47 protein-coding genes and 5 pseudogenes (1 of these 52 running past the window's edge) are annotated in these 57,671 nt (G+C 61.4%); 22 read left to right on the top strand and 30 right to left on the bottom strand.

The features are described from left to right. Positions 1 to 243: 243 nt before the first annotated feature. The 6 genes and pseudogenes from FVF58_RS10370 to FVF58_RS10345 all read right to left on the bottom strand — a co-directional run bounded on the left by FVF58_RS10370 (position 244) and on the right by FVF58_RS10345 (position 6,648). Positions 244 to 1,410, bottom strand: coding sequence for an IS91 family transposase (locus FVF58_RS10370; protein ID WP_149669797.1), 1,167 nt, complete (start codon positions 1,408 to 1,410; stop codon positions 244 to 246). 21 nt (positions 1,411 to 1,431) lie between these two features. Next, positions 1,432 to 2,307, bottom strand: a complete 876-nt coding sequence (locus tag FVF58_RS10365) for a tyrosine-type recombinase/integrase (protein WP_149669796.1) — start codon at positions 2,305 to 2,307, stop codon at positions 1,432 to 1,434. Positions 2,308 to 2,616: 309 nt separating this feature from the next. Then, positions 2,617 to 2,792: pseudogene (locus FVF58_RS10360) on the bottom strand (IS21 family transposase); the annotation flags it as partial. Positions 2,793 to 2,964: 172 nt separating this feature from the next. Beyond that, positions 2,965 to 4,119, bottom strand: coding sequence for a hypothetical protein (locus FVF58_RS52635; protein ID WP_246217008.1), 1,155 nt, complete (start codon positions 4,117 to 4,119; stop codon positions 2,965 to 2,967). Beyond that, positions 4,106 to 5,359: an LssY C-terminal domain-containing protein gene (locus FVF58_RS10350; protein WP_149669795.1), complete on the bottom strand. Its 1,254-nt coding sequence runs from the start codon at positions 5,357 to 5,359 to the stop codon at positions 4,106 to 4,108. The genes FVF58_RS52635 and FVF58_RS10350 overlap by 14 nt, the downstream gene beginning before the upstream one ends. Further along, entirely contained in the window at positions 5,356 to 6,648 is a 1,293-nt protein-coding gene (locus tag FVF58_RS10345; RefSeq protein WP_149669794.1) for an LssY C-terminal domain-containing protein, read from the bottom strand. The genes FVF58_RS10350 and FVF58_RS10345 overlap by 4 nt, the downstream gene beginning before the upstream one ends. Before the next feature lie 673 nt (positions 6,649 to 7,321). Between FVF58_RS10345 and FVF58_RS52630 the strand changes: the two genes are divergently transcribed. Together FVF58_RS52630 and FVF58_RS52625 are read left to right on the top strand one after the other, a co-directional pair. Beyond that, positions 7,322 to 7,669: a hypothetical protein gene (locus tag FVF58_RS52630; RefSeq protein WP_149669793.1), complete on the top strand. Its 348-nt coding sequence runs from the start codon at positions 7,322 to 7,324 to the stop codon at positions 7,667 to 7,669. 166 nt (positions 7,670 to 7,835) lie between these two features. After that, positions 7,836 to 7,955, top strand: a pseudogene (locus FVF58_RS52625) (polyphosphate kinase 2); the annotation flags it as partial. Here FVF58_RS52625 and FVF58_RS52620 read toward each other — a convergent pair. The 4 genes from FVF58_RS52620 to FVF58_RS10315 all read right to left on the bottom strand — a co-directional run bounded on the left by FVF58_RS52620 (position 7,898) and on the right by FVF58_RS10315 (position 10,081). Next, positions 7,898 to 8,134, bottom strand: coding sequence for a hypothetical protein (locus FVF58_RS52620; protein WP_246217021.1), 237 nt, complete (start codon positions 8,132 to 8,134; stop codon positions 7,898 to 7,900). The pseudogene FVF58_RS52625 and the gene FVF58_RS52620 overlap by 58 nt on opposite strands. Before the next feature lie 226 nt (positions 8,135 to 8,360). Further along, positions 8,361 to 8,801: an AI-2E family transporter gene (locus tag FVF58_RS10325; protein WP_149669792.1), complete on the bottom strand. Its 441-nt coding sequence runs from the start codon at positions 8,799 to 8,801 to the stop codon at positions 8,361 to 8,363. Between the two features lie 170 nt (positions 8,802 to 8,971). After that, positions 8,972 to 9,556, bottom strand: coding sequence for a hypothetical protein (locus FVF58_RS10320; RefSeq protein ID WP_149669791.1), 585 nt, complete (start codon positions 9,554 to 9,556; stop codon positions 8,972 to 8,974). 99 nt (positions 9,557 to 9,655) lie between these two features. Continuing rightward, complete coding sequence (locus FVF58_RS10315) at positions 9,656 to 10,081, bottom strand: glycine zipper family protein (protein ID WP_149669865.1); 426 nt, start codon at positions 10,079 to 10,081, stop codon at positions 9,656 to 9,658. A gap of 430 nt (positions 10,082 to 10,511) precedes the next feature. Between FVF58_RS10315 and FVF58_RS10310 the strand changes: the two genes are divergently transcribed. The 9 genes and pseudogenes from FVF58_RS10310 to FVF58_RS10260 all read left to right on the top strand — a co-directional run. After that, entirely contained in the window at positions 10,512 to 10,865 is a 354-nt protein-coding gene (locus tag FVF58_RS10310; RefSeq protein WP_149669790.1) for a DUF3300 domain-containing protein, read from the top strand. Positions 10,866 to 11,642: 777 nt separating this feature from the next. After that, positions 11,643 to 12,212, top strand: coding sequence for a BPSL1445 family SYLF domain-containing lipoprotein (locus tag FVF58_RS10300; protein ID WP_149669789.1), 570 nt, complete (start codon positions 11,643 to 11,645; stop codon positions 12,210 to 12,212). Positions 12,213 to 12,291: 79 nt separating this feature from the next. Next, complete coding sequence (locus FVF58_RS10295) at positions 12,292 to 13,395, top strand: AI-2E family transporter (protein WP_149669788.1); 1,104 nt, start codon at positions 12,292 to 12,294, stop codon at positions 13,393 to 13,395. Positions 13,396 to 13,482: 87 nt separating this feature from the next. Beyond that, positions 13,483 to 14,967: pseudogene (locus tag FVF58_RS10290) on the top strand (TolC family protein). Further along, positions 14,964 to 16,091 carry an HlyD family secretion protein gene (locus tag FVF58_RS10285; protein ID WP_149669787.1) on the top strand — a complete coding sequence of 376 codons (1,128 nt, stop codon included), beginning with the start codon at positions 14,964 to 14,966 and terminating at the stop codon, positions 16,089 to 16,091. The pseudogene FVF58_RS10290 and the gene FVF58_RS10285 overlap by 4 nt, the downstream one beginning before the upstream one ends. 19 nt (positions 16,092 to 16,110) lie before the next feature. After that, the gene (locus FVF58_RS10280) at positions 16,111 to 17,124 is read left to right on the top strand and encodes a DUF2955 domain-containing protein (protein ID WP_149669786.1); all 1,014 of its coding nucleotides are present in this window, start codon (positions 16,111 to 16,113) and stop codon (positions 17,122 to 17,124) included. Between the two features lie 75 nt (positions 17,125 to 17,199). Then, the gene (locus FVF58_RS10275) at positions 17,200 to 17,505 is read left to right on the top strand and encodes an ion channel (protein ID WP_149669785.1); all 306 of its coding nucleotides are present in this window, start codon (positions 17,200 to 17,202) and stop codon (positions 17,503 to 17,505) included. Positions 17,506 to 18,004: 499 nt separating this feature from the next. Next, positions 18,005 to 20,413: a reverse transcriptase domain-containing protein gene (locus tag FVF58_RS54705; protein ID WP_425468944.1), complete on the top strand. Its 2,409-nt coding sequence runs from the start codon at positions 18,005 to 18,007 to the stop codon at positions 20,411 to 20,413. After that, positions 20,382 to 21,082, top strand: a pseudogene (locus FVF58_RS10260) (transposase); the annotation flags it as partial. The gene FVF58_RS54705 and the pseudogene FVF58_RS10260, both read left to right, overlap by 32 nt. A 236-nt stretch (positions 21,083 to 21,318) precedes the next feature. Here FVF58_RS10260 and FVF58_RS10255 read toward each other — a convergent pair. The 10 genes from FVF58_RS10255 to FVF58_RS10210 all read right to left on the bottom strand — a co-directional run bounded on the left by FVF58_RS10255 (position 21,319) and on the right by FVF58_RS10210 (position 37,672). Then, positions 21,319 to 21,816, bottom strand: a complete 498-nt coding sequence (locus tag FVF58_RS10255) for a hypothetical protein (protein WP_149669784.1) — start codon at positions 21,814 to 21,816, stop codon at positions 21,319 to 21,321. Positions 21,817 to 22,187: 371 nt separating this feature from the next. Further along, positions 22,188 to 23,042, bottom strand: a complete 855-nt coding sequence (locus FVF58_RS10250; protein ID WP_246217007.1) for a DUF2092 domain-containing protein — start codon at positions 23,040 to 23,042, stop codon at positions 22,188 to 22,190. A 308-nt stretch (positions 23,043 to 23,350) separates the two neighbouring features. Further along, the gene (locus FVF58_RS10245; protein WP_246217006.1) at positions 23,351 to 25,084 is read right to left on the bottom strand and encodes a phage integrase family protein; all 1,734 of its coding nucleotides are present in this window, start codon (positions 25,082 to 25,084) and stop codon (positions 23,351 to 23,353) included. A gap of 412 nt (positions 25,085 to 25,496) precedes the next feature. Then, the gene (locus tag FVF58_RS10240) at positions 25,497 to 27,197 is read right to left on the bottom strand and encodes a TniQ family protein (RefSeq protein ID WP_149669782.1); all 1,701 of its coding nucleotides are present in this window, start codon (positions 27,195 to 27,197) and stop codon (positions 25,497 to 25,499) included. Positions 27,198 to 27,394: 197 nt separating this feature from the next. Further along, positions 27,395 to 29,005, bottom strand: a complete 1,611-nt coding sequence (locus tag FVF58_RS54700) for a TniQ family protein (protein WP_188130774.1) — start codon at positions 29,003 to 29,005, stop codon at positions 27,395 to 27,397. 60 nt (positions 29,006 to 29,065) lie between these two features. Further along, a complete protein-coding gene (locus FVF58_RS10230; protein WP_149669780.1) occupies positions 29,066 to 30,475 on the bottom strand; it encodes an AAA family ATPase in 1,410 nt (469 codons plus the stop codon). After that, complete coding sequence (locus FVF58_RS10225; protein ID WP_188130773.1) at positions 30,472 to 32,583, bottom strand: DDE-type integrase/transposase/recombinase; 2,112 nt, start codon at positions 32,581 to 32,583, stop codon at positions 30,472 to 30,474. The genes FVF58_RS10230 and FVF58_RS10225 overlap by 4 nt, the downstream gene beginning before the upstream one ends. 49 nt (positions 32,584 to 32,632) lie before the next feature. Next, positions 32,633 to 33,460: a PDDEXK family nuclease gene (locus FVF58_RS10220; protein ID WP_149669778.1), complete on the bottom strand. Its 828-nt coding sequence runs from the start codon at positions 33,458 to 33,460 to the stop codon at positions 32,633 to 32,635. 345 nt (positions 33,461 to 33,805) lie between these two features. Then, entirely contained in the window at positions 33,806 to 36,250 is a 2,445-nt protein-coding gene (locus tag FVF58_RS10215) for a two-partner secretion domain-containing protein (RefSeq protein WP_149669777.1), read from the bottom strand. Between the two features lie 900 nt (positions 36,251 to 37,150). Next, on the bottom strand, positions 37,151 to 37,672 hold the full coding sequence (locus FVF58_RS10210) for a zinc ribbon domain-containing protein (protein WP_149669776.1): 522 nt from the start codon (positions 37,670 to 37,672) through the stop codon (positions 37,151 to 37,153). Positions 37,673 to 38,151: 479 nt separating this feature from the next. On the opposite strand from FVF58_RS10210, the pseudogene FVF58_RS10205 reads away from it, so the two are divergent. After that, positions 38,152 to 38,405: pseudogene (locus FVF58_RS10205) on the top strand (IS630 family transposase); the annotation flags it as partial. Here FVF58_RS10205 and FVF58_RS54695 read toward each other — a convergent pair. From FVF58_RS54695 to pdxR, 4 genes are all read right to left on the bottom strand, one after another. Further along, a complete protein-coding gene (locus FVF58_RS54695) occupies positions 38,371 to 38,568 on the bottom strand; it encodes a transposase (RefSeq protein WP_425468946.1) in 198 nt (65 codons plus the stop codon). The pseudogene FVF58_RS10205 and the gene FVF58_RS54695 sit on opposite strands and share 35 nt — an antisense overlap. Before the next feature lie 183 nt (positions 38,569 to 38,751). Continuing rightward, positions 38,752 to 39,213 (bottom strand): hypothetical protein, encoded by a 462-nt coding sequence (locus FVF58_RS10195; protein WP_149669775.1) that lies wholly within the window; start codon positions 39,211 to 39,213, stop codon positions 38,752 to 38,754. A gap of 17 nt (positions 39,214 to 39,230) precedes the next feature. After that, positions 39,231 to 40,904: a rhamnogalacturonidase gene (locus FVF58_RS10190; RefSeq protein ID WP_246217005.1), complete on the bottom strand. Its 1,674-nt coding sequence runs from the start codon at positions 40,902 to 40,904 to the stop codon at positions 39,231 to 39,233. Positions 40,905 to 41,542: 638 nt separating this feature from the next. Next, positions 41,543 to 43,072 (bottom strand): MocR-like pyridoxine biosynthesis transcription factor PdxR, encoded by a 1,530-nt coding sequence (pdxR, locus tag FVF58_RS10185; RefSeq protein ID WP_149669774.1) that lies wholly within the window; start codon positions 43,070 to 43,072, stop codon positions 41,543 to 41,545. A gap of 190 nt (positions 43,073 to 43,262) precedes the next feature. Between pdxR and FVF58_RS10180 the strand changes: the two genes are divergently transcribed. The 3 genes from FVF58_RS10180 (at position 43,263) to FVF58_RS10170 (ending at position 45,537) form a co-directional block, all read left to right on the top strand. Further along, a complete protein-coding gene (locus FVF58_RS10180) occupies positions 43,263 to 44,015 on the top strand; it encodes an SDR family oxidoreductase (RefSeq protein ID WP_149669773.1) in 753 nt (250 codons plus the stop codon). A gap of 104 nt (positions 44,016 to 44,119) precedes the next feature. After that, positions 44,120 to 44,830 carry an SDR family NAD(P)-dependent oxidoreductase gene (locus tag FVF58_RS10175; protein WP_149669772.1) on the top strand — a complete coding sequence of 237 codons (711 nt, stop codon included), beginning with the start codon at positions 44,120 to 44,122 and terminating at the stop codon, positions 44,828 to 44,830. Positions 44,831 to 45,228: 398 nt separating this feature from the next. Continuing rightward, complete coding sequence (locus tag FVF58_RS10170) at positions 45,229 to 45,537, top strand: EthD family reductase (RefSeq protein WP_149669771.1); 309 nt, start codon at positions 45,229 to 45,231, stop codon at positions 45,535 to 45,537. Between the two features lie 100 nt (positions 45,538 to 45,637). Here FVF58_RS10170 and FVF58_RS10165 read toward each other — a convergent pair whose 3' ends face one another. The 3 genes from FVF58_RS10165 to FVF58_RS10155 all read right to left on the bottom strand — a co-directional run bounded on the left by FVF58_RS10165 (position 45,638) and on the right by FVF58_RS10155 (position 48,675). Then, entirely contained in the window at positions 45,638 to 46,951 is a 1,314-nt protein-coding gene (locus FVF58_RS10165; protein ID WP_149669770.1) for an MFS transporter, read from the bottom strand. 77 nt (positions 46,952 to 47,028) lie between these two features. Continuing rightward, positions 47,029 to 47,811 carry a sugar phosphate isomerase/epimerase family protein gene (locus FVF58_RS10160; protein ID WP_149669769.1) on the bottom strand — a complete coding sequence of 261 codons (783 nt, stop codon included), beginning with the start codon at positions 47,809 to 47,811 and terminating at the stop codon, positions 47,029 to 47,031. A gap of 30 nt (positions 47,812 to 47,841) precedes the next feature. After that, positions 47,842 to 48,675: a shikimate dehydrogenase family protein gene (locus FVF58_RS10155; protein WP_149669768.1), complete on the bottom strand. Its 834-nt coding sequence runs from the start codon at positions 48,673 to 48,675 to the stop codon at positions 47,842 to 47,844. A gap of 93 nt (positions 48,676 to 48,768) precedes the next feature. Here FVF58_RS10155 and FVF58_RS10150 point away from each other — a divergent pair, with 93 nt between their 5' ends. Continuing rightward, positions 48,769 to 49,686: a LysR substrate-binding domain-containing protein gene (locus tag FVF58_RS10150; RefSeq protein WP_149669767.1), complete on the top strand. Its 918-nt coding sequence runs from the start codon at positions 48,769 to 48,771 to the stop codon at positions 49,684 to 49,686. A gap of 192 nt (positions 49,687 to 49,878) precedes the next feature. On the opposite strand, the gene FVF58_RS10145 is transcribed toward FVF58_RS10150, so the two are convergent. Next, positions 49,879 to 50,784, bottom strand: a complete 906-nt coding sequence (locus tag FVF58_RS10145; protein WP_149669766.1) for a LysR family transcriptional regulator — start codon at positions 50,782 to 50,784, stop codon at positions 49,879 to 49,881. A 95-nt stretch (positions 50,785 to 50,879) separates the two neighbouring features. Here FVF58_RS10145 and FVF58_RS10140 point away from each other — a divergent pair, with 95 nt between their 5' ends. The 6 genes from FVF58_RS10140 to aroQ are packed head-to-tail and all read left to right on the top strand — an operon-like array spanning position 50,880 to position 55,204. Continuing rightward, positions 50,880 to 51,851, top strand: a complete 972-nt coding sequence (locus FVF58_RS10140; RefSeq protein WP_149669765.1) for a ketopantoate reductase family protein — start codon at positions 50,880 to 50,882, stop codon at positions 51,849 to 51,851. Then, the gene (locus FVF58_RS10135; RefSeq protein ID WP_149669764.1) at positions 51,848 to 52,240 is read left to right on the top strand and encodes a VOC family protein; all 393 of its coding nucleotides are present in this window, start codon (positions 51,848 to 51,850) and stop codon (positions 52,238 to 52,240) included. Before FVF58_RS10140 ends, FVF58_RS10135 begins: the two co-directional genes overlap by 4 nt. Before the next feature lies 1 nt (position 52,241). Further along, positions 52,242 to 52,700 carry a MaoC family dehydratase gene (locus FVF58_RS10130; RefSeq protein ID WP_149669763.1) on the top strand — a complete coding sequence of 153 codons (459 nt, stop codon included), beginning with the start codon at positions 52,242 to 52,244 and terminating at the stop codon, positions 52,698 to 52,700. Beyond that, positions 52,700 to 53,920, top strand: a complete 1,221-nt coding sequence (locus tag FVF58_RS10125) for a CaiB/BaiF CoA transferase family protein (RefSeq protein WP_149669762.1) — start codon at positions 52,700 to 52,702, stop codon at positions 53,918 to 53,920. The genes FVF58_RS10130 and FVF58_RS10125 overlap by 1 nt, the downstream gene beginning before the upstream one ends. After that, positions 53,920 to 54,753, top strand: a complete 834-nt coding sequence (aroE, locus tag FVF58_RS10120) for a shikimate dehydrogenase (RefSeq protein ID WP_149669861.1) — start codon at positions 53,920 to 53,922, stop codon at positions 54,751 to 54,753. Before FVF58_RS10125 ends, aroE begins: the two co-directional genes overlap by 1 nt. Before the next feature lie 19 nt (positions 54,754 to 54,772). Then, positions 54,773 to 55,204, top strand: coding sequence for a type II 3-dehydroquinate dehydratase (gene aroQ, locus FVF58_RS10115; protein WP_149669761.1), 432 nt, complete (start codon positions 54,773 to 54,775; stop codon positions 55,202 to 55,204). A 98-nt stretch (positions 55,205 to 55,302) separates the two neighbouring features. Here the strand turns inward: aroQ and ald are convergent, their stop codons facing one another. Next, complete coding sequence (ald, locus tag FVF58_RS10110) at positions 55,303 to 56,421, bottom strand: alanine dehydrogenase (protein ID WP_149669760.1); 1,119 nt, start codon at positions 56,419 to 56,421, stop codon at positions 55,303 to 55,305. 69 nt (positions 56,422 to 56,490) lie between these two features. After that, positions 56,491 to 57,671, bottom strand: partial view of a phosphonoacetaldehyde dehydrogenase gene (gene phnY, locus FVF58_RS10105; RefSeq protein ID WP_149669759.1) — the 3' portion only. The gene runs 277 nt beyond the window's last position; 1,181 of the gene's 1,458 nt are visible here — the last part of the coding sequence; its start codon lies beyond the right edge, outside the window — the gene reads right to left on this strand; it ends in the stop codon at positions 56,491 to 56,493.

Below are 57,671 nucleotides of genomic sequence, written 5' to 3'. Positions count from 1 at the left end.
ACGGTGGGAGTCCTGGAGGCTATGGCGATTGATAGAGCGGGATGGCCCGCGATGTTGATGGATGCGTGGTGCGGTGGGATTCTGGATGCGCGCTGAGACAGTGATGAAGCGGTGCCGTGGCGCAGTTGTGGTGACAAAGCGGACGTGCGAGGGACTGCGCGAGGCGACAGGCGCAGAGGTCCGCTTGTGGGCCGCGTTGCCGCAAAGCCGACGGTCGGGTTGGAGGTGCAGGAAGCGTTACGCTCATGTCTCGCCTCGCCACATGGGTGGTGCGCGAATGGGCGCCGTGCGTTCCAGGATCTCAATGACGATCATTGGCGCACCGCAGTGCCGGCAGACGAAGGCCGGAGCGACGGCAACCTCCGGATCGGGCTGGATGGTGAGCACGGGTACGACGTGCAGCAACTCACGCACCTTCGCGAGGCTGGCGCGGCGCACCGGGTTGGCGAGCAGGCCGTAGTGACGGATGCGATGGAAGCCACCGGGCAGGACATGCAGCAGGAAGCGACGCATGAACTCACCGGCCTCCAGTGTCATGGTCTTGTAGCGGGTGCGCCCCGTTGCGCGGTAGTCCTTCCAGCGGAAGGTGACGCCGCGTTCATCGAATGCGACCAGGCGCTGGTTGGAGATCGCGACGCGGTGCGTATAGCGTGAGAGGTACTCGAGTACCGCTTGCGGTCCTGCGAAGGGGCGTTTGGCGTAGACCACCCACTCGCAGGTGCGCAGCGGCGCAAGCCACCGCGCAAAGGCAGCCGCATTGGCAAGCGCGGTGTACTCGCCGAAGAACTGCAGCTGGCCGCGTCGATGTGCGTCGGCGAGTGCTTCGAGGAAGCGGCGCCGGAACAGGCGCGAGAGCACGCGCACCGGCAGGAAGAAGCCGGGGCGGCAGGCGATCCACCGCTCGCCATCGGGCGACAGGCCACCGCCGGGGACAATACCGTGCACGTGCGGATGATGCGTGAGCGCCGAGCCCCAGGTGTGCAGCACGAGCGTGGCGCCGATCTGCGCGCCCAGGTGTCTCGGATCCGCGGCGATGGTACGCAGGGTTTCGGCGGCGATGTCGAACAGGAGCCCGTAGATGACCGCCTTGTTGTACCAGGCGATCGCACTGATCGGCGCGGGCAGCGTGAAGACCACGTGGTAATACTCCACGGGCAGAAGGTCGGCCTGGCGCGCCTTGAGCCACCGGTGTGCGGCGCTCGCCTGGCACTTCGGGCAATGTCTATTGCGGCATGAGTCATAGGAGATCTCCAGCTTTGCACAGCCGGAACAGCGCAACACATGCCCGCCCAGCGCCGCGGTGCGGCACTGTTCGATGGCTGACATGACCTTCAGCTGCCCCAGGCTCAGATGTGCCGTTGCTCGCCACGCTGGCCCGTGGCTGCGGAAGATGTCCGCAACCTCCAGCATGAGGCGCTACAGGGCGCGGGCTTACCCGGGAGGCAGACGGTCCAGCGGACTGGTGACCTCGTGCAGCAGGTCGGTGGCGACCTGGACGTAGAGCGCGGTGTTCTCCAGCTTCGCGTGCCCGAGCAGCACCTGGATCACGCGGATGTCCACCTTCTGCTCAAGCAGGTGTGTCGCAAAACTGTGCCTCAAGGTATGCATCGATACGCGCTTGTCGATGTGTGCGGCCTCCGCGGCGGCATGGATGGCGCGGTTCAGCTGTCGCGTGCTGAGCGCGTCGACGGGATCGAGTCCGGGAAAGAGCCACCCACCATCAAGCATCCTGCCCTGGGTCCATGCTACGTGCCACCAGACGCGCAGGCGCTCCAGCAGCACCGGCGAGAGCATCGCGTAGCGGTCCCGACGGCCCTTGCCCTGCTCAATGCGTAGCGTCATACGCTGGCTGTCGATGTCGGTGACCTTTAGCGCCACCACTTCGCTTGCGCGCAGCCCGGCGCCGTAGGCGACCGACAGCGCGGTCTGGTGTTTGAGATTGCCGGCCGCCTCGATCAGCCGCCGCACTTCATCGGGGCTGAGCACGACGGGCAGTGTGCGGGGCACGCGTACCGGGTGCATCCTGACCATCAGTTCAGGCCGGTCGAGCGTGACTTCGAAGAAGAACTTCAGGCCGGTGATCGCGTGATTCAGTGACACGGGCGATGTGCCGTGATCGACCAGATGCAACTGGTAGCGCCGCAGGTCCTCGACGGTGGCGGTGTCAGGTGAGCGCCCGAGAAACCGGGCAAATTCGCGCACGATGCGCAGATAGATGTCCTGCGTCTTCGGCGACAACTGGCGCATGCGCATGTCGTCGATCATGCGCTGGCGCAGTGGACTGGCGTTTGCCTGTGGGGAGGTCATGATGGGGCTCCTGCTGGAAAACGAGGCGGATTGCCTCATTCGCCAACATACGGAACCGCGCGACGGACCTCCCGTGAACCACACGCGCTGGGCCGGAGCCCCTACCGCGCGAGCGGTTTCGTTCTTCGGCCAGGTCCAGCCGTTCGCTCACACCTCTGCGTGGTCATTCGAACGTCCGCTTGGCCCCAGATAAGAGACCGTTACGCGCGGATCTTGTCGGTTGTATCGTCGGCCTTAGCTGGCCGGGTCTGCTCGCAATCAGTAACCAATGAGCCCTCTGCCTTATGTTGTGTCTGACTTTGAAGTGTGATGCGAGCCGATCCAGTCAGGCAACTCCTGCGTCCAGGTCGCTTCGGCGTACGTGTAGTTCGAGCGCCGAGAACGGCAACGAATAGCTCGGCGTCGTGGATTTCGCCGGTCTGCGTGTCGATGATGGCGATCCTGTCGCCGGGGTAGTCAACGAACAGCTTCTCGCCGGGCGCGTGCGTCTGACCCAAGGTCAGCATTACGCGGTCGTTCTGAGCGCCGAAGCGGGCAAGCGTAAAGCGTTTCCGGTGGGTGTCGAGTCGAATGGCCGCCGCTGGAACTTACCAGCGACAGGAGGGGGGCGCCAATACCGAAGCGGCGTCCGCAGAAGCGGGAACGGTCCACGCCGTTTCACTTTCCCGATGTCGACAGATCTTCCTCCAGAAAGCGCAGAATCGCCTCCGTTAGCGCCTCACGGGGGTAAGCGTTCTGCGTGACGAACAGCGAGCCGATCATGTCATGGGTTCGCGCAATAGGCACGGCCAGTGCCCAGTGATCGGCATTGACGTAGCCGATCAGGGCGCTTCCGGGCACGACCTGATCGTAGAAGATCACCTGGCTGTCGTTACGCGGATCGATTCGCGAGAGCTTGTCGTAGCTCGATTCAAGAATCGACGATATGCGCTGCGCCTCAGGGAACGTTACGAGCGAGTAGTACCGTACATCGCCTGGAAGCGGATTCTGCGCCATCCACGCCTGGCGGGTTGCGGGTCGCAGGCTTTGCACGGCCCCGCCATCTCCCGACGTGCAGGTCGCGCCCGGAAAGTGCCGCAGCAGGTCAGCCTGATATTGCTGTGCATCGTTGGCGAGCGGCGATCCGCCGACCGCTCCGGCGGCGCTGACGACGGCCGCCACGCGGCTACGGATCTCCGGATAGGCAACGACGGCCTCGAGAATGTCCGCCGCCCCCTTCGAGTAACCGATCAGCACGAGGTGTGCGGGTCCGTCGGGCGGTGGCATGGTCATCACGGCATCGCGGATCTGGCGTGCATTGTGAGCCGAACTCGACAACCCGTCGACATCGAGCATGAACCCGTCGTATCCGTATTGGCGTAGTTGTTTCGTGACAGTGCCAGGCGCATTCAGCCACGGCTTGAAGCAGTCGTACCCGATGCCGGGAACGACTGCCGCCATGAGGTGCCGCGTGGATTGGCCCAGAGCGACGGGCGCGCCCGTGCCGGCCGGTTCGGTGCCCACGCGTGTCAGGGCACTTTCGCAAGGGCGGTAGTCAGGAAGCGCCCGGCCGTGCGCTTCGAGCACCGCGCAGTAGATTTCCCGAAACCGCGCCCGCTTGTCCTGCACGCCCGCATACGATGCAGGAACGAGCATGAGGGGCGGCGTGTCCGTCGTGTAGGGAACGAGCGGCTTCGTTGCGCATGCTACCAGCGCGAGGCAGGATGCAAGGGCCGCGAAACTGGCTCGGGCATTCGCCGATGCACGCGCATGCTTGACCGCTCGCGGCGCGACCCCATCTTGCCGTTCGGAGACGGGGTTACTTGCCGGCATCGCCGCTCTCCTTGCGTGCTGCGGGTTCACCCTGTTCCAGATAAGGCACCCAGTCGAGCATCTCCACGTTTGTAAAACTGAGCGGGCGCGTCGCGAAGAACATCACGGCACGCAGTCCGTCGGTGTAATAACGCCCGCCGTTCAGCGTGGTCCGCGGATGTCCCTGAGGTGACGCACCTACGCCGTTCACGAAGCCGAGTTTATCCAGCCCGCCTGAATACATCATGTCCTGGACCAGCAGGTTCCTTGCTTCGTCGACGTCTTCGTGGAGCGTGCCGCCGTCCGTATCTTGGTGCGCGAAGCGGCCCCCGACAGGCCGTCCGACCTGCACCAGATACACTGCGTCACCGTTAAAGCGGATGGGCGCGAGCCACGCACGCAATGACGTGGAGGGCGCGCCCGTTTGAGCTTCCTTGCGCAGGATGACGTCGGGCGTGCGTCCGAACAGCAGTTGCGCCAGGTCATTTTTCCGCCTGTCGCGACGATAGCTACGGCGCACCATGGCCGACCCAATGTCTCCCAGCGTGCCGATGGCCACCACGTTCAATGGATCGGCTGCCGTTTTCGCTTGTTCATCGGTCGCGCAGCAGGGCATCTGTTCGAGTGCTGCGCGCAACGAGGCCAGGTCGTGGTAGTCGACGATGGCGGTTTCGGGATACTGGAACAGCGTCAGCGTGAAACGCGGGTCGGCGGCGTCATCCGGCACGGACAGCAACAGCGAGTAGGGGATCAAGGTTTTACTGCCAAGCAGATCGATATTGACGAGTTTGATCTGCCGATCGGGGTTCGCGAAAAGAATCCCTGTCCGGGTTTCGCCGGGCGGAATAGGATTTCTGAATCCGAGCTTGTTCAGGTGGCTGTCGATTTCCGCATTGGTCGCCCCTCCAAGCAGCGTGTGCATGGACCATGCGACTTCGAGTGGCGAGAAGTAGTTGGGATCTGTCCCGGAGTGGAGCAACCATAACGCCTGCGAAGTCCGGTTCTCCACTTCGATCCATAGCGGCTGAACGATGTGCCTGTTGATGTCGGCACCAAACATGCGTTTACTTTCATCGGCTCCCAGCACGGCCACGCTGACCCGGGTGTCCTGCTTCGTTGCGCTCACCGCTCGCTCGCGCAGCGGCGCATCGTCGAAGCTGGTCGGGGCCGTCCACGTCGCACAGCCCGCGAAAACGAGTAAGAGGACAACGCTGCCTGCCACTTTCTTTAATGCCCGTTGCCGCGCTGGCGATTCGCTCATCGTTTTGCTCCCTGGGGTAGCGCGTTGAGCTTCGCGGCTGCCTCCCAAGGGAAGAATTCGATCCCTGAGAGCGGCGTGGGTTGCCGGTCGAATACGAGTACCTGCCGATAGCCGTCCGTGAAGTAAGGATCGGTGGTGAGGTTCTCTTTCGGGGCGCTTTGCGGCGCGGCGCCGACTCCGTCGACGAACCCGATCTTCTGGAGGTTCTGGGAATAGGCCATGTCCTCCGTCAGTGCCGTGCGTGCCTCGTCGACGTCCGGGTCGATCTTGTGCGTTGTAAACGTGGGCGAGTGAAACGTAAGACGGACGCCGATATCCCGGCTGATCTGGCCCACCCACACCGGCTTGTCGTGATAGCGCATCGGGCTTAGCCAGAGTCGCAGGTGATTGCGCTGGTGAATCGTGTCGCGCGCTTTCTGCAAGGCGAGGTCCTGGGGCCGGCCGAACAGGTAAAGATCACTGATAGGTGCATTGACGTAACGGTCGCCGGACAGCGCGGAGGTAATCGTCTTCATGATCGCACCGGACCATTTCTGTTCGGTCGGACTCCAGCCGCGGCGCACCAGTGCGGCAAACGCGTCGTCCAGCCCGCCCACGATGATGAGATTGAGCGGATCGCCGTTCTTCGAACCGTCCGCGTTGGTCGCGCAACAGGGAAGCGCTTCGAGCGCGGCACGGAAAGCGTCGTCCTCCGTGTAGTTCACGATTTTTTCCGGCGGATAGATATCGCGCCGAAAAACCGCGCTGACATGATAGTCAGCGTAAAAGCCGGGCACGGCCATGAGGAACGAAAACGTCCGCGCTTTTTCGCTCGCCACGAGATCGAGCTGGACGAGCTTCGCGCCTTCGCTGAGGTTGGTCAGCACATAACCGGATACGGTCTGCCCCGGCAGGATTGGGTTGTGGAAGGCAAGCGCACGGAAACGCCGGTCGAGTTCGACGTTTCCGCCATGCACATCGCTGTGGCCAAACGCCTCGGCGGCTTCGGAAGCCGGGAAGAAATTTGGGTCGAGGCCCGGCGACATCAGGAAATAGCTGGCCGTGTCGTTGTCCTGCACCTCGATCCACACAGGCTGAATGCCCTTGCTGGCGAGCCGCACGCCATACACCGCCGCGCTTTCTTCATCTGAAAGCACCGCCGCGGAAACGCGGAGTCCGCCTTCGCTGCGGTTCACGGCTCGGCTCTTGTAGCTGATTCCATCTGCGTTCGGCAGCGTGGTGGCCGCGCAACCGCATAACGCGAAGGCGCTGACAACAGCAGCCAGCCGTCGATTCACGACGCGGTCCATCGCGTAACCTCTTTGCCGCGAGCCAAGGCGGCACGCCTGTCAATGGGCTGATGTCAACCGATCTTTCTGCACATTCAGGCTACTCTCTATATAGCCTTCCGCAATATGCGAGTGGAATTATAGTGTGCGGCTACGAGCGCGCCATCATTAAAAATCGACAACATCGAGGCCTCGCTCGTCGTCGATCGGCGCGCGACGCGTGTCCGCGTTAGCGGACGCCCGAGCGGTTTCGTTGTGCCTGCCACTGCTGGAAAACGAAGCCTGTTTCACAGCTTAGTTAGCCTCCGCCGCGTGTGTGCATAAGACCAAAGGCCGATTTACGCATGCGCCGATAGTCGTCATCGTATTGAAATCGCAAGAAGCATACGGTTGGGGACTGGCTCAGAGGTGCTCGTTACTCTGCCCGTTACTCTCATTGACTGCATCATCGATAGGCTATTGCCGCTAACCTTGCTGCGGGTCGCGGCTGAAAGGATTGCCTCTGCGGCGTACACAAAGACTCATTCGCGCGGCCCATTCAAGCTTGGCAACGACCAGTCAGCGCTGAAAAGGCCCGTAATGAAGGCTTGTCATCGAGTTTCCGGGCGATGCGAATCGTTCGGGCTAGCACACATTCTCACGCGACGTTGCATCAAACCCATGGAAATGCGGATCCAAAGTGAGGGATGAAAAGATGAAACCGTTACCGATTCTCCTCGTGACTGCCGCCACCTTGACTGCCTGTGCGACTGCACCGATGCCGCCGAACGCACAATCGGTCGGTGAAAGTCAGCAGCCGGTCGCCGCAGTCGCGCAATGCATCGCTCAGAAATGGGCGAACCGGTCGCAACAGACAGTCATATCGCAGGTCATTGTGGCGAACAATCAGGCGATGGATGTCTATGTTCCAGGGCAGCGGCCGCCGGATGGCGCTGCAGCTGTCGTGCGGCCCTCGTGGACGGGCCACAAGACCTGGGTCGGATTTCGCTCGGGTGCAGGTGCGGGTGGAGATGCCACTGGCGATATCAACGCGTGCCTTTAAGCCGGAAGGCCGGAGCCCTTGATGGCAACCACAGCCTTCGTCCGCTGTGAAGCCGACAAGGTCAGAAGCGCTCGGCTATGTATTTGAACGGATAGTGCGCTTCCTTATAGCCATGGGGTTTTTGCCTCTTTGGCAGCGTAACTTTCTTTCGCGGCATGGCTTCAACGACGCGCGCAAGGTTTGGAAACTGACGGATATGGACCTGAAATACTATAGCTGCTGGTATGACTACTCGCGTGCACGCGACGCGATGTTCGAGGCGTCGGACACTGAAATCGCTTCCTGGGGGAGGCACATGATGAGCATCAATGCGCTGAGCACGCCGGCGAACGGAATGACCGCGACCCAGAGCCCGGCGGCGCCGAGCGAAGCCTGGGCAAGCTCCGTTACCACGACACCGAGTGCGATCGCGCGGATCGACTGACCCGTGAGGTGCACGATGTTGGCGCCGTTGCCCGGCGCCACACGCGCGAGGCCGGGGCGGTCGCAAGGCCGACTGCGCGCTCGCCGTGACCATAGGGCAGTCCACACACAATCAGCATTAATATCAGATGCACGGCAAACGAGCCGACGAGACCCATTTGCACCAGAAGCCATTTCGCGACCACGGCGGCATAGGCTTCCACCTTTGCGAGGATGCCTCCTGGGCCCGCATCGGACAGTTTCTGCCACTCGTCGGTTGCATGGCCCATCAACGGCACGCTGCGCAGCCAGCCCGGGGCGATGGAAGCGCATCGTCAGCCAGGCGTTCGACGAAGTTCATGATGTCGGCCGCATGGCCGGCAAGCATGGACACCGCGGCGTAGGTCGGGATGCATATCACCACGATTTCCAGCAACAGCATGACGGTGACGGCGAGCCAGCGCCGTCCGGCGAGCCGCCGCTGAACCCCGAGCATGAGCGACCATGTCGTGACGACGATCGTGCTGCCCCAGATCAACGCAGGCACGAACGGATGCACGATGTCGAGGCTGCCGCCGATGAGCAGGACAAGTGTGGCGACAGCCAGCACGATCGTGGCAAGATCGACAGTGGGGCGAACCGTCTCACGCTGCGGCTCCGGACTCGGGATGGGGTGGGCGCTATCGTCCATCGCCTGTGCGGCTCCGGTTGGACGGCGCAACCAGCTCATGCGCGTGGGCCTGGCCAAACCGAGTGTGCCGACCACGAGGCTGGTCTGGAGGGCCCGCACAACTCGATCGGACGCAACCACCGAAGAAGAACAGGGCGAGCGCCGGTCAACCGACACATGCGCCGCTGGGAGCGATGATGGGTCGTCCGATCCGCACGGCGCCTGCGCGGCTATTTGGCTTTGGGTTCGACGGAGATTGCGATGGCCTCGGTGTAGACTACTTCTATATGATCCCCTTTCTTGACCAGCTTGAGCTGCTCGGGATCCTGCACGATAACGTCCAGCGAATTGCCTTGCGGACCTTTCAATGTCACCGCGCCGGTCTGATGGTTGACGGCGGTGACAACGGCCATCACGGTCACTTCCCGGCTAGCCGTGCCGCCAGGTTTAGCGCCCATCGGCGCGCGCTCCAAAGTCTGATTTTCGTTGGCGGAAAGCTGCGCGCCACCCTTCTTTAGCGTGAGGGTCATGGCCTCCGAATACTCCGCGTTGACCACGTCGCCGACCTTGAGCTGATCGAAGTTGCGCGCTTCCTCACCCACCACGACTTGCACGACTTTTCCCTTGGCGTCCTTTAGCCAGACGGTTCGCGTGGCCGGTTCGATACCGACGACAGTCGAGGTCGTCTTGACGGTGCCTGTCACGGATACTTTGCCGGGTGCGCTGCTGACCGCCACTTGCGGCTCCGTCTGCGCGTAACCCGCAGTCGCCAGAGATACGAGCGTCGCCGCGATGATGAGTTTGCTGTTTCTCATGCTGCTCTCCTTGAACGCCTGTGCGCACGTTGTCTCGCGGCCAGGCTGGCCGCCGGTCTTTCATAGTGGAGGTGCATTGCCGCGCCTACGCCCTACAGTTCATTTGATCGTGTAGCCGCGACCTTCCATGCACGCGGCATAGGCACGATTGAAGGTGGCCATTGCGCCCTGCGTCTGTGACTGCGACGACGCCGTGGCCGCGCGCCGGTTCTGCCGCGCGCGCGATCCGCCGACCACCGTACCCGCGGTGGCTCCAACCGCCGCGCCTTTTCCCGCATCACCCGCTATTGCTCCGACGACCGCTCCTCCGGCCGCGCCGCGCGCGGCGCCCTGAACGCGCTCGCCGCCGCCCACCGCGGGTCCGGAAGGCGGCGGCGGGGCATTGGCCAGCGCGGCGGGGTCCACACCGGTGTTGCTCTTGGCCCACGAATAACATGCGCCGTCATCCTGCTGCTGCTTCTGCTGGCTTTGTCCTTTCGCGGGGTAGGCACTGGGTTTGCTTTGCGCCATACCATCGAGTGACATCGAGCCTGCCAGGGCGGCGAGAAGGAGGTACTTTGTCAATGTAGTCACGACGACTCCTTGCGTGACCCCACGCCAATGCGGACCGCCGGCTGCCTGTTCGGGCGGGCTTGAAGTTGAAACGGGCACGGGTCGTCGCGATCCTGTCAGGATCGACCGTTGGGCGGTGTGTGTGCAGCAATGGCAGTTTCGGTTCCATCATTGTGCCCAGGCATGCAGCGCGCAATCGGACCAAGGTCGTATTTGCGATACGGCACAGCCTCGGTCCAAACGGTGTCTGTACGGCAGGTGTGCGTACCGTTTCCATTGCTTCGGATAACTGTCTTTAAAGATCGCAACCCGAGTCGCATGGTGAAGAGTGAGGGGACGCATCAATGGACCGCGTTACGCGTGCTTCTGAACGGATCATCCCGCTTGAGTCGGCGGTCGGCGGATGAGGGCGAGCGGTTGCCTTTCAGAAGCCGGGGCTTGCCCGCGTGGCGGTCCGTGCGCTGGTTGCCGCCATGCTGGCGGTTTGCGCGATGTGATCACGGTGTCCTTTGCGCAGGCTCCCGCCGCGGACACCGGCGCGGCGGCCACCGTTTCTCCCGCGACCCTCGACCAACTCGTCGGGCCCATTGCGCTATGTCCGGACGATCTCGTCGCGATCATTCTTCCCGCCGCGACTTACCCGGTGGAGATCGGAATACGAGGCGGTCAATGCCTGCAAATTCCTCGAGAGAAATGGCGGAAACGCGAAGCCTCCCGCGCTGCACGCGCATGCCGCGGAAAAGACGACGCAGACTAAATGTTGAGGGCGCCAATCGGGAAACTGCCGCGAATCGCCAGGGCTTTTGCCCAGAGCAGGATCGGGATGATAGCGATTGCCGTGTATTGTCGTTGGGGATCGCGGCTTCAGTTTGTCTCGGTGCGTTTGCGTTTGCGACGGTGATCGGCGTCAGAGTGTCGGGTCCCGCGTGACATAGGACCAAGGTCCAATACCTGCCGGCGGGCATCGGGCCTAGTCTTAACTCGACGTATTGTTGTTCGGCGATTCCAGGGCGATGTCAACCGGTCTGTTGAGGGCGATGGTCCATTCATGCCGGTTTGACATTACCTTTGATCTCGAGCCCACTTCGTTCGATCTTCCAGAGCTAATAAGTTTCCCGCCACGACATTGACTCGCCTGCGCGCTTCGAAGCGCGAGAACCCGATGGAGGTGAATGCAATGAAGCCGCTGCCGCCTCTCTTCGTCATCGTTGCTTTGTCGGCGCGTGCCAGCCAACCATTGCCGCCAGGCGCGCAAGCGGTTGGAGAGACTCCAGACGCTGGATGTTCATGTTTCGCGTCAGCAGTCACCGGATGGCGCGGGCGCTGTGGTGGGGCCGTGGTGGACACGTAACAGCAATACGCGGGTCGGTTTCCGCGCGGGCAGTGGGGCAGGTGGCAATACCAGCGGTGATATTGGCAGCTGCCTCCGGGCAGGCCGCAAGCCAGCGTCAGTTCGTGGTTTTCGAAGGATGTAGACAAGAGTTCTCAGGCGCGCCAGATCCCAATCTGCCAAACTTCAACCGAGGAGAGTCTCATGAACCGTCGTACCTTCTTTTCGCTAACGGCGATCGCACTGGCCAGTTCGTTGGCTGCGTGCAGCACAACTTCGACACCGAACGAAGCGGCCAGCAAGCGCAAGGAAATAGATGCCGGCGTCGACGGCGCCCTCAGCAAGCTGTTTACTTCGACGCCGGGCGCACAGGCACAGGCCAGCAAGGCCAAGGGCATTCTCGTCTTTCCATCGGTGATCGCTGCGGGTCTCGTGGTCGGTGGCGAATATGGCGAAGGGGCACTACGCGTGGGAGGCACGTCCGTCGGTTATTACAAGACCAGTACCGCCTCGTTCGGATTGCAGATAGGCGCCCAGTCCAAGGCAGTGATCCTGATGTTCATGACCCAGGAGGCGCTCGATAAATTCCGCACGAGCGACAAGGGCTGGACAGCGGGCGTGGATGGTTCGGTAGCGGTGGCGAAGCAGGGCGCCAATGGCCAGCTCGACACCGCCTCGACGGGTGCGCCGATCGTCGGTTTCGTACTGACGAACTCCGGCCTGATGGCCAATCTGAGCTTCGAAGGCACCAAAGTCAGCAAGCTCGACATCTGACGCCGGCACCGCAACGCAACACAAGACTATCGAGGCCTGATTCCAGCACGTGCGCAGCCGTCCTGCCGGGAGACAAGTTATGCTGCCGACACCGATTACCCAACGGGTGTTGTCCAGAGAATTGCTCGACGTGCTGATCCGTGCTGGACTCGTTGCTGTTCTGGCCATTTTCTGTTTCCGGATCTTCGTCCCGTTCCTGAACCTCATGGTCTGGGCTTTGATCCTCGCGATCACGCTGTATCCGCTTCACGTCAGACTCCGGCGTAGGCTCGCCAACAAGGATGGCCTGGCCGCCACGCTCATCATCCTCATCGCGTTTGGCGTCATCCTCGTGCCGACCTATCTGCTTGGGGGCGCGGTGGCCGAATCGGTCGACCATGCGATGACCGTTTTCAAAAGCGGCAGCTTCAGCATTCCACCACCCGCCGACTCGGTGGCCAGCTGGCCGCTGATTGGCCAGCGCGTGTACGACTTCTGGCAGCAGGCTTCTGTCGACCTCACGGGTCTTGCGCTGAAGTTCGCGCCACAGCTCAAGGATGCCGGTCTCGTTTTGCTTGGAACGGTTACCGGGCTCGGCGCAGGGCTGCTGCTATTCTTCGTCGCCCTGATTGTCGCTGGCATCCTGATGGCGTACGGCGAGAAAGGCCACACCAGCACGGTGCAGATTGCCTCACGCATCTCCGGCCCTGAGAACGGCCCGCAGATCACCGATCTTTGCACGGCTACCATTCGGGCGGTCGCCCAAGGCGTGGTCGGGATCGCGTTCATCCAGATGCTGTTGATCGGTGTCGGGTTCGTGGTCATGGGTGTTCCCGGTGCGGGGCTGCTTGCGCTCGCGGTGCTGCTGATAGGCATCATGCAGTTGCCAGCCACGCTGATCACGGTGCCCGTGATCGTCTTCGTTATTGCCACCCAAGGTGTGAGCGCAATGACGATCATTTTCTCGGTGTATGTGTTCGTCGCGGGGCTTGCCGATAACGTGCTCAAGCCATTGCTGCTCGGCCGCGGCGTCGCTGTTCCCATGCCTGTGGTGCTGATCGGCGCACTCGGGGGTATGGTCACAGGTGGTGTCATCGGTCTGTTCATCGGTCCCGTGATGCTTGCAGTCGGTTACGAGCTGTTCTGGCGTTGGGTCAAAGACCAGGCAAAGCCCGAGCGGTTGGAAGAAGAACAACAGACCTGAGAATGCCGGGGCCAATCCGTGTCCGTCGCGGCCCAAAACGCGCGCGCACATTGGCTGCTGATCGCGGCCGGCTGTCTGAGCGGATGCATGCGTGTTGGCCCGGACTTTCAACCGCAGCATGAGTCCTGGAGCGAGCACTGGAGCAGCGCGTCAATCGAGCAGGTCACACAGCAGGCAACCCAGCCTGACATCCGGCAAAGGTGGCGGATATTCGCGGACCCGAACCTCGAGAGTCTGATCGCGCAGGCCGATGCCAACAACGGCGATGTGAAGATTGCCGGCCTGCGCGTGCTCGAGGCGCGCGCCCACCTGGGCATCGCGGTCGCGGGCCGCTATCCGCAGGTGCAACAGGCCAAGGCCGACGTGCTGTACTCGGCGCGCAAACGCTCGGATGGATTCAATCCGCGCTCGGGCAGCTAGTGGCAGTACGGGGCGGGCTTCAGTGTCGGCTGGGAGCTGGATTTCTGGGGGCGCTTCAGCCGCGCAATCGAATCTGCCAACGCCGCGTTTTTCGCGGCGCAAGCCAACCGCGATGACGCGTTGGTCCTGCTGCACGCACAGGTCGCCGATACGTATTTCACGCTACGCACGGCCGAGGCGCGCCTGCGCATTGCGCGCGAGAACGCCCAGTTGCAAAAGCGCAGCTACGAGATTGCGCAAAAGCTCTTCAAAAGCGGTGAGACCGATGAACTCGATCTCCAGCAGGCGAAGACGCAGTATCTCAGCACGCTGAGCAGCATCCCCGACTTCGAGAGCCAGATCGTACTCGCGCACCATGCGTTATCCGTGCTGCTTGGGCGGCCGCCCGGCCCGTTGCCGGAACTGAATGTCCAACCGGGCAAAGGAGAAGTGGTGCCGCTCGTGGACCGGGCCGTACTGCAGGATGTGCCGGCAGATCTTTTGCTGCGCCGCCCGGATGTACGCGCGGCCGAATTGCAGATGGCCGCGCAGTCCGCGCTCATCGGCGTGGCCGAGGCCGATTTTTACCCGTCCGTGTCGTTGCTGGGCTCCCTTGTGTGGAGCGCCAGTTCGCTCACTGGTGCACCGAGCACGCTGGCCCTGGTCGCCGGCCCGAGCGTCACGTGGAACCTGTTCGATCACGGCAAGATAGCCAACAACGTGCGCGTGCAGGACGCCCGGCTGCAGGAGCTGACAGTCGCCTACCAGAACACCGTGCGCGAGGCGGCCCGTGAGGCCGACGACGCCGCCACGGCAATCATCGCCGCGTGGCAGCGCGACACGATCCTGAACGACGCGCAGCGGGCCGCGCAGCGCTCGCTCAAGCTCGCCAATACGATCTACCGGGAAGGGTACTCCGACTTCCAGCGGGTCCTCGATGCGCAGCGTGCCCTGTTCGCGCAGCAGGACGCGTACATCGTCAACCGCGGCAACGCCGTGGGCGGTCTGATTGCGCTCTACAAGGCGCTCGGAGGAGGCTGGTACTCGGAACAGCCGCTCGTCGATCCCGCGACGCGCCAGCAGATGCAGCAGCGTACTGACTGGGGTGACTTGCTCAACGAGTCGAATGCGCCATCCGCCGCCGCCAGCTCGTCTGGAGCTTCGTTCCAATGAGCGACAAGCCCGAGCCCACCGCCGTCACGCCGCCGAAGCCGCCGGCGCCTGCCGCCGACCCGTCGGGCAAAGCGGTGAAGTGGGTAGTCTGCGTGATCGTCGTCAGCCTGATCTGGTATCTGCTTGCCGATCGCTTCACCCCTTATACGCAACAGGCGCGCGTTCAGGCTTACGTCGTATCCGTCGCCGCGGAAGCATCGGGGCGAGTGACCCGCGTCCTCGTGCATAACAACCAGGAAGTCAAGGCGGGCGACGTGCTCTTCGAGGTCGATAGCGTGCCATACCGGATCGCCGTCGATCGCGCGCGGGCTGACCTCGAGTCGACGCGCCGGCAGATCGGCGCGAGCACGGCCGGGATCGATGCGGCGCTCGCCTCGTTGCGCGCGGCTATCGCGAATGAAGTCAAGGCACGCCAGGACAGCGAGCGGCTCGAAAGGCTGTATCGCGAGGATGAGGGCACCGTCTCGCTGCGGCGCCTCGAAGTGGCGCGAGCGACCCACGAGCAGGCCCAGAGCCAGGTCGCCGCAGCGCGTGCCGAAGTGGAGCGGGCTCGCGAGCAGCAGGGCGGCAATGAGGCGGAGAACGCACAATTGCGCAGCGCGGGCGCCGCGCTGGAAAAGGCCGAACTCGATCTTGCCAATACACAAATCAGGGCGCGCTCAGGTGGCGTCATCACGGATCTGCGCACGGAAGTCGGCCAGTTCGCAGCGGCGGGCAATCCGGTCATGACGCTGATTGCAATCCGCGACGTGTGGGTCAGTGCTGATATGACCGAGAACAATCTGGGGCATCTGCGACCCGGCACGCCCGTGGCGATTGCGCTGGACGCGCTACCGGGCGAAGTTTTCGAGGGACGGCTTCGCAGTATCGGCTATGGCGTGAGCGTGGGGCAGAGCACGCCGCCCGGCAGTCTGCCTACCGTACAGAACAGCCGCGACTGGCTGCGCCCCGCGCAACGCTTTCCGGTCATCGTCGAGTTCGAGCCGGGTGAGAGGGCGCGCCTTCGCAACGTTCGTGTCGGCGGGCAGGCGGAGGTGATGGCGTTTCCAGATCCGGGTAATCCGCTCAATCCGCTGGGTCGCCTGTTTCTGCGCGTGATGAGCTGGGTCTCATACCTTTACTGAATGGCTAACCACTGCATCTATGGAACACAGGCTTCAGCTTCTCGGTCGACGTACGCTACGCGTTGCCACAGGGACGGCACTTTGCCTGACGATCAGCTTCGCGCTGGACCTGTCGGTCCCCGTCATCGCGCCGGTGTTCGCCGTCTTTCTTCTCGCGACGCAAAACCGCCCACTGTCGTTCAAGGCTGGCGTAGCGTTCGCTCTGGTCGTGGCTTTGACCACGGGCAGCGGGCTGCTCCTTGTCCCGGTGCTGGGCCATTACGCGTTCGCTGGCGTGATGCTAGTCGGCCTCATGCTCTTCCTCGCGTTTCGCTATGGTTTGCGCGGCGGGAACAATCTGGTCTCGACCTTTCTGGTGGCCGGCCTGACGATGATCTCCGCTGCCGGAACCGCCGACTTCCAGTTGGCCGTGACGGTTGTTGGCGCGCTGGTGAAGGGCCTTGTGCTAGCCGTGCTGGTGGCGGCATTGACTCACATGCTATTTCCCGAGCCCGTGAGCACGGTGCCACAACCTGCCGCTCAGGCCATGCCCGACGGGCAGGCGGCGCGCATCGCGCTGCGCGCCGCACTCGTGGTGATGCCAGCGTATCTGCTCGCCATCACCGATCCAGCGAGCTACATGCCGATCATCATGAAGTCCGTCAGTCTCGGTCGACAAAGCTGCACCACGACCGCCCGCAGCGAAGCGCGCGATCTGATTGGCTCTACGCTGCTCGGTGGCCTGCTGGCGATCGTGTTCTGGTTTGCCCTCAGGCTCTTTGTGGACCCGTGGATGTTCTACCTGTGGATGCTGCTATTTGGCCTGCTGGTGGGACGCAAGCTCTATCGCATCAGCCCAACGCGTTACTCACCGGGTTTCTGGCTGAACAGCCTGGTCACCATTATTATTCTGCTGGGCCAATCGGTGCAGGACAGCGCGGCGGGAAAGGACGTCTACACGGCGTTCGCGGTCCGTATGGGACTCTTTGTGGCCGTCACGGTCTACGCCTGTCTGATGTTGCTGATATTCGAGCGACGCCGCCCCGCCCGATGACGCTGCGCGCACCCGTACCTCTGCCCAGCGCACACATTGGCGTTCCTGCGAGCACGATCAAGGAGGTACATTGCAATGGGAAATGCAACAAGCAACGCGGTTGTCCGCGTGCGAGCACGTGACATATTGCGGGAATCAGGCAGAACGCTTTGGTACCTGCGCGCGATCCTTGCGGGCCTTCTGCTGCTGTTCCTGCTGCTGACATTCGCCATGTACTACATGGGGGACCCAGTGGAGACGGTGAAACGAACGCCTTCGCCGATGGGGGAAACCATCTACTTCTGCGCAATCACGGCGCTGACCATCGGGTACGGCGACGTGGTCCCTACGTCGACGTTTGGCGTGCGCCGTGCAAAGGCGGCGCTTTCCCAGTGGGTGTAATCCCCACCCGGCAACTGCTCCGGCCGGAAGCAACCGGAGCAACCGTGGAGGTAACGAAGCGGTTGAAGCCTTCGGTGAAGCGTGTCACGAAATACGGTGACAGCGCGAGTGTGCAGGCCGTAACGCGAGTGAACGCCGAGCAAGCCTCGAAAACGACGATGCGCAGGCCGACCTGACTGCCATATCGGGGAAGGCTGATACGGCTGGGTGAACGAGCAGGCAGGACGCCCAGTCGCTGCGCCGGGGTAGTGGCGACAGCATGTACACAAGGGAAGCGCACGCAACACGGGAAGTCCCTTGGCGTGGTCAGGGATGATCAACCGGATGCCCGTGAGGGACAGGCCGGGCGCCTTGGGATGGCGGAGAGGCCCGTAGTACCGATGAAGCCGGGTAATGCCGGTGGAGGAAAGGGGCCTCAGTTCAAGACAGACGCAATACGTGGTGAGGGACCTGGAGATTGGGCAACCTATCAACTCCGATTAGTGTTCAGAAGCTGCAGATGGCGTTACACGCGAAAGCGAAGGCTGAAGCCGGGTATCGCTTCTACGCGCTGTACGACAAAATCTATCGCGAGGATGTGCTGGCGCATGCGTATGCCCAGTGTCGCTCGAACAGGGGCGCGCCGGGTGTCGACCGGCAAGACTTCGCGGAGGTCGAAGCGTACGGGGTGCAGAAGTGGCTCGGTGAACTGGCGCTTGCGCTCAGGCAGGAGAGTTACCGGCCGGACCCTATCAGAAGAGTGTTTATCCCGAAAGCCAATGGCAAGCTGAGACCACTGGGCATCTCGACCTTGCGGGATCGGGTGTGCATGACAGCAGCGATGCTGGTGCTCGAACCGATCTTCGAAGCGGACCTTCCGCCAGAGCAGTACGCTTACCGCCCGGGGCGAAACGCCCAGCAGGCGGTGATCGAGGTGGAGGAACGGTTGCATCGAGGGCACACGGACGTTGTTGACGCCGATCTCGCGGACTACTTTGGAAGTATTCCGCACGCCGATTTGATGTTGTCGCTCGCGCGACGCATCGTTGATCGGCGTGTGCTGCATCTGATCAGGATGTGGCTGGAATGTTCCGTAGAAGAAACCGATAACCGAGGCAGGAAGAAGCGTACGACCGAAGCTAAAGACAGCAAGCGCGGCATTCCGCAAGGTTCACCCATTTCACCACTGCTGGCGAATGTGTACATGCGCCGGTTTGTGTTGGCGTGGAAGAAGCTCGGACTTCAGCGCAGTCTTGGCAGTCGCATTGTGACCTACGCGGACGATCTCGTGATCCTGTGCAAGAGCGGCAAGGCCGAAGAGGCGTTGCTGAAACTGCGCGAGATCATGGCGATAGTCGCGGGTTCGCTCTTCTCGGCGATCTGCCTGATCGTGTTCTCGGCGTTCAACACGGCACACCGGCGTGTCGCCGTACATCAGTTGCTCGCGCAAAGCCGCTGGCCGCTTTTCGCGATTGGTGCATGTGGCGCGCTAGGCGACGCGACGGCCAACCCGAACGTTACAGGCCTGCTCGGCGTGAATCTCGCCGGGCTCGTGTCGGCATCCGCAAACGTGGCGGCTGCCGTCATGATCGGTTATTTCGCACTCGCCTACCGCCGGCCCGTCACCCATCTGATACGCAATCGCCCGTATGCCCGAAGGAGTGATCACAAACTCGCCACTGAGGCGCTCGATATCCTCGCATCGCTGTGGCACATCCCGATCCTCTTAATCGCGATCGCCTCGGTCGTTGCGATCATCGATGCGCGCGGTTCGGAAGAGAACGTATTGCGGCCGTCGCTTGTCAGCGCGCTGTTACTCGTGCTCACTCTGTTTGTGTCGGCGCTGCTGCTGCACGTGACGCGTCGAAGAGACACGCGCGCACACCGGCGCGCGCCGCACCTGATGCGACTCTTGCGCTTCGCCAGCACGCTGGTCGTCCTCGTGATGTGGCTGGCGTTCATTCAATTCGAACTGGAACTGTGGAGCGGTCCGATCGCACGGATGATCAAGCACGGTGCGATGACACCCAGTTTCAAGCATGCGCTGGTTACAGTCATCGCGACGGTCTTCGGCGCCTGGTTCATCTGGGTACTTTGCGACACCGCAATTCTCAACGCGCTGGGGCCGAGCAGTTCGCGCAACAGGGCACTCGATCCCAGCGTGCGCGCACGCACGATGTTGCCACTCGTGCGCAACGCAGTTTTCGTGACGGTTGCGACCCTCGCCGCCATCGTCGCCGCCGCCAGTCTGGGCGTCAATCTGACACCTCTCCTTGCGGGTGCGGGTGTGATCGGTCTTGCAGTCGGCTTCGGTGCGAAGGCGCTCGTCACCGACCTGATCACGGGGCTCTTCATCATTGTCGAGGAGACGATCTCTGTCGGTGACTGGATTGAGATTGACGGCAGCCATGCCGGCACCGTCATGGACCTGACGATCCGCACGGTCCGGTTACGTGATGGACAAGGCGCGGTTCACACCATTCCCTTCTCGCAGATCAAGACCGTGAAGAACCTGTCGCGCGACTTCGCCAACGCGGTGTTCGAGGTACGGGTGCCGTTCGCCGTCGAACTCGATGACGTCACGCGCATGATTGTGGAAGTGGGCGCCGATCTGCAGGAAGATTATCGCCTGCACAAGGAAATACTCGCGCCCGTCGAAGTGTGGGGGCTCGACCGTTTTGAGGCTAACTGGATGGTTGTGAAAGGGCAGATCAAGACGCGGCCGCTGCAGCAGTGGAGCGTGGCGCGCGCTTTTAACGCCCGTCTCAAGCGCAAGATGGATCAGGCGGGGTTGAGATTCCGGTACCACACATGCGGCTTCACACCCCGGCGAACGGACCCAACGCATGGTCGCAGGCTGACGATGGGGCCCCAGGAAGAGAGCCGACAAGCTAACGGTCGTCGGCTACAACGTCCAGACGGCGGTTGACACGAAGCACCATCTGATCGTCGCGCACGTCGTTACCAATGATGGCATTGATCGTGATAGTTGACGTCGATGGCGAAGCTTGCCCGTACAGAGATGGCCGTCGACGAGCTCACCGTCGTTGCGGATCGCGGCTACTACAAGAGCGAGGGAGATGCTCGCATGCCATGAGGCTGGAATAAGCGTGTTCGTTCCGAAGACGGTGACATCGAGCGCAACGGCTCATGGCCGCTTCGGCAAGGAAGACTTCATTTACGACGCAAAGACGAATGAATATCGGTGCCAGGCAGGCGAGCGGCTCATCTGGCGATACTCGACCGTTGAGGGCGGCCTGAAGATCAGTATTACTGGAGTTCAAATTGCCAGCAATGTTCGCTAAAAGGGGACTGCACACCAAGTCCCCAATGTCGCGTGACACGCTGGGAACACGAAGCTGTTCTTGATGAGATGCAGGCGCGACTTGATCATGCCCCTGAGATGATGCGCATCCGGCGACAGACTGTCGAGCACCCGTTCGGCACGATCAAGGCATGGATGGGCGCCACTCGTTTCCTGACACGGACCATCGGGCGGGTGAGCACGGAGATGAGCTTGCACGTGCTGGCGTACAACATGAAGCGGGTGATCAAGCTACTCGGTTTAGAAGCGGTTATGACGGCGATGCGGGCGTGAGACCCGTACGGGGTCGTTGAGCCTTTGCGATGTGTCCGGCTGTGATCTGACGTGCGGGTTGCCGCAATCGAAAAGCCGCGACCTCCACCGAGACAGGTTTCGTCAATTCCCAGTGGCTAGCCGTTTTGACACAGTCTGGGCCATAAGCAGTCACTGTCCCATGCTTTCGTGCTGACATTCGAACGTCGGCTCCGTCCCGGCTAACGGTCAATCTCCGGGTCGTGCCGCTACCGCGATCAGTATCCGGGCGGTGGTGGAACTTGCGTGTACACCACGCCGCCGCTCCCATATCCCGTCGCGTACCAAGTCGCGCCACACTTATAGTACGGCACGTCCTTAACGGCGATGGGGGCGACGTTGCACGGCGGCGCGACAGGCGCAGGCGCAGCGACGACGGTGGTGGTTGCGGGTGGCGGTGTGGTTGCGGCAGCGGCCGCACCGACCACCATTGCCCCGGCCACAAATCCGGCCGCCGCAGAGCCGCCGTCCCAATCCGAGTTGCAGTCGTAGCAACCGCCCGAGTAGTTGTTCTGCACGTTGGTCACGTTCGTAGCGCGCGTGTTTTGCATCTCCTTAGCGGTGGATTGACGCGTACTCTGGTTTTGGCTGGTCGTTTGAGCCGCCGCGGTCTGTCGTGCGTTCTGATTCTGGCTCGACGTAGCCTGGCGCTGCGCCTGGTTCTCGCTCGTGCTCTGCTGGCGGTTGGCCTGATTTTGGCTGGAGGTTGCCTGCATCGAACTCGCCGAACTCTGGCGGTTAGCCTGATTTTGACTGGAAGTTGCCTGCCTCGAACTCGCCGAACTCTGGCGCGCACTCTGATTCGCACTTGAAGTTGAAGTTGCGGTGGCTTGGCGCGAGGCCTGAGTTTGTTGGGCCGCCGCTTGTTGGCCGCCACCGCGCTTCGCGCCTCCTTGCGCTGCGGTTGTGCCGCCGGATGACAACCCTCCAGACGACGCCGCCCCGCCACGGGAAAAGCCACCATCGCCGCCACCACCACGAGCACCACCGCCTCTCTCGCCTCGTGCCTCCGCCTGATTCATCAAGCCCAGCGCAAATACTGCGGCGACAAGTGCCGTGACGGCACGATCCCATGATCCTGTTTTCATCATTTGGCTCCCTTCTTCGCAGACGACTGGCGAGCCGTGGGCGACGCACGCGGAAGCTGCGCCGCAAACGCGACTTTTTGCAGGCCATCGGGAATGAGTGCCGAGAATGTCTCATCGTTAAGCTGGGGCGCAAGATTCCAGTCGACAAATTCCGCCCAGAACTGAGGCTGGCCCACCGCCTTTTTGTAAGTCAGTACGATCCGCTGCAGCAGAGGCTTGTCGCCATCTGCTATCCACACCTGAAAATCCACCGTGTCGGTACGCGCGGCTAGATGATAGGACGCGGTGCCGTAGATACTCGTCTTCTCCACATAGTCCACCGACCGTACCCGGGCTTGCAATTCTTCAGGCAGCGAGTTCAACAGGAGCGCCGCGAGCGGCAGGCGCATGCCGAGATCCTTGACGAAATACACGATGCTCTCGTCCAGAGTGCCAGGTTGCGGCGCCGTCGCATAGACTTTGCTGGCGAGATCGATCAGAACGATCTCTTTCCCGGTGAGCACAACGAGCGTTTTTGCGCCATCGCTGCGCTCGCTTTCCACGCGCATGCGATCGGGCCGGCTCAACGTAACGGTGCGGTATTCGCCGAATTCGATTTTCTGCCCGGACGGCTGCACGGCGTCGTACCCGCTGCGCACACCGACACGAAAGCTCGGCGTCCCGCCAAGGAACTCCGCCATTTTCATCAGAATCGCCCGAGCCTGGGCTTGTGAGGCGGTTTCGGGCTCAGCTCGCCCGGCACGGACCGGTGGTTCTTTCTGCTCGGAGGCAGAGTAGGCGTGAGGAGCGGTGGTCAGCAGTAAGACCGATACCCAAATAGCCCTGGACGCGCGGCGCAATATGTTAGTGATCAATTTATTGACTCCTTCTGCTCGAATACCTCTCAACCGCTGGCCATCCCGCATAAAGAATAGTGGTTTACAGAATTTTTGCTATTCGGTTTAAAGTGGCTTACTAGCGCGGGTGAAAAGCGGCGTCAGGACGCCGGGGCGACCATCACCACGCGCCATTCGCTTGTGGAGCATTGCCTAAGAATGCCGAACTATCGGAACGGGTACGAAAGGCCGCTTCCGGTTAACCATCAGCCGCTTCCACTTCGCACGTCCGGTGGCCGCTTCGGGTCGAGATCGCAAAGCAAAAACGGTTGCGCTGCTGGCGAGTGCTATCCGCGGGCTACAGTTCGACCGAATGCGGTGCCAAACTGACGTGCCCGCCGCGCATCTTCGCCGTGGAGATACGTTGAGGTCGTCGCGATGGACGCATGTCGCAGGTTGTCACGTACCGCGATCAACTCAACACCTTGGTTCAGCGCATGTGAAGCGTGCGTATGGCGCAGCCAGTGGGGGCTCGCGTGCCGCAGCTTCGCGGCCAGGGCCGGATTGCGTGCCGCCACATGGTCCGCCGCCTCCTCAAAAAATTCCCCCACCACCTGCCGCAGCCGCGCCGCGCTGATACCGGTCTCACCCAGCTCGTCGTGTGTGCCATGCCGGCCAGCGTCGTGACGCGTATCGAGCGCACCCAGCAGCGGTGTGGACGGCGCCCACCTGGCTCGCGTGACCGGCAGGCCCCGTGACTTGAGGTAGTGCCGCAGGGCGTCGCGTGCGAGCGGCGGCAGCGCCACACGTCCCGGCTTCGTGCCCTTGCCAGTCACCGCAAGCCACCACGCGCCGCGCGGGTCCACCTGGATGTCGCCGAGCGTCGCGGCCACGAACTCGTGCGCGCGAAGGCCGGTCGCATAGCCGAAATCCAGCACGAAGCGCAGGCGCTGCGCCGCCGACGCCGTCCAGCCATGGCGTTCCACCCGTCCGGCGAGGGCGCGCATGGTCGTCCATTCGCGTCCGGTGAGTGATCGTCCCGCATCGAACGGCGTGCGCGGGGCGCCGCCGCGCACCGTCATGCCCGCAAACGGGTTCAGCACAACGTAGTGCTGGTCAACCAGCCATGCAAAGAGCGCCCGCAGCACGGCCAACGCATAAGCCACGGAGCGCGCCGTCAGCCTGCGGACGAACGGGCGCCAGGCGGGCGAGGAGCGAGCGCATGGCGGCCCGGTCCAGCGCGCGGCCGGCACGGGGTGCCGAAGGAACGCACGAAAGGCAATCGCATCCTCGGTGGTCAGCGACGAGAGCGGCTGCCGGCGCTCGACGATGGCCCACAGCAGCAGCCGCTCCGATTCTCGCCGGTAGGCGCGCGCGGTGTGCGGCGCCTCGCGCAGCGCCAGCCACGCCCCGATCGCCTCGACGTCGTTGGTCGCGGCGAGACCGCAAGTTTCGCGTGGCCCCCGGAAGCGCCCCTGCGATCCGTCCAGCGTTGCGGGCAGCAAGATGGGTAGCGACATGAGGGGCCAGGCTGAAAGCAGTTGTCCTTCAGCCCGGCTGCGGGCGACGACGTGGGCCGCACGCGCGGTGAGTTCCGGGTGGGCAGCGAGGAACGCTTCGACGGCGTGCGCGCCGGTGGTGCCGAGTCCCGGTACCGGGTACCACCAGCGCCGCCGCCGCCGCATGAACAGCATGAGTTCCGCGAGGGTGGAGAGGCCTGTGGCGGCAAGCGCGCGGGCGGTGCGCGGGGTGAGCCACCGGGCGAGTGCATCGGCCGGTTGCGGTATGGGAATGGGGGTGGTACGCAGTGCATCGAGCGCAGTTACGACCTGCGCGGCGCACGCCATGCGGCCGTCGGCCGACCCGGTAAATAAGTGTACCAGGTCGTCCCGCTGGCGCGCAGTGGCGCAGGCAATGAGCTGCCGGCGGATGCGCGCGATCACGCCCCGGGAGGACTGGCCGTCGGCGCGGGCATGGGCGAGGTAGCGTGTGACGGCCTCGCGCGCGGTGAGGCCTTCGTGCCAAGCGCGCAGCGCGGCCAGCGAAGCCAGGCTGGGGAGGCCGGGCAGGGCAGCGGGCATTCCACCGGAAGGTCCGTTCCCCGGCCCGTAGAGCGGGACAGGGGCGTTTTGCATGGAAAGAGTTTAGGTCGCGTAGAACGCATTTGCGATAAGGGTATTTATCGCAAACACCGCATCCGCTCATCGGGCGCGGGCATTGCGTTTCAATAGGATTCGGTTCTCGCGCGAGCTTCGGGGGGAGGGTGGTGCTGCAAGGAACATCCAGAGCAACTGCCAGCTTCTGACACACGCGGAGAGGTGGCAGTCGCTCCGACCGCGCTGTCGGCATCAACGGGCGGCCCGTTGCTTCATTCCCGTACTGAGCCGGCACGCGCAATATTGGAAAGCGGCTTTCTCGTGACGAACTCGGATACCAGCCCTGTGGTGATCGAGTCCGACGCAAGGTCCTTGAGCGAGCCCGCGATTCAGCCGGCTAGTTCCGTCGCTCAACCAGGTCACCGAGAAGGTGTCTGATCAGTTCAGAGGAGGATTTGTGGCGACTTAGACGCGCACACGTGGCAACCGCTGCGACGCTTATCGGAGCCTGCCGCGATTGGAGTTGGCGTACTGCCCACATAATGCGGCGCGACGGCAGTTCGCGTCTCGCCTGCCGTACCTCAGCCAGCAAATTCGGATCGGAATTCAATGTGTTGTTTGTAATGCAGAAACCAAGTTGCGCTCGCGCTCCCAGCTCAGCGGCAGTGACGGTGACGGGGTATCCCTCATCCAGAAGCATGGCGCGGAGGGCGCTTCGAAGGGCCTGCCTGTGCCTGACGTTCGCGGGCGGAAGGGTACGCCGGTTCGATTTCGTCGAACGGGTTGAATTGATAGGTTGTCTCCGAGTGCGCGACCGCTTAAGTTTTGCGCACTGGTCACGTAGCCATGACTGATCACGCACTCGTGCCCGCGCGAAGGCCGCCGTGCTCTTTACTTCCTTGAGCCTCCATTTGCCGGCCAAGTTTTGTTTTATCGACACGCGGTCGTCTTTGATGGACGGCGGTGCACGGAGCGCTGTCTTTTGTGGAAAATGACGCGTCAGCCAGTTCGGGTCAAGAAGCCGGATGACCCAGTAGTGAACGTCGGTCGTGTGCCACACGTATGCTCCAGGGCCTTTTCGAAGTCGTCGCAATATGAATTCCTGGGCCTGGCGCACAGTCGGTATCTGTAGCCCGTCCCGGCGATCCGCCGGTAGTACCGAAACTTCCGAAATTGAGTCTAGCGTTGGCAATCCAAGTTTGAGCGCAGCCAGCAAGGCACAGACATTGACCGCACGGACCCTAGTAATGTACCGGTATTCCGGGAACCACACCCACCTAACATCGGACACCTGTCGCTTTTCGGCTTCTCGGATTGTTGTTGTGTATCCCCCATACGCCTCCGCAACGATCTTATTTTGTTTGCTAACACTTGCCTTGGATAGAAGAAATTCGTGGAGCTGCCGTCGGTCGTACGAGGGGACGCCGCTTCTCAAGGCGTCAACACTAATTTCTACCAGCTTCAGACGGACTTCATCAAGGATGGGCGAGATGATGACTGTGGACAGGTCATAGCCGCAGATGCATGCTAACCGGGGCAAAAGAATACGACGCTCATGTTGTGGCGCGCATCTCCTTGTGCACCGTTCGCAATTCGAGAGAAGGCGAACCCGATGCTCAGGACATATCGTCACGTTGGGCAGTTGATGCACACGATGCCAGTAGGGCTCGCCGACAGCACGGATGTCCTGGGTGAGGCACACTGGACAAAACCGGATCCCCACTTGGGAACGGTAGTCCTTGATGAGATATCGGGGATTTCGTACCAACCGGTCATGTTGTCCATGGAGGAGGGGGACGTTTTCTGTACCCGACAAGATCCCTTGCTCGGGTTGTGCAGCGTCGAACGCGAGCCAATAGGGTACGGTCGTGAGGTTCAGAAGAACCTGCTGGTAGCTCGGGGCGCCTAATGCCTCGAGCAGTGCAGCCAACTCTGGTGAGTAGTCGGGAATATCGAAGAAGCAGCACTCTTCAACACCTGAGCCGAGTTCTTGTAGGAGAGCGAGCCAGGCACCTTTTCCGTTGTGTAATTCGTTTCGCGCCAGCCATGATCCGAGAATTTCGTCCGGGTAGGGCGGCAATGTGAAGGGAAGCTGCATCGATTTTGAACTGCTCTCATAGGTTCATGTCTGGTAAATGGCCTGGGAGAACAGACGCAACGCGACTTCGGTCATATCGTTTCCGGTTCTGCTTTAACCAGGTTCGCGAGCGCCTTCGCTACCGACAGCCGTGTACTAGATCAGTCATCACATATACGTTCCATTTGTTCATTGAACTGATTGCTGCTTCTCTCTACTCATCGAGCACCCTGGCGGCCATACTCCTGGCGGACGCTGGACTGCATCTTCCTTGCGCACCGGATTTCGAGTGCGAGGACGCGGTCCTTCGATAGGGTACTCCTTGCCATCGGCAGTGTGATGCCGGCCAGTGCCGCGAGCCCGGCAACCGTCACACGCACGTGGGGTCCGTCGTCGAGTGTCGTTTTCAATGCAACACGTAAGGCCCTGGCATGCCGGGCGACAGCCGTCGTATTTATCTTCGGTTTCTGGCGTACTGTCTGGTCGTGCGGACGCACAAGGGTATCTGGACGGAGGCTGAAATACTCACAACGCTGGCCTTCGAACCAGGTGCTGTCTCTTACGGCCGCCCTTCGCCCGGCCACGCTCTGGGCAATCAACCTCCAACGATATGTCCTTGTTCTACCGTCGGTTGTCCCGACAGTGGCAGATCGGGAAATCCAGTCGCGGTCGGACCGCACAGAGGGAACTAAGGTAAAGCGGCTTTGCGGAAACTGCTGGCGAAGCCAGTCGGCGTCGAGCAGGCGCAGCACCCAGTAGTTCAGGCTGTCTGCTGATGCGCGCTGACCTGGACAGTGTCGTGCACGCGCCATCATTGTCTCACGTGCATTTTCGACAGACGGAACGGTACGCGGTCTGCCGCAATCCTCGCGCTCGCGCCGGACCTCCTCCATGTTTGCGGCGGAACGTTGGGCGACCGAGAGACTGACGTCCATCGCTGCTAGTAGGGCGCAACAGTCCGGCGCGCGAAGTTGGGAGAAATGATGGGAAAGGGGGAGCCATAACCGATCGTCATAAGCTCGAACAGTCCGCGGCAAGCTGCGCGAGAGAGCAGCTTGCCCGTACGCGCGCTCAATAATGTGGGCAAGGTCACAGGAATGCATGCGCTTTCGGAGGAAATCGCGCATCTGTGAGCGGCTGCAAAGAGGGGGGCTCAAAAGGAGGGCGTCGCGGCTGACCACGGCCAACTTGTACCGGATGTCCGTCTCAGCGATCGAATGCCCCGTTTCGCTGAGATCCCAGCCGCATTCGCAGTGCATTTTCGGTAGAGGGAAGCGACCGGTTTCGCCAACTATGTAGACGCGGCCACAGCGAGGGCAGCAATTCAGAAGGCGGATCCGATGGTCCGGGCAGCAAGTCACGTTCGGCAATTGATGCGTCCGATGCCAGTAAGGCTCGCCAAACACCCGGACGTCGTCAACCAGACACCGGGCGCATAACCGGATGCCGACCCGCGCTCTGTATCGCCGCGCCATGGCCGACACATTCCGTACAATCCCTCGGCGTGTACCAAGCAGGACATTTAACGTGGTACCAGGTAGCGGACCATTTTCTGACGGCGCGGCGTCAAAAGCGAGCCAGTAGGGCAATGTCGTGAGATCTAGCAACGCGTGCTCCACGCCAGCCATGCCGACGCTGCGGAGGAGTGTATCCAAAGAGGGTGAGTGGTTTGGGATGTCGAACACATGTTCGTCCGAACGCGGTCCATAACCCGCATTGCGCAAGGCGACGCGCCACCATCCGTCGCCATTGTGAAGCCGGAGCCGTGACAGCCACGAGCCGAGAATCTCATCAGGACAGTGCGGAAGCCCGAAAGGTGGAGCAGACACGCTATCTCCGTTTTCAAATGACGGCACCCTTGTCGAAACCAAATAAAAAGGACTCCGTTCTTACTCGTATTTCAGCAAAGGATCTTCAATAGGAGACTTAAAGTCGGTGTCTTGACTTTGCGATTTCTTCGCTTTTTTCTTCGTCTGAGACTGCTGACTTTCTTTTGCCGTTTCAATGACTTCGTCGAATTCGTCCTTGACGGACGACTCCACCGCAGGCTCCGTCTTGATCCGGCGCATCAGGTCCCAATATTCCTTGCCGAAAAGCAGATCGTCGAATCGCTGAAGTGTGGATATTCTCCTGCTACGCAATGCGGCGATCGCGGGTTGCAGGATTGCCAGGTTGGTGGCCGTCGTACGCTGGAAACCCTGCTCATTGACCTCTTCGACAGTCCCGCCGATGGCATTCTGTTGAGTCAGCATGAAGGCCAGAACCGCAAAGGCAGTATCCCCAGCCGAGGCATCCCACCATGCGTCTCGTATGCTGTCGGTCAGTCTCTTCTTCCTTTTAACAAACGTATAGGTCCAATAGGTTTCGGTAAAGTCTTTCCAGAGATTGCTTCTTCTAGTCATGGGGGGAATGTACACACATCCGGATGACGCCGACTTTCGTGTATTCCTGACTATGTTAACCAGAACCTTGTCGATGGCGGGTGTCGACATCAGGAATAGGGATATTCCAAGGCGTTCGACAATTGCACTGAAGAGATTTAGCAAAAACTCGGCTGTCGTCCCTTTAGCGGCGCGAAGGTTCTGCACGTCATCGATGACGATTAGCCCGAGCGAGACGGCTGTGGCAACTGTGCCCATGAGTTCAACCATCAATGAGATCGAGGGAGCTGACCTGGCGGCCTTGCTGTACTCGGTATCGCCGAGGATACGATCTATCTCATCAAAGAACTGAATGCAAAGACCCTTCAGAGTCGCATCGTGTGGCACACTCAGCACAATGTAGACAATCTGTCGCGCCAGCAACGGATGATTGCCGTAAGCAGCGTGGTTGATGACCTGCGGATAATGGAGTGAAAAAGCATTCCAGAATGTGCTTTTTCCCATTCCAGTGATAGCCATCATGAAATGTCCCTGGGCGGACGACTTCCAGTCAGCCGGGAAAGGCACGCCGTCGGCGCAGTTACTGGCGAGTGCATGCCGTCGTTGGATGTCGATGGCGTTAAGGGGGTTCCGGGCCACGTACGATTCCCGGATAATCTTGCTCAGGTCAAGTGCACTTTCGGCATAGTCCGGAAATGGATAGACGACGTCCGACAAGGTCGAGAGTTCCATTGTTCGAACGATTTCGGATGCTTGTCGAAGGCTTCCGGTGGGCGGATCGGGATAGTTGGATAACTGTAAAAGAAGAGACTGCTTTGTGTCCGGCAACGGAGGAAGCGCCTCGATGAAAGGGTGGCCGTCGAAACGACGCACGCCGGTAGGCATATATCGTGCGTCCACACGAGTAACCGTTTTCATTTCGCCTTCCTTTGCTTTCGGATGGCGGCCACCGTTTTCCGCTGTTCCTCGCGATAGGCCGACTGCCAGTCTACTCCGGCGGAGCAGTGGCTGTCGGTTCGTTCGTCGGGTAGTCGGCCGGAATTGTTTTTAGTTAAACGCTGCTTGATATCTGCTGTTTCGCGCTCCCGCATGCCGCTTGCTTGGCTCTGTATCTGCGAAGCAGATTTGCGTTTGGCGGTCGAGCGACTTGATGCAGCTGATACGTTCTGGACCCGCTCTCTGCGAGCGGTGGTGTCTGCTTCTGCCCACAGATACGAGCTGGTACCCGACAGTGCTTCTTCCTCATCCAGGGACATACCGCGTAGCTCCTCCGCCGACTCTGGCGTCATTTCGAACTTCGCCCACTCGGGCCCGGTCGTAGGAATATAGATAAAATGTGGGAATGTCCGGTCGTACCGGACGCTTGTTTCCTTCGAACGTTTTGTCGATCTTGCTGCTATGACCAGAGCTTCGGAATTGACAGGGATATAAGAGCGCCTTAAAAATTGGCAACCGCCGTTCTTAATGTATCCCGTACCCGATGCAAGCAGCAGTCGCTGGTAGTCAGCGTCTGTTAGCGGTGGAGAGTGGACCCCACCAAGATTTTGAAGTCCCCAAAGGTACGCCTGCATCGGGGTTGGCGGCACGGTTGCCTGCGCCAATACCTTGCGTCGTCTCAGTGCAGGATGTGGCCGACTATTGTGTTGCACCACCTCATCTACAAGAATCCGGTAGACTTCTGCAAGTGTATAGGCGGCGGCGCTTCGGGCCCGGCGCGCGACTCTTTTTGTTTTCGGGTCAAGTGGTCGGTCTTTATACGATCCCTTAAGTCTCCGACTGGCAAATCGTCTTTTGAGGACACCAATTACGCGTTCAACGATGGCTTTGCCATCAGGGCATAAGGGTGGCAGATATGCTAGTTCAATGCGCAGGTCATCGGCTGCTGCCTGCTTGGTTGATTCGGCAAGAAAGTCCGAACCCCGATCGAATGTCATCACTGCGCTCACTCGTCCATAGGGCCAAACCTTGTCCGTGACGTTGACGTTCATCGCGCGAAAACGCGCTTCTCTCGGAGTCATGCAGACGAGTAGCAGATAGCGCAACTCATCGTAGGAAGCGGGTTTCAATGAGACGTAGAGTCCCGTTATAAACCGGCTCCACCGATCAATGGCAATGTATATGATGCATTTGCAGGCAGGTCCCTCTGGCTTACCTTGCTCCACGAGAAATATCCTGCCGCCAGTTGCGTCTACTTCTGTTATGTCTCCTGGGCTAGCCGCCTGCAAGGTCCCGCTGCTATCGCGCCGGGCTGCCGCGCGTTTCGATTGCGTTTCGTCGTCAGGCGCTCTTGCCTCTTTCGTGTAGTGGCGGAACTGTCTTAAGGTAACGGGTTCTGAGCGTTGTTCATTGATATAGGCGGCGTATTCTTCCGGGTGGCGGCGCCGAAATTCATCTGCTAGATATCTGTCGTATGCATAGGAAACCGTGCTGGATCCATGCAGACAAAGTTTTGAGTGCACGCAACACATGTCTTCAATATCAGACGCGGAAACGACAAAATCGTTGGCGCCGTATTTTCTGGAACTGACTGACTGCCGACCGCGTCGGTGTTGAGGCGTTTCCTTGTTTTTTTGGCGTTGGTTAGGCCTGGTTCCAGGCGCGAGCGGAAGAAGTGCGTTTTTTGTTCCTCCGAAGTAATAGTACCGTAGCACCAAGCGTTTGAGCGTAGTTGCGCTGCCTTGTATGAGTTCAGCGTGCTGCGCAATCAGGCTGCTAAACCGTAGCCGACTCAGGTTGTAGGGGTCTCTGAACTCGACGATCAAAGGCTTGATTTGATCCCAGAGATGCTCGAGTGTTCTCCAGCCAAGCGAGTCTTTGTCCGGGACGTTAAGTAGGTCAGGCGGAAGGCGAAGCTGACCCCAGGTTGCTTTGCGATTCTTCATTAAGAGATCAAGTTCGCTAAGCGTGAGTCTCCGGGGCCGCCGTGCGGTTCGCGCTTCATTGGGCTCGCCTACCCACATTGCGTAAGCACAGTCGTCGAACAGATGTGTCAGGCGCAGAAAGCGAGACACGTTGTTCTCGGTCACGCGCAAAACCATTCCGGGGCGTGGCTTCGAGGTCGGTCTCGGTTCGAAATCAGGTATCACTGTCGCCCGCTTGCAAGATCACTGGGCAGTTTTTCGCGATATGGCCTGTCAAAGAGATAGGAATGAGACGGCACCACGCGCAATACCGGAACACGTCCAGTGCGGTATCTGGCCGAAGGCGCATATTTTTTCGGGCCATCTCGACCAACTCGTTGAGAACGAGGTTGCTCCGATAATGGCTCATGAAAAATTGGGCAAACCTGTCGGCGATCACGGAATCGGGTACAAACCTGTGGCGGTACCAACCCCGTATGAAGAGTAGTGAATCGTACACGGTTCTGTCGAGCCGGGAAGTGTCAACCAAAGTCCAGCCGATTCCGTGATCATTGCACCACTGCTGGGCCACTTGCTTCAGTCGTTGATTCTTTACGCTCAGTCGATGAGTGTCTTCCGCCAAGGCTGCAGCTCGATATTCCGGCCCTTCCGGGCCCATCTCTGTGATGAGGAAATCGACAGTGATCGGCTCGGGAAGAAAGTCGCGTATCGGATGGTTGACACCGAACTTACAGGACAGTCGCAGGGTGCTATCAATATCGAGGATCGGCCAGCGTTCTCTGATGTCAACTATCGTCGACACCCGTTCTAGAAGGAAAAAGTAAGTCTTGGCTCGTTGGTCGAGAATCTCGTAGCGCCGGTCTATGCGTATGCCGTGCCCGCAACCAGCGGTGCCTCGGGTGCCCGCATTTTGGATATCACGCCAAGGTCTGTAAGCAGTGCGCGACCCCACGCCCAACCCGCGCCCGATCCGGGAGCGCAGATACGGCGGGTAGAGGTTCGGGTCGCGAGCCCACTCCATAATGGTTTGAGCATAGTCCATCCTTGAAAAAAATCCAGAGATTTGGCAGAAAATCCCGCAACTTTAGGAAACTAACGGCAGACTTCAATTGCCTAAAGTTATGGGATTTTTCCGCGTGCAAGCCCTAACTGTCTCAGGGTCGGTCGCAAACTTTTTCACCCTGCCAGCGGACGGCACCCGACCCGATTCAGCCAGTCGCCCGGTTGCGACCTGCGCGGCTCGTCTCCGAGCACAGCGGACAGTCGTGAGGCGAAATCGTTGGCGTGTTCGCGGCCTTTGCGGACGCGTGCCTTGACGCAAGTTCGTGGGCAAGATCATCCCGCGTCGAAAGCTCGCTAACAGCCCTACTGACTGACTCCGCGTGTGTCATTGCGCCAGTTGCCAGCGCAGCACCGGATGCGTCGCGCCGACAGGCATCGCCCACACCCCTGTCGGGCTGAAGTCATACCCCACGAACGATGTCGGCGTGCTCATCTGAGCGGTGGTCAGTCCGTTCGCCGTGGGAATCGGCGTACCGTATACGACGCCGATTGTGGCGCCCGTGGTGTTGGTGTTCCAGTACACGTCGTTCGTAATCGTGCCTGAATTGGACCGCGCGATGCCGATCGGTCCATACAACGGCTGGTTCACCGGACCGGTTGCGAATGACTGGGTGATTGTTCCCGAGTTATCGACGACGAGGGCGGCCCCGCCACATTGCGAACCGGAGCGGCAGCCCGGAAACGATGTAGAGCCGGTTGCATAAGACTGGCTGATCGTGCCACTGTTAGAGCCGACGAGGCCGCCACCGCCCCTCGCGACATAACCCGACGATGCGACAGCTCCCGTGGCGAACGACTGGCTGACCAGGCCGCTATTCGCGCCCGCCAGTCCACCGAGCACCCCGCCCGAGCTTACGTCGGCGCTGCTCGAAGAACGCAGGATCGAGCCGGCGTTGACGCCCACGAGCCCACCGGCTATCGAAAAGTCGACCGGAAGGCTCGCGCTGGGATTCCTGGTCGCCACCGTGCCGGCCGTGTTCACGCGCACGACAGTACCGTTGTTCAGGCCGGCGAGTATGCCCATATCGAAGCTCGGGAACCCTACAAGCCCGCTCACGTTAGCCGAGTTCGCCGTGCCCGAAATGTCGAGGTTGCGTACGACGCCCTGGGTACCGATCGCGCCGAACATGCCCACTAGTGGCTGTGGCTGATCGTCGGAGTAAACCAGATACCCGCCCAGCGTGAGCGAGGTGATCGCCTTGCCTTGTCCGTCGAACTGCCCAGTGAACGGTGTGTCGACGTTGCCAATTGGAGCGAAGGGGCTGCTGCTCGTCGCGCTCGCATCGATGTTCCTGCCGAGCGCGTAGTTACCGCTGAGATCCTTGGCGACGTTCGTCAGATCGGTCACGGAGTTCACAAGCTTGTACGCGGTGATCTGCTTAACCAGGCCGCTGAATGCGGGGGGCACCCATGCCGCGTTGCTCAGCTGGGTACCGGCAACGTAGCTGCCGTTCATGTCGTAGAAAGCGCTCAGCGTACCGGTGCTCTTCGACCAGTCGAGCGTGCCGTGGTTGGTGACGCTGCCGCCGTTGTTGATGCCGGTTGCGTCGGCGCGCAAGCTGAGATTGCCAGCGCCCTGGTTCGCGATCTTCGCGCCGCTCCCGATCGACACGTCGCGGTACGCGGCGAGCGTCAGCGAAGCGGGACCGCTCCAGCTCAGGTTCGATGCGACGCCGATGTCTCCCGTCGCGCCTGTCGCGTGTGTCGTGGTCACAGCGACGGAAGTGCCCGAATTCAGGCTGCCGCCCAGTGCGCGTGCAGCGGATTGGTCGATCGTGAAGGCGGGCGTCGAGAGATTCCATTCGCCCGCATGCACGGCTGCCGTGGCGCCGAACGCCGTTTGCGCCGCGTCGGTATCGACCGTTCCGCCTCTGCCGTCCGCGTTGGTGGCCATGATCACGCCCGACTGCTCGACCCGACCTCTGTCGGCGACGAGCCACACATGGCCGTCGCGATTCGCCGTGCCCGTCGCCCGGATGCGCGTGCCACCGCCGGCGAGCGCAAATACGTTGCCATCGGCGGCCTGCAGGCTGATCTGCGCGGCTGCGATGCGTCCGCCGTTGACGACCGTACCCTGGCTGCCGGTCTGCACGAGCACCTGTTTGCTGCTGGCCGAGTCCTGCAGCAGCACCTGTTCGCCGGCGGCCAGTTCGGCCGTGCCGTTCGGCGCTGTGATAGTGCCAGCGTTGATCACGGCGCGTCGCGAGATCAGGAATATGTCGCCGCCGGTCGAACCGATCTTGCCGAGGTTGATCACGCTTGCGTCCGAATTGCCCGACAGAATAAGCGCGCCGCCGTTCATGAACGCGCTGTCGCGTGCGTCCAGTGTGGATGCAACGAAGCGTCCGCCCGTCGTCACCGTACCGGATGGCCCCACGACGACGCCCTGCGGATTGATCACATACAGGCTGCCCGTTGCGCTGAGCCTGCCGAGGATGGCGGAGGGTGAACCACCCGTCACCCGGTTCAGCGTCGCGCCAGTGCCGTTATCGAACGTCACGCTGTTGTTCCCGCCGATCGAGAAGCTGTTCCAGTCAATCACACCGCGTGTCGAACCAGGTTGTGTGATCACCAGTCCATTGCTCGTGCCCACTATCGTACCGGTGCCGGCGACGTAACGGCCGCCCTTTGGCAGGATGCCCCCCGCGCACGCCAGTTGCGTCAAGTAGAGTTCAGCGAGCGAAATGCCGATCGCGAGCCAGATGCGTCCGGCTGAATGCTGACGATGCGGTATGCGTCGCGGGGGCCGAGATAGTCCTGGACGTGTCATACACTCCCCTTTCCGCGTGGGCGCGGACGAGTTGCCAACAACCCGCAGCGCCGCCCGGAACTTTCCTATTGAACACGTGTAAAGATCCCGCATGGGCGCGGCTTTGACGACGTCGATTACTTGAGGCGGCACATCCTCAGCGCGAGACTCAAGCCAGTCAGGGTTCCTATCCCAAGTCCTCAAGGCATAACCGGCTGCTCTCATAACTTCAGCGGATGACACCTTAGCCATTTTTGCTCCCCGTCAAACAGAGATATCCGCGGTGGAGAAAATCTTCGCACTGCGCGGCGGTCCTCCAAGACTAGGCGACATCTTCTAAGCTGGCCGGTTATTCTCGCATTCGAAATGTGAGCTTCCGAACTGACAACCCTACAAGGTTTCAAAACTTGATTCGGATATTTGTGCTCAAGTTTTTTTAACCTGGAAGCTTTCTAAACAATTAGGTCGCTGGCTAAAGTCAACTGGCCCATTGCTCATCTCGCCTTGTGATGGTCCGTTATCTAGTTGAAAGCAGTCGCCGAGGTGTCACGTCGGCGGTTAAAACGAACGACGGATTGTGGCCGGAAGTACGCATTCACCCAGCCTGCCGGAAAGCTGCCGTTGATGACTCCAACGTCCGCTCTGGAGGGCGTTCACCGAACTGGTGATCTCGGCCACTTTCGGCCATTGACCTGCGCTTTCGCATGGACACTCGAACGTCAACTCCGGACCAGAAAACGGACCTTCGCGCTCCGTCTTCACCCGTCGGGTCGTCGGGGAACACGGACTGCGGCGTCGCCGACTCAAGTCGATAACTAATCTGGATCTCCATCAGCTTTTCGTTCGCAACAGTGAACGATGACAAACGGATACAAACGATCGAGCGGGATGATTCAATGCTCTGGTTGGATCAGGGCGTCGTCAGGGCGGCAATCTGCCTGCGGTCGCACTGACGGCGAGAACTGTCTTGCCATCACTGGCAAGGTCGCATTGGTAAATGATCGGCGTATAGGCGCCGACGTCGTTCTGGAACTCGGCCTTGTCGCCAATGTATGTGATGAGGCCGCCCGGCTCATCGGTCCAGCGAAAGCGACTGAACTTCATCTCGTAGGTGCCGCCCGTCCATTTCACGGTGTGCGTCGCAAGTCGCTCGATCGGATCCTTGCAATAGATGCCGGCCACAACGATCCCTTTATCGCCGAGACATTGCAGATCGTCCTTGCTACACAACTGGGCTTGATTCGCTGCGTCGATGCCGTTCTTAGCACTATTGTCCGAAACGCAACCCCAGGTGATCAACGTACCGACTATAAGCACCCCCAAGCTGCCCAACATCTTTCCCGCGTCGGTCTGCCGCTTTACCACAGGCGCGCCACACTTGACGCACGACGTCGCCTTGTCGCGAACCTCGTTCCCGCATTGCTTGCATTTGAGCAACGCCATGAATTCCTCCGATTTCCAGGTCTCGTCGACACAGCCTTTCTAGATTAGAGCAACGCGCCTGGCCGCAAGAAGAATTATTGTTCCAGTAGGCAATGCATGGCCCCGGGCGCTCGTCCTGCGTGGTCACACCCCCAAGGGAACGGGCGTGCGTCGAACAACCCTCATGCGTACCTGTCGGCCAGAACGTTGACATGGATGACCGTTGGTATCCAGTAAGCTGCCCTTGAGGAACGGAGGTCCGAACGACGGTAGTGGGTCGGGCGGCAGTCGGCCATTTGCTGCCGTCCGTGCTTCCCGCATCGAGGCCATTCCGATGGCCGCTGTGCTGCGAATCCTGCCGAATACCCTTTGGGCGCGCTCAATCCTTACGGGGATTCAGGCGACGGTTCCAACGTCACGCACCGGATTCTTACTCATAAGTCAGGAATTTTGCGGACAGATAGTCTATCCCTGAGCGATAGCTATTGAGAGCATCGCCCATGAAACCAGATGACCCGTGCCTGGCTCACAACACGCTCGAAGAGATGCGTATCCTTGCAGTTCAGCGTATGGCTGAAGGCGAGCATCCAAATGAAGTGTTGCCGCGTCGTTTGAGATGAATCGCTCGTGGGCGTACAAGACTAGGGCGCAGGCGCGAGGCCGTGGTTATGGTGTGCGAGCGCTGCGATCGACCAAGGGCACAGGTCGCGCACGTACGCTTACTGCGACGCAGGAGCAGCGGGTAATGCGCTGGGCTCGGGCAGCACCATCTCCCGCAGTTCTCGCCGCCAGCTATAAAGGCGGTTTGCGTGAACCCCGTACCGCTGGCCCACCGCCGCCGCAGGGCGTTGGCTCTCCACCACAATGCTGGCCTTCTCGTCGCCGCTCCAACGACGGTGACGCTCCGGCCCACTCAGGATCTCGATCCGCAGGCACTTTGGTTCAATAATTTGCGAATTATTTGGCGAACTCCGGTTTGCCCATCGATCATCCTCCCACCAAACTCGCCGGAGGATGATCGCTCGAATTTATCGATCGGGACCTTAGCCAATCCGTACAAGGGGCATAAAACACGTTTGTCCGGAGATGGCATTGATCGGTTATCGGCTATCTTGGCCTGGAGCATCTTGCGCTCTCATCTGCCGAACATCGGCGAGACCCGCATTCGACCGTTCATGCAGGTGTTCATAGGCCATATCGGGATACCGATCGAGCATTCCGCGATAGATCGCTTCGGCTTCGTCCAGACAACGTTTGGCCTTTGCCGTGTCGCCAAGATCGAACGCGGCAACATAGTGCTTCATCCTGAGATCGGTTGCGCTTGGGTCAAAGGGCGCCGCAGCAGCCGCAACCTCGCCGCTCAAATCGCTGAGGGCGTCGGTGGCGGCCAAGAACGATGGCCCCCGGCAGCCGGGCTCGTTCTTATACGCGTCGATCGCCAACTCGGCCTTCACATATGGGCTTTGGGGTCCGGCGGAACCCGTCGGCCCGGCGGTGGTGATGTGGCTGCAGGCGGCCAGAACGGCCGCCAGGGAGACAGCCGCCATAGGTTTCATCGACATTCTGATCTCCTTCCTCGTCAAATTTCGCGGTGCGCGATGTCTGACAGCGCCATGTCGGGCACGCTGCGGCTTCCCGTGACGCGGAAACCACTCACCTTGTTCAGCATGAATGCCGGGCCACCGCGGCCCTTCGACAAGGTCAGGCGGGAAAAATCAGAGTCGTTCACGTCCTCCAGCCAAAGTGCCGGCCGCGCATCGGCCGCGACATTGGCAATTTCCACATTGCTGAATTCAGCGTTGGTTACGTGGCGCATGAAGAAGCCGTACGCCGGTAGCGGGCCAAAGCGGAAGGGCTCGGGATAATCCGCTTCCCGTTCAGGCGGAGTCCATTGATTGAGTTCGGTCGTCCCACCGCCCTTTTGCTGGACAAAGAAGTCGCTGATCTTGATGTCCTCGATCGAGGCCCCGGGAATGCCGCTGATGATCGACGGCATGGTATTGGCAGGGCCGCTGCAGGTCACGTTGCTGACCAGAACGCGCCGGAAGGTGCTGCGTGGCAGGCCCTTCGGACCGCGCATTCGCCCCCCCAGACGAAAGAACAGCGGCGAATTGCGCACATCGCGCATGGTGATGCCGGTAATGGTGATGTCCTCCAGAACCGCGCCGTCCACGGTCTCCAACGCGAGCCCGCGACAGCTTTCCAAGATGCAGTTCGAAATCGTGATGTTCTTAAACCCGCCATTCGACTCGGTTCCGCATTTGATGCGGCCGGTACGGTTCCAGGGATTCATGTCAAATTCCGGCCCGAAGCGCTTGAAGCTGCCGTCTAGAACAGACCCCATCTCATAGCCGCCGGTAACGTAGCAATTGCTGATCGTCACGTTTTCCGTGGCCCGTGGATAGCCTAGGGCATAGGTACTCTTCGGACAGATCCCATCGTCCCAGGGCGAATTGACGGTGCAGTTCGACACGCGGACATTCCGACAGCAATCGATGTCGATGCCGTCGCGGTTGGTATCGATGATCAAATTCTCGACGGTGAAGTTGTCGACACCGGTCGCCAAGATGCCGAAATGTCCGCCCGCCAGTAGCGAGAAATCGCGCAGGATGACATTGCGGCAGTTTTTCAAGGCGATCGCCTTATTGCCGACACCCGGCCGTTCGGCAATCGGCAGATCCGGATCGTCCGCGTGCCCGCGACTGAGCCCTTTGCCCCAAATGAGGCCCGGCCCGAGAATGGCAATGTCGTGCAGTCCTTCGCCCCAGATCAGGCTGTTGTGCCAATGGTTGTGACCAAAATCCTGATAGGCTTCCCAAGGCGCGTTGGATTCCGCCGCGTCATAGCCGCCGCTCGTCGTTCCCTCCCGCGGGGTGCTGGCTGCCAGGATCGTCGATCCTTCGTCGAGGTAAAGGGCCACCGAGCTTTTCAGGTGAATCGAGTAGCAAGCATACGTGCCTGCCGGAAAGCGAACCGTCCCTCCACCAGCGGCCGCAGCCGCTTCGATGGCCCGGTTCACGGCCGGGGTATCGATGGCCTTGCCATCGCCCAGCGCCCCATAAGCGCGCACATCAAAGACACTGCCTGGAGCTGCATTGATGAGCGGTGCAGTCGGCCGCGCCCCTGCAACCGAGGGCAGTAGGGAAGTAGCCGCAAGCGCCCCTCCCAAGCCGATGAAACCACGACGCGACATACGCAAGGAATCGCCCGCTGCGGGCGCCGCTTTATCAAGATTACTCTGATGCTTCGACACTAAGTTTTCCCTAACGAAATGGTTTCGATGCGCTAGCGCCTGCCCGCAAACACCACATTGTTGTAAGACAACAGGGAAGTGTAAATACAAGAGACAGGAACAGTCACTCGGGGGGGATACCCTTATCAAAGGGAAGTTAGATGCAGGACAGCATTCGTTTTGTTTAATGTTGTCTTACCACAATTTTCGTAGAAGGAAATGGGGGCACCCTTATTCGGCGGCAGCAACATGTTGCAATGTGCGCAATACGCGATGGTTTGTCGCTAATGCAACGTCGACGTTAGACTGGACCGCGATATGCAATACCGTCTAAACCGCCATGAAAGCTGCGTCGGGTCGTGGCTTATGTTTTCTGTGTGCCCCATCGGCTCGGTTGGACGAACACCTATTGGGGTTATTTGTCGAATGCGGGCGCCGTGCGGGGGCACAAATTACTCGTGTCTGGCGTTCAAGACCGCGCACTCTGAGGAACGACGCAGAACGGTCCGGAACACCCAAGGAGGAAAAGCCGTGAGTTGATCGGGTTTTGTCAGGTTGACCAGGCGACCTGACAAAACCGTTGCGAAAACATCCTTGCCACATCGTGCCAAGGCGTGCCGCGCTGCGCTCATTCGAGATCCGGGCACATGCCCCGCGCGTCAGCCGTCCAGGCACGCGCGCAACGTTCGCGCGAGACGGCCTGCCTCACCCGCATCGGCGATGTTCGCGAAGCCCATCACGAGGCCGCGCAGCGTGCGCCGCGCGCGGCCATTCGCGTACCAGATCGACAGCGGCAGCACGGCGAGCCCCGCCTCGCGGGCGCGCGCGGCGACGGCGACATCGTCGACCGGGCCATCGGGACCTTCGGCGAACTGCACCGCGAACTGAATTCCACCTGGCGGCAAATCGACAATCAGCCGTTCGCCAAACGCCTGTTCCAGCGCGTGCACGATCAGTACGCGCCGCTCGCCGTACAACGCACGCATCCGCTTCAGATGCCGCGCAAAATGTCCCTGCCCGATGAAATCCGCCATGGCCGCCTGCAATAGCGTCGGCGATCCGGCGTTCATGCTGTGCGCCACCCGCCCGACGCGCTCGACGGCCCGCTCCGGCACCACCACATACGCGAGCCGCAAACCGGGAAACATCACCTTGCTGAACGTGCCGCAATAGATCACCCGATCGCGCCGGTCGAGGCTCTTTAGAGCCGGTAATGGCCGGCCCAGATAACGGAACTCGCTGTCGTAGTCGTCCTCGATGATCCAGCGAGACGCTTTCTCTGCGTCGTCCAGCAGCGCCATGCGTCTTGCGAGCGACAGCGTGTGCCCGAGCGGGCTCTGATGCGACGGCGTGACCACTGCGAAGCGCGCCTGCGCATCCAGCAGTGTGCCGCGCTCCACGTCGATTCCTTCGCCATCCACCGGCACCGGCACGAGTTGAACGCCGGTCTCGGCCAGAAAACCGCGCGCGAGCAGATAGCCAGGATCCTCGAACCACACGCGATCGTTTGGGCGGGCGAGACTGCGCAACATGAGTTCGAGCGTCGCGCGGTAGCCGCCGGTAACGAACACCTGTTCCGGCAGGCAGGTCACACCGCGCGACAGCCCGAGATAAGTGGCGATATGTTCGCGCAGCGGCTGGTAGCCGGCCGGATCCGGGTACGCGAGCATCGCGCGTTCGCCGCTGCGCGCGCGACGCGACACGAGCCGGTTCCATAGCTTGCCCGGAAACGCGTCGAGCGCGGGCAGGCCTGGTTGCAACGGCCGCGGCTCGCCGCTCATGGCGACGGCGATGGCATGCTGGCGCGGCGCCGCTGGACCACTGGTCGATTCGCCCGGCGTCTGCGGCGCGCCCGTTCCTTCAGTACTCTGCCTGCCGGGTGCCTCCTGAACGCCTTGCGCATGCGACAAGCGCATCACCGATGCCGGCAGCGACGACGATACGAACGTGCCCGCCGCGCCGCGCATCTGCAGGTAGCCCTCGTCGACGAGGATCGTGTAGGCGAGTTCGACCGTGCCGCGCGCCGTGTTCAGCTGCGTGGCGAGGCCGCGCAGCGCGGGCACGCGATCGCCGGGACGCAGATGCCCCGCAGCGATTGCGGTCCTGAAACGCTCGCAGATCTGCAGATAGATCGGCAACTGATGCTGCCGGTCGATTTCGATACTCAATGCGGGAGTCGCTACGGTCATGACGGTCTCGCGGGCAAGGGGAGCGGCAACCGACATGGACTAGTCGGATTGACAATTCTTGGCACTTTTCGATAGAGCATGATTCTTTCACAATGGTTTCACGCGATGCGACGGCGGCGAACACTTTCATGCGATACGACACCCGCCCGATGCCCCGCGCGTTCATTTACTCTCATCTGGAGAATCTGCCATGAAGATCGTCGTAATCGGTGGGTCCGGTCTGATCGGATCGCGTGTGGTCACGCTGCTCAGCGAGGCGGGTCATGAGGCGCTTGCTGCGTCGCCGCGTACTGGTGTGAACGCTGTGACGGGCGAGGGCCTGAGTAATGCGCTGAAGGGCGCCGATGTCGTAATGGATGTGACGAACGCGCCGTCATGGGAGCCGCAGGCGGTACTCGACTTCTTCCGCACCTCGGCGCGCAACCTCGGCAAGGCCGAAGTGGCCGCGGGGGTGCGCCATCACGTCGCGCTATCCATCGTCGGCTGCGACCGCTCGCCGGAGAATGCGTATTTCACTGCCAAGGTCGCGCAGGAAGAGGTGATCGAAGCAGCCGGCGTGCCCTACACGATCGTGCGCGCGACGCAGTTCATGGAGTTCATCGGCGGTATTGCGGATTTCAGCACGGTCGACGGCACGGTGCGCATCGGCGAAGGACTGTTTCAACCGATCGCCGCGGACGACGTCGCGGCGAGCCTCGCGCAGATCGCGCTCGCCGCGCCGCTGAACGGCACGGTCGAGATCGCCGGCCCGGACCGCGCGCCCTTCGCGGACATCATTACGCGCTATCTGAAATCGGCAGGTGACGCGCGCCCGGTGGTGACGGACCGCGATGCGCTGTACTACGGCGGCCGTGTCGAGGAACAATCGCTCGTGCCGCTCGGCGACGCGCGGATCGGTCGCGTCAGTCTCGACCAGTGGCTGGCGCAGGCCAAGAAGGGTTGATTGCGGGTTTAAGCGAAACCTGAGTCAACGTGTCCGCATTTGTCTTTGTCGGAGCCGTTGGCCCGATCGGCGTCGAAACCGAATAAAAACTTTCTGGGTAAAGCATGAGCACGTCACACAAGGTTGTCATCGTTACCGGCGCATCGCAAGGCATCGGTGCCGAAGTCGTCAAGGCGTTTCGCAAGCTCGACTATCGCATTGTTGCGACTTCGCGTTCGATCAAGCCGTCGGAAGATCCAAACATCCTGACGGTAGCGGGCGACATCGGTGATCGCACAACCGCTCAGCGTGTTATTTCCGAAGGCGTCGCGCGATTTGGCCGGATCGATACGCTGGTGAACAACGCCGGCATTTACATCGGCAAACCATTCACCGAACACACCGCGGAAGACTACGCCGCGGTGATGAATGTGAATATGGCGGGTTTCTATCACATGACACAACTCGCCATCGCCGAAATGGAAAAGCATTCGAGCGGCCACGTGGTTAGCGTAACCTCCAGCACCGCCGACAATGCGATCAGTGGCGGATATTCAGTACTGGCAGCCCTGACGAAGGGTGGTCTGAACGCCGCCACCAAGTCGCTGGCGATCGAGTACGCGAGGAAAGGGATTCGCGTGAATGCCGTCGCGCCGGGGATCATCAAGACGCCGATGCACGCGCCGGAAACTCATGAAGTGCTGGGCACCTTCCATCCGCTCGGACGCATGGGCGAGATGAGCGACATCGCCGACGCGATTGTGTTCCTCGATGCCGCACCGTTCATCACGGGAGAAATCCTGCACGTCGACGGCGGCCAGAGCGCCGGTCGCTAAAACCCTCGGGCACCGCCAGCCGGTGCCCTTTCGTATTTCTACAGCGACTACCTCTTTCGAGAATTCATGGCTTCACGTTTCTGCATGCATCAATCTTCTTCGTGTGAAATCCATGTCAGGCGAGCACTAGCAACTCGTTCCTTCTTCAGTCTACGCCGTGAATAGGTCTGGGCACCGTCATAGGGTACGGTCCGGCGAAATGTGCGAAAACTCGTGAAACGTTTCGATGAGAATTCAAAGCCAGCGTAGAATTCAACGTGAAATTTCAACAAGCTAAGACGGTCGTCTACGTGAATCCGTACCAGTCCGGCATGATCCCCGGCCGTCGGCAGATTGGAGCGCGAGACGCTCATTTCAGTCGTGCACCGATCGCTCCGGGTGATCAAGGAGACCTGACCATGGCAAAGCTCGTCGCCCTATACAAGACGCCGTCAAACCCGGACGCATTCGACGCGCACTACTTTTCGAATCATGTGCCTCTTGCCAAGACGATCTCCGGCCTTCAACGCTATGAAGTGAGTGCCGGGCCGGTAGCGATCGCGCAAGGCGAATCCCCGTATTACCTCGCAGCGATCCTGAGCTTTGATTCGATGGATTCCCTGCAACAGGCACTCAATTCACCCGAAGGCCGAGCGACAGCGAGCGATCTAGCCAATTTCGCACAGGCCGGTGTCGAGCTTCTCGTATTTGACACCAAAGACGTTTAAACACGGGTCAGCGTCTCCCGAGCCGGCTGGGGACAATCCGTGCACGAGCGCCGGTAAATTTGCTTACCGCAGCCTAACCTCCTCACCGCGTTGCTACGCCTCAGAAGTGAACGGCTTCCACGACAGCCGGTTGCGAAGAGCGCCGCGCGCCGATGAAAAGCAGCGCCGCCAGCACGACGACACCGCTCAGCAGCATCAGCCCCGTCACGCTCGAGCCGAAGCTCGCGTCCGCCCATGCCTTCACGTTCGGCGAGACGAAATTGCCGATGTTGCCAATCGTGTTCACCATCGCGACGCCGGATACGACCGCCATGCCACCAAGATAGTTGGTGAGCAGCGACCAGAAGATCGGCTGGACCGCCCAGAGTCCCGCCACCGCGAAACACAGCGTGATCATCGAAATCAGCGGCGATGAGCCTGCCGAGACAAACATCGCAAGCGCGGCGATCAGGAGACTCACGCAGCCGAAGAGCACCAGCCGCTCGCCGCGTGCCGCCAGTCTCGGCACGGCGAACGTCGCAATGAGCGCGCAGGTCCACGGAATCGCGACGACGAAGCCCACCAGCGCGTTCGGCCCCGTGCCGAGCAGCTTGCCGACGAAGGTCGGAAGATAGAACACCACCACCGACACACCCATCTGGATCAGGAAGAAGATCAGGCCGAAGTACAGCACCGTGCGATCCATGAGTGCGGAGCCCACGCCATGCGGTCCTTGCGCCAGCTTCAAGGACTGCTCCCCCTGAAGGACGGCAACCAACTCGCGTTTCTCCTCGGCATCGAGCCACCTGGCATCGGCCGGGTTGTTGTCGAGATAGAAGTACGCCCACACTCCGACGGCCGTTGCGGCAAGTCCTTCGAGCATGAACATCCACTGATAGCCGTGCAATCCGAGCACGCCATCGAAGCGCAGCAGGTAGCCGGACAGCGGCGAGCCGAACATGAACGCGAGCGGCGCGCCGAAGTAGAAGAGGCCCACGACCTTCGCCCGGGCGCGGTCGGGAAACCAGTAGGTCAGGTACAGGATCACGCCGGGAAAGAAGCCCGCTTCGCACGCACCCAGAATGAAGCGCAGCACGTAGAAGCTCGCCGAACCCCGGACGAACATGGTCGCGGCCGACACGAGGCCCCACGTCACCATGATGCGGCACATCCAGGCACGGGCGCCCACTTTATGCATCGCGAGGTTGCTCGGGATTTCAAGCAGTACATAAGCAATGAAAAAGATGCTGGCGCCGAACGCAAAGGCCGCGTCCGAAATGCCGACTACATCGTGCAGTCCTTGCTTCGCGAAGCCGACATTGGCACGGTCGAGAAACGCGAGCACATACATTAGAAGCAAAAAAGGAATCAGGCGTTTTGTCGACTTGCCGACCGCACGGTTGACCGCTGTCTCGTCGGTGATGTTGATATCCATGTTCGTCTCCTCCAATGGGTTGATTCGCTTTTGCGAACCCCTGGCAGGTCTGTGTCGACCTGTTGTGTATGCGGGCGTTATGCGTCGTTCCACGCTCGACGCAGGAACGTCGCGCTCTCGCGCATCGAAGCGAGCGGCTCGCCTTTCAAGCCGCATTCGGCACTGAGCAGGCCCTGATAGCCGCAGGCCTTGAGATGCCCGAAGAAAGACGGGTAGTCATAGCCGCCGGTGCCCGGATTCAGCCGGCCAGTGTCGGCGAGATGGATGTGAGCAAGCCACGCACAGTGCTCGCGCAACTCGTCTAGCGGCTCGGCTTCTTCGTCCATGTGATAGAAGTCCGCGAGGCCGCGCACTTCGGGACGGTTCAGCGACTTTGCGATCCGCGCGCCGTCCGCGACGCTGTTCACGAGATTCGATTCCTTGCGGTTCAGCGGCTCGATCACGAGCGTCGTGCCGCTGCCTTCGAGCGCATCGGCGCACCATCCGAGCGTTGTCAGGAATTCGTCTTCGGCCTGAGCCTGAGTCCAGCCTTCAGGGATGTTGCGCGTCCAGCCGCTGCCGAGCACGACGACGCGGGCTCGTGACAGCGTCAGCAGTTCCACCACCCGGTCGAAGTAAGCGCGGTTGCGTGGCTCGTCCTTTTCCGGACCAACGATGCGGGCGTCGTGCGGGAACAGATAGCTGAAGGCGAGCGCCGGCAACGGCAGTTCCTTGATGAGCGCCTTGGTATTCGCGAACGATGCGTCGTCCTCGAGTTTCATCGGCACTAGCTGCGCTTCGATGTAATCGAGCCCGGCCTCCTTCATCAACGCCGCGTTCTGCAGTGGACCGCACCAGCCGAATTGGGGTGTCGTCGTCATGTCGTCTCCTTGAACTTGACCTGGATTGGCTCAGTAACTCAGCTTCGCGACCGAACGCAGCACTTCCGGCGTGGTCGTCGGAAAGCCGAAGAATTCGAGGTAAGCGGGAATCTGCTCGAACAGCATGTCCGAGCCCACCTGGAAGCGGCAGCCGCGCGCTTGCACCGCCTTGAGGAACGCCGTCATCTCGGTCTTCATCACGACCTCGCCGACGAACGTGTGCGGCGCGATGCGCTCCACATCGACCGGTAGCGGATCGCCTTCGTTCATGCCCATCGGCGTGGCGTTCACGACGAGGTCGTAGCCCGCCGGATCGTTGCTGCCGGTCGTGACTTCGAGCCTCGGGTAATGGGTCGTGAGACGCTCTTTCAAGCCTTGCGCCGACTCGGCGCATGCGTCGTAGAGGCCGAGCCACCCGACGCCGGCCGCAGCCAGCGACGCCGCAATTGCCGAACCGACGCCGCCGCAGCCGACCACCAGCACCCGCGTGCCTTCGAGTTCGCAGCCCTTGCGCCGCACGCCGCGCACGAAGCCTTCGCCGTCGAACATATCGCCGAGAAGACGCCCGTCTTCCGTGCGCCGCACCGCGTTGCACGAGCCGGCGATTTTTACGGTCGGCGTGGCGTCGTCGAGCAGGCCGACGGTCGTGACCTTGTGCGGCATCGTGATGAGCGCGCCACGGATGTTCTCGAGCGAGAAAACCGACTGGAGGAAGGCCCGGTAATGCTCGGGCTTGCAGCCCATCGGCACCACGACGGCATTGATGCCGGCGTGCTCGAAGTAGAGGTTGTAGATCATCGGCGACTTGAAGGCGTGCGTCGGATAGCCGATGTGGGCGACGAGCCCGGTATTGCCATTGATCATGCTTGTCTCCTGTGCGTTCTAGGCATGACCAGAGACTACTATCGCCGAATCGAACTATTATTATTCGATCTTGCACCCCATAATCACCAGATCATGCTTAATGAACCGATGCTCGCGGATCTCCGGCTCTTCTGCGAGGTCGCCCGCCGCCTGAGTTTCGTCGCCGCCGCGCACGAGTTCGGGAGCTCGCAGACCCACGTCAGCAAGCGCATCGCCTTGCTGGAAAAGACGCTCGGGGTCAAGCTGCTGCATCGCACGACGCGGCGTGTGTCGCTCTCATCCGATGGCGAAACGGTGTATCGCTGGGCGCGCGCGATCCTGCAGGACGTCGACGCGATGCGCGACGATCTGTCGAACCTGCGGGTAAATCCCAGGGGGTCTCTGCGTATCAGCGCGAGCCAGCGTCTCGGGCGCAGCCACATCGCGCCAATCGTGTCACTGATGAAAAAGCGCTATCCGGAACTGGAAATCTGGCTGGAGCTGGTCGATCGCCGCGTCAACCTCGTCGACGAGGGTTTCGATCTCGATGTGCGCGTCGGCGCGTTGCAGGAGCCGGGGCTGATCGCGCATCACATCGCGGTCAGTCCGCGCGTGCTGTGCGCGGCGCCGGTCTATCTCGACGCACGCGGCCGCCCGAAGAGCGTCGAGGAACTCGCGCAGCACGACTGCCTTGTGTTCCGCGAACGCGACGAGCCATTCGGCGTGTGGCGTCTGCTCGGAGCCGGCGGCTGGAGCACGGTGAAGGTCACGGGATCGCTGGCGTCGAACCACAGCGACGTCGTGCTGCGCTGGGCGCGCGATGGCCACGGCATCGTGATGGTCGGGCAGTCGTACGTGGCGCAGGCGCTTGCCGAGGGAACGCTCGAACGCGTGCTTCCGGCGTGGGAGCAGCCAGCCGACGTATGGGCGATGTCAGCGGCGCGCTCGGCGCAGTCGGCCAAGGTCCGCGTCTGCGTCGACTTTCTCAAACAGGAGCTTGCGCATGGAGAGTTCGCGTTGTGGAAGACTTGAGCGCCCGATGTGCCGCTCGCGCGATCACGCACCAGCGGATGGCGCCGATCTGCTGGACCAGCAAACGCCAACAAAGTGGCGGCGGAGCGACGCTCATTCGCCCGCCGCGCTTCGCCAAGCCTGGGTCATTCTCCGCACGCCAGCAAGGCAGAGCTTCTCGCGACGCCACGGCAACCGACGTCACGCGAAAGATCAACGCAAACTGCTGAATAGCTGAGCCACCAGATGGCGCAGCCAGCGATTCCCCGCTTCGTGGTGATAGCGGGCATGCCAGTGCTGCCGTACCGCAAATCCCTCCACGGGTATCGGACACGGATGCACCGACAGATCATTCACCTTCGCCAGCGTCTCGCCGATATGCCGTGGCAGCGTGGCGATCAGGTCGGTCGTCTGGATGATCGCCCCCAGCCCGAGAAAGCCCGGCAGTTCGAGCACGACGTCCCGCTCAACCTGCTCGCGCACGAGCGCCTGCTCCAGCAGTTGCGCCCCGGTCCCCGCCGCGATGACGACATGACCTTCCGCACGGTACTGCTTTAACCCGAGCTTTGCGCGCACTCGCGGGTGATGCTTATTCATCAGACACACCCAGTCCTGCGTGTACAACTGCTGCTGGTAAATACCGCCGCCGAGCCAGGGCACATGACCGATCGCAAGGTCCGCCTCACCTGATTCCAGCGCGCGTTCTGTATTGCCGTCGATCCTTGCCGCCTCCAGACGAATGCCCGGTGCCTGCGCGCGCACGTGCGCCAGCATGCGCGGAAGCAGCGTGATGTGGCTGGCGTCGGTCATGCAGATACGGAACCGCCGCTTCGCCGTGGCTGGATCAAACGCGATCTCCCAGGCAGCGAAGCGCCGCAGCGATTCGAGAATCTCCCGGCACGGCCCGATCAGCGCATCGGCTTGCGGCGTCGGCGCCATGCCGCCCGGTGTCCGTATGAACAGCGGGTCCTGCAGATGCTCCCGCAAACGCCCCAGCCAGATGCTGATCGTGGGCTGACTCTGTCCGAACTGCTCCGCCACTCGCGTGACGCTGCGCACATCGTAGAGAAGGTCGAAAAGCTGCAGCAGCTTCAGATCGGGGAGTTCTGCCGGGTTCATAGCAATATTGTCTGGCGCAATGACGTCATTGTATCCATTGCATTGCCGACATGAGCACCGAATCGTATCTTGATCTCCATATCAAGGAGACGTCAGTGAAGATTGCGATTCTAGGTGCGGGTGCTCTGGGTTGCGCCGTTGGCGCGGCGCTGACCGAAGGCGGCAACGAAGTCTGGTTGCTGAACCGCTCGGCGGCACATGTGGAGTCCATGCGGCGCGATGGACTTCGCGTAGACGATGCGAACGGCTCGCGCCGCGTGAAAGTCCGCGCGGCGACGCGGGCCGCCGAGGCCGGCGTCGTCGATCTGGTCGTCGTGCTGGTCAAGTCATTTCATACCGATGCGGCAATGCGCGGCGCGCTGGATCTGATCGGACCCGATACGCTGGTCCTGTCGTTGCAGAACGGCCTTGGGCACGAAGATGTGCTCGCGAACATCGTGGGTCGCGAGCGCGTGCTGGCCGGCAAGACCTACGTGGGCGGCGTGATGCGCAAGCCGGGGCACATCGAGTCCGGCGTCGCCGGCAAGGCGACTTACATCGGGGAACTCGACGGCCGGATCACTTCCCGCGTGACGGCGATCGCCGAGACCTTCAACGCCGCCGGACTGGCCACCACGGTCAGCGACAACATCGTCGGCACGATGTGGGACAAGCTGCTGGTCAATGTCGCGACTGGCGCGCTGACCGGTACCACCGGCCTGACCTACGGCCAACTCTACGATGAACCGCTCCTGAAAACGACCGCGCTCGCAGCGGTCGCCGAAGCGATGGCGGTCGCCCAGGCCGCCGGCGTGACCCTTTCCACCACCGATCCCGAATTCCCGTGGACCCTCGCCGGTGAAGGACTATCCGCCACCTTCAAGACTTCGATGCTGCAAAGCCTCGAAAAAGGCTCCATCACCGAAATCGACTTTATCAACGGCGCGGTCGTGCGCTGGGGACAACGGCACGGCGTGCCGACGCCCGTCAACGCGACGCTGGTGGCATGCATCAAGGGTATCGAGCGGGCCATGACCGACCGACAACACAGCGACATCTTGCATGGGACAAGGGAGACAACGGCATGAACGGCAGTAAGGCTTATCTGGAGCATGTCGCCATCTGGGTGAAGGACATCCACTGGCACATCCGCTTTTTCGAAGACGTTCTCGGCATGACGATGCGCGAGATCGACGGCACCGTCGAGGAACCGCGTCAGTACTGGACCCTCGGCGGTCTGCAGTTCATCCATGACCCGCAGCATGACGCGCCTGAAGGCCGTCTCGGCCACCTGGGCGTGATGTGCGAAGACATGGAGGCCGCGCGCGCCGCTGCGCAAAAGTATGGTGTCAGCGAGATGCCGCAAGGACGCAACTGGCTGCGCCTGCCGGACGGCCTCGCCGTCGAACTGATTCAGGCCAGGCCCGCCGCATGCGTCGCGCAGGCGCTGGCGATCAACCCGCGTTCAGAGGTGTGAGATGACGATCATTGAAAAATACTGGGACGACGCCCGCGAAGGCGATGAGTGCGTGAGCCCGACTTACACCGTCACCAAAGAACGCATTCTGGCCTACGCCGACCTCACCGGCGATCACACGCCGGTGCATGTCGACGAGGAATACGCGAACGCGAGCCACTTCGGTTCCATCGTCGCGCACGGTCTGTTTGGCTTGTCTATCGCCGATGGGCTCAAGACCCAAAGCGACTACCGTTTCCTCCCGGGCATGTCGCTCGGCTGGACATGGGACTTCAACCTGCCGATCAAGGTCAACGACGTGTTGCACGTGAAATTCCGCGTGAGTTCGATGCGGGCAAGCAAGAGCCGTCCCGACTGGGGAATCGTCGTGCTGCCGTCCGAGCTGCTCAATCAGGACGGTCAGGTCGTCCAGCATGGCGAGCATCGACTGATGGTGCCGCGCCGACCGGGAGCATTCTGATGCAGGCACGTCCTCTCGAAGGCATTCGCGTCGTCGACTACAGCCATTTTCTGGCCGGTCCGTATGTCGGGCGCTGTCTCGCGGCGCTCGGCGCCGAAGTCATCAAGGTCGAGCGGCCCGGCAGCGGCGATGCCGGGCGTCAGCATGCCACGGTGCTCGATGACGAGCAGAGCGGCTATTTCCTGCAGCTCAACATGGGCAAGCGCGGCGTCAGCGTCAATATGCGCGATGCGCGTGGGAAGGAGTTCATGCAGCGGCTGTGCGATTCGGCGGATGTGTTCGTCGAGAACTACCGGCCGGGTGCGCTGAACAAACTCGGGCTCGGTTATGACGAACTGTCCGCGCGAAATCCGAAACTGGTCTACTGTTCGATATCAGCATATGGCCATACGGGCCCTGATGCGCACCGCGCCGGTTTCGGTCTGATTGCCGAAGCGAAGAGCGGCATCATGCAGATGATCGGCAATCCCGGCGAGCCGCCGCCGCTGATGCGCATTTCGCTCGGCGACATGTACACCGGCATTCACGCGGTGGCGGCGATCAACGCCGCGCTGCTCGGTCGCGTGAAGAGCGGTCGAGGCCAGCATATCGACATGGCGCTGTACGACACATTGGTGTCGATGCACGAATACGCGGTGCAGTGCTACACGATGCAAGGCATCGTGCCGGAGCAGACCGGTCACGACATGCCCACGTCGACGCTCTACGGCGTGTTCCGTGCCGCCGACGGCGACCTCGTGATCGCAGCGCAGGTAGACGACGCGTGGAAGCGCTTCGCCGCACTGATAGAGGCTCATGGAGGTCCGGCTGGTTTCGGAACCGACACACGCTTTCACACGCTCGCGGGACGCAATACGAACCGGTTGGACATTCTGTCCGTCGTGCAGCCCTGGGTCGCCAGCCGACCGGTCGCACAGGTGCTGGACCTGCTCGACGGTATCGACGTGCCTTGCGCGAAGGTGCAGCGGATCGACGAAGTACTCGCCGATCCGCAGATCGTCGCGCGAGGCATGGTGGTCGAGCAGGAGCATCCGCGCTACGGCAAGTTGCGCCTGCCGAATCTGCCGTTCCGTTTCTCCGACTGCGACACGACGATCCGCGAGATCGCGCCCGATCTCGGTCAGCACAATGCGGAAGTGGCGCAATCGCTGGGCTTCGGCGCTGCCGAGATCGACGCGATGCAGACCGATGGTGTGCTGTATTCAAATGTGAGGCCATGATGACTGACCAATACGCGGTGATCGGCAATCCGATCGGACACACGAAATCTCCCTTGATCCACGGTCTCTTTGCGCAAGAGACGCAGCAGGACATGTCCTATACGGCGATCGAAGGTCCGATGGAGCCGCCGGACGCGTTCGCCGGGACCGTGCGCGCGTTCATCGCGGCGGGCGGCAAAGGCATGAACGTGACCGCGCCCTTCAAGCTGAAGGCGTTCGCGATGGCCGACGAACGCAGCGAGCGCGCGGCACTGGCGGGTGCCGCCAATGCGCTGAGCTTCAGAGACGGCAGGATCGTCGCTGAGAATTTCGACGGCGTCGGTTTGGTGCGCGACATCGAGGTCAACCTCAGGCTGCCGATGGCCGGCAAGCGCGTGCTGGTCCTCGGCGCCGGCGGGGCGGTGCGTGGTGCTTTGCTGCCGTTCCTTGCCGCGCGACCCGCTGAACTGATCGTCGCCAACAGGGACATTGCGAAGGTTCGGGCGTTGATCGAACAAGTCGCCACGAGCGGTCCGCTGGCCGCCTGTGGGTACGGCGATCTCGAGGCGATGGGGCGGTTCGACCTGGTGGTCAACGCGACGTCGGCCAGCCTGACCGGCGATCTGCCGCCCGTTCCGCCGGGCGTTTTCAGTCCCGCAGGCGCGGCTTACGAACTCGCCTACGGCAAGAGACTGACGCCCTTCCTGCGGCTGGCCCGCAATGCGGGTGTGCAGGGTGTCGCGGACGGTGTCGGCATGCTGGTGGAGCAGGCAGCAGAAGCGTTCGCCTGGTGGCGTGGCGTGCGGCCCGAGACGCATGCCGTGATCGACCGGCTCACGGTGCCGCTGGATTGAAAGCGCAATGGAGTGACGAATGAAAAAGATCCTGATGCTTCACGGTATCAACCACAACATGTTTGGCAAGCGCGACCCAGTGCAATACGGAACGATCACGCTAGCCGAAATCGATGCCCGGCTGCAGGCTCTCGGCGCCGAGCTTGGCGTGCAGGTGGAATCGTTCCAAACGAATAGCGAAGGGGCCATGTGCGAGCGCATCCACCGGGCCTTCGAGGAGCGCTGTGACGCCGTGCTGATCAACGCCGGGGCGTGGACACACTACAGCTACGGCATACGCGATGCGCTGGCTATTCTCACGTGCCCGGTTGTGGAGCTGCACATGTCCAACATTCACGCACGGGAACCGTTCCGACATCACTCTGTATTCGCCGAGATCGTCGATGGGCAAATCTGCGGTTTTGGGGTTGAGAGCTATCTGCTGGCCTTGCGAGCCGCAGTTCCGGCTTGACGGAGAGGACGTAGCGGATTTAATCCGGGTGATCGCAATTGAAGGGTTCTTTTCAATCGCGATCACTAGTCCGACGGCAGCGGGCATCAGTTAGTCGATCACATTTCCAGTACGGACTCCGGTGCCTCCCACGTGTAGCCGAGTGCTCCGGCCACCTCCCGGCAGGTCACTTTTCCGAAAGCGACGTTCAGGCCATTGCGAAGGTACGGATCGTCATGCAAGGCCTTGCGCCAACCTTTGTTTGCGATCTGTAGCGCAAAAGGCAGCGTCGCATTGTTCAGCGCGTAGGTCGAAGTGTGCGGCACGCCGCCCGGCATGTTGGCGACGCAGTAGTGAACCACGTCGCCCACCATGTACGTCGGCTCCGCGTGCGTCGTGGGCCTTGCCGTCTCGCAGCATCCGCCTTGATCGATCGCCACGTCGACAATCGCAGAGCCGGGCTGCATCGCGTGAATCATTGCTGTCGTCACGAGTTTGGGAGCGGCCGCGCCCGGGATCAGCACGCCGCCGATGACGAGGTCGGCTTCGAGCACGTGCTTTTCGACATTGTCCTGATTCGAAAACACGGTCATGACGCGCGCGCCGAGCAGACGGTCCATGCGCCGCAGCGCGTCCAGATTGCGATCGATCACTACGACCTGCGCGCCGGTGCCCACCGCAATCTGCGCCGCGTTCGAGCCGACCACGCCCGCGCCGAGGATCACGATCTTCGCCGATGGCACGCCCGCGACGCCGCCAAGCAGAATGCCCTTGCCGCCATGCGCGCGTTCGAGACAGTACGCGCCCGCCTGAATCGACATGCGGCCGGCGACTTCGGACATGGGCGCAAGCAGCGGCAGTCCTCCGGCGGGTTGGGTGACGGTTTCATAGGCAATGCAGACGGCGTTGCTCTTCACGAGGTCGGCACATTGCTCCGGGTCCGGTGCGAGGTGCAAATACGTGAAAAGGATCTGACCGTCGCGAAGCATTGCTCGCTCGCCTGCTTGCGGCTCCTTCACCTTGATGATCATTTCGGCCTTCGCGAAGACATCTTCCGCGCGAGGCGCTATCTTTGCGCCGGCCTTTTCATACACCGCATCGGACGCGCCAATGCCACTTCCCGCGCCTGTTTCGACCGTGACAGTGTGACCGTGCGCCACCATTTCGCGGACTGACGACGGAGTCAGTCCCACCCGGTATTCGTGGTTCTTGATTTCCTTTGGAATGCCAACATGCATGTCATCCTCCATTTGCGGAAAAACCGCTGAGCGACTCGTTTGACGCGGTGCGGCACGGTCTTCTGTCCGTCACCACGGCAACGAGTAGGTCTTGGTATTGGTGAAGCTCTTCATCGCTTCCTGCACGCCCTCCTTGTAGCCGAGCCCGGAGTCTTTCACGCCGCCGAACGGCGTGAGTTCGAGCCGGTAACCCGGCACCTCGCGCACATTGACGCTGCCCACTTCGAGTTCGGTGATAAAGCGGGTGATGTAGTCGAAACGGTTGGTGCAAACCGACGACGACAGCGCATAGTCAGTGCTGTTGGACATCTGGATTGCTTCATCGATGTTCCTGAAACGCAGGATCGGCGAGACGGGACCGAACGTCTCGTACTTGACGAGCGGCATGTCGGGCGTAATGCGATCGACGACGGTTGGCGAATACAGCGCGCCCTCGCGCCGGTTGCCCACGAGCAGGCGCGCGCCGCGCGCGAGCGCGTCGTCGACCTGGCGCTCGCAGAACTGCGCGGCGGCTTCGTCGATGACGGTGCCCATGTCGACGCTGCTGTCAGCCGGATTTCCATATTTCCACGCACGCGTTTTCTCCACGACGAGCTCGGTGAAGCGATCCGCGACGGCTTCGTGAACCAGCATACGCTTGATCGCCGTGCATCGCTGCCCCGAGTTTTTGTAGGAGCCGGAGACCGCGAGCGAGCTGGCTTCGTCCAGATCGGCGTCTTCCATCACGATGATCGGATCGTTGCCGCCCAGTTCCAGCACGGCTCGCCGATACCCCATGCGCGCCGCGATGGATTTACCGATCGACACGCCGCCCGTGAACGTAATTAGATCGACTGCCGGGTTCGTGATCAGTTCGTCAGCGATCACAGCGGGGTCGCCTGTCACTACCTGCAGCATCTGCACGGGCAGACCGGCTTCGTAGAGAATGTCCGCGAGCAGGTAGCACGACAGCGGCACTTTTTCCGAAGGCTTCACGACGATCCGGTTGTTGGTCGCGATCGACGGCACGATCTTGTGCGCGACCTGATTCATCGGGTGATTGAACGGCGTGATGGCCGAAATCACGCCGAGCAACGGCTCGCGCTGCGTGTACACGCGCCGCTTCTTGCCGTGCGGCGTGAGATCGCACGAGAAAATCTGGCCGTCGTCCTTCAGTACCTCGCCCGCGCCGAACACCAGCACGTCGGCGACGCGGCCCGCTTCATACGTCGAATCCTTGCGGCACAGGCCGGCTTCCGCCGTGATCAGCG

It is taken from the genome of Paraburkholderia panacisoli (genome assembly GCF_008369935.1).
Taxonomy (GTDB): Bacteria; Pseudomonadota; Gammaproteobacteria; order Burkholderiales; family Burkholderiaceae; genus Paraburkholderia; species Paraburkholderia panacisoli.
Note: the sequence above shows the minus strand (reverse complement) of the source record. Positions and strands in the feature narration are given on the sequence as shown.

What these genes read in the sequence shown, in the direction of transcription:
- FVF58_RS10180 (WP_149669773.1), top strand. Translation starts at nt 43,263, where the DNA reads ATGAAGATCGTCGTAATCGGTGGGTCCGGTCTGATCGGATCGCGTGTG.
- FVF58_RS10165 (WP_149669770.1), bottom strand. Translation starts at nt 46,951, where the DNA reads ATGGATATCAACATCACCGACGAGACAGCGGTCAACCGTGCGGTCGGC.
- FVF58_RS10160 (WP_149669769.1), bottom strand. Translation starts at nt 47,811, where the DNA reads ATGACGACGACACCCCAATTCGGCTGGTGCGGTCCACTGCAGAACGCG.
- FVF58_RS10315 (WP_149669865.1), bottom strand. Translation starts at nt 10,081, where the DNA reads ATGTCACTCGATGGTATGGCGCAAAGCAAACCCAGTGCCTACCCCGCG.
- FVF58_RS10255 (WP_149669784.1), bottom strand. Translation starts at nt 21,816, where the DNA reads ATGCAGGCAACCTCCAGCCAAAATCAGGCCAACCGCCAGCAGAGCACG.
- FVF58_RS10245 (WP_246217006.1), bottom strand. Translation starts at nt 25,084, where the DNA reads ATGCCCGCTGCCCTGCCCGGCCTCCCCAGCCTGGCTTCGCTGGCCGCG.
- FVF58_RS10275 (WP_149669785.1), top strand. Translation starts at nt 17,200, where the DNA reads ATGGGAAATGCAACAAGCAACGCGGTTGTCCGCGTGCGAGCACGTGAC.
- aroQ (WP_149669761.1), top strand. Translation starts at nt 54,773, where the DNA reads ATGAAAAAGATCCTGATGCTTCACGGTATCAACCACAACATGTTTGGC.
- FVF58_RS10300 (WP_149669789.1), top strand. Translation starts at nt 11,643, where the DNA reads ATGAACCGTCGTACCTTCTTTTCGCTAACGGCGATCGCACTGGCCAGT.
- FVF58_RS10325 (WP_149669792.1), bottom strand. Translation starts at nt 8,801, where the DNA reads ATGAGCTGGTTGCGCCGTCCAACCGGAGCCGCACAGGCGATGGACGAT.
- FVF58_RS52635 (WP_246217008.1), bottom strand. Translation starts at nt 4,119, where the DNA reads ATGCCGGCAAGTAACCCCGTCTCCGAACGGCAAGATGGGGTCGCGCCG.
- FVF58_RS10310 (WP_149669790.1), top strand. Translation starts at nt 10,512, where the DNA reads ATGAGGGCGAGCGGTTGCCTTTCAGAAGCCGGGGCTTGCCCGCGTGGC.
- FVF58_RS10280 (WP_149669786.1), top strand. Translation starts at nt 16,111, where the DNA reads ATGGAACACAGGCTTCAGCTTCTCGGTCGACGTACGCTACGCGTTGCC.
- FVF58_RS10170 (WP_149669771.1), top strand. Translation starts at nt 45,229, where the DNA reads ATGGCAAAGCTCGTCGCCCTATACAAGACGCCGTCAAACCCGGACGCA.
- pdxR (WP_149669774.1), bottom strand. Translation starts at nt 43,072, where the DNA reads ATGACCGTAGCGACTCCCGCATTGAGTATCGAAATCGACCGGCAGCAT.
- ald (WP_149669760.1), bottom strand. Translation starts at nt 56,421, where the DNA reads ATGCATGTTGGCATTCCAAAGGAAATCAAGAACCACGAATACCGGGTG.
- FVF58_RS10320 (WP_149669791.1), bottom strand. Translation starts at nt 9,556, where the DNA reads ATGAGAAACAGCAAACTCATCATCGCGGCGACGCTCGTATCTCTGGCG.
- FVF58_RS10150 (WP_149669767.1), top strand. Translation starts at nt 48,769, where the DNA reads ATGCTTAATGAACCGATGCTCGCGGATCTCCGGCTCTTCTGCGAGGTC.
- FVF58_RS10130 (WP_149669763.1), top strand. Translation starts at nt 52,242, where the DNA reads ATGACGATCATTGAAAAATACTGGGACGACGCCCGCGAAGGCGATGAG.
- FVF58_RS10350 (WP_149669795.1), bottom strand. Translation starts at nt 5,359, where the DNA reads ATGAGCGAATCGCCAGCGCGGCAACGGGCATTAAAGAAAGTGGCAGGC.
- FVF58_RS54705 (WP_425468944.1), top strand. Translation starts at nt 18,005, where the DNA reads ATGGCGTTACACGCGAAAGCGAAGGCTGAAGCCGGGTATCGCTTCTAC.
- FVF58_RS10365 (WP_149669796.1), bottom strand. Translation starts at nt 2,307, where the DNA reads ATGACCTCCCCACAGGCAAACGCCAGTCCACTGCGCCAGCGCATGATC.
- FVF58_RS10240 (WP_149669782.1), bottom strand. Translation starts at nt 27,197, where the DNA reads ATGCAGCTTCCCTTCACATTGCCGCCCTACCCGGACGAAATTCTCGGA.
- FVF58_RS10135 (WP_149669764.1), top strand. Translation starts at nt 51,848, where the DNA reads ATGAACGGCAGTAAGGCTTATCTGGAGCATGTCGCCATCTGGGTGAAG.
- FVF58_RS10210 (WP_149669776.1), bottom strand. Translation starts at nt 37,672, where the DNA reads ATGGCGTTGCTCAAATGCAAGCAATGCGGGAACGAGGTTCGCGACAAG.
- FVF58_RS10370 (WP_149669797.1), bottom strand. Translation starts at nt 1,410, where the DNA reads ATGCTGGAGGTTGCGGACATCTTCCGCAGCCACGGGCCAGCGTGGCGA.
- FVF58_RS10195 (WP_149669775.1), bottom strand. Translation starts at nt 39,213, where the DNA reads ATGTCGATGAAACCTATGGCGGCTGTCTCCCTGGCGGCCGTTCTGGCC.
- FVF58_RS10215 (WP_149669777.1), bottom strand. Translation starts at nt 36,250, where the DNA reads ATGACACGTCCAGGACTATCTCGGCCCCCGCGACGCATACCGCATCGT.
- FVF58_RS10345 (WP_149669794.1), bottom strand. Translation starts at nt 6,648, where the DNA reads ATGGACCGCGTCGTGAATCGACGGCTGGCTGCTGTTGTCAGCGCCTTC.
- FVF58_RS52630 (WP_149669793.1), top strand. Translation starts at nt 7,322, where the DNA reads ATGAAACCGTTACCGATTCTCCTCGTGACTGCCGCCACCTTGACTGCC.
- FVF58_RS10125 (WP_149669762.1), top strand. Translation starts at nt 52,700, where the DNA reads ATGCAGGCACGTCCTCTCGAAGGCATTCGCGTCGTCGACTACAGCCAT.
- aroE (WP_149669861.1), top strand. Translation starts at nt 53,920, where the DNA reads ATGACTGACCAATACGCGGTGATCGGCAATCCGATCGGACACACGAAA.
- FVF58_RS10145 (WP_149669766.1), bottom strand. Translation starts at nt 50,784, where the DNA reads ATGAACCCGGCAGAACTCCCCGATCTGAAGCTGCTGCAGCTTTTCGAC.
- FVF58_RS10155 (WP_149669768.1), bottom strand. Translation starts at nt 48,675, where the DNA reads ATGATCAATGGCAATACCGGGCTCGTCGCCCACATCGGCTATCCGACG.
- FVF58_RS10220 (WP_149669778.1), bottom strand. Translation starts at nt 33,460, where the DNA reads ATGGACTATGCTCAAACCATTATGGAGTGGGCTCGCGACCCGAACCTC.
- FVF58_RS10295 (WP_149669788.1), top strand. Translation starts at nt 12,292, where the DNA reads ATGCTGCCGACACCGATTACCCAACGGGTGTTGTCCAGAGAATTGCTC.
- FVF58_RS10230 (WP_149669780.1), bottom strand. Translation starts at nt 30,475, where the DNA reads ATGAAAACGGTTACTCGTGTGGACGCACGATATATGCCTACCGGCGTG.
- FVF58_RS10175 (WP_149669772.1), top strand. Translation starts at nt 44,120, where the DNA reads ATGAGCACGTCACACAAGGTTGTCATCGTTACCGGCGCATCGCAAGGC.
- FVF58_RS10285 (WP_149669787.1), top strand. Translation starts at nt 14,964, where the DNA reads ATGAGCGACAAGCCCGAGCCCACCGCCGTCACGCCGCCGAAGCCGCCG.